The organism is Nocardia blacklockiae (genome assembly GCF_015477355.1).
GTDB lineage: Bacteria > Actinomycetota > Actinomycetes > Mycobacteriales > Mycobacteriaceae > Nocardia > Nocardia blacklockiae.
On sequence record NZ_JADLRJ010000007.1, the window covers coordinates 227,626 to 282,351 of the forward strand.

Below are 54,726 nucleotides of genomic sequence, written 5' to 3' on the forward strand. Positions count from 1 at the left end.
CCCACGTCTCGTCGAGGGAGCAGATGCGACCGCACGGGGCGGACGGCACGAACGGGACGCCGGTCGGAGGTACCGCGGCACTGGAGGACGCGGCGCTCACGCTGACCGCCCGAGCCTTCCTGGTCGCCGCGACCGCCCGCACCGAGAGCCGGGGCTGCCACACCCGCGCCGACCATCCCGAATCCCGAGACGACCTGCGCCGCAGCCTCCCGGTTCGCCTGGGCCCGGACGACCGCCCCCAATTGGTCACCGACGCACCGGGACGTCCGGGCGACACCACGCCGCTGGCCACCGTGCGAGTTCCGTGAGAGCCGAAACCGCCACCGCGCGTGGCGGAACGAACGAAAGTAGGAGTGGGGTATGGGAACGGATAGCGGGCCGGACCGCGCGGAAGTGGTGCGGCTGATTCGGACGGCGCTGGACGAGGATCTGCGCTACGGGCCAGATATCACCACGGCGGCAACGGTTCCCGAGGATGCCGTGGTGAAGGCGTCGATGGTGTCGCGGGAGGCGGGGACCGTGGCGGGCCTCGACGTCGGGCTGCTGGTGCTCGACGAGGTGATCGGCGCGGGCAACTACGAGGTGAGCGGAAGGGTCGCCGACGGTACCCGGGTCTCGCCCGGCGACACCGTGCTGAGCCTCGTCGCGCCGACCCGCGGGCTGCTGACCGCCGAGCGCACCATGCTGAATCTCGTGTGCCACCTGTCGGGCATCGCCACCGCCACGGCCGCCTGGGTGGACGCGGTGGCCGGTACCCGGTGCCGTGTCCGCGACAGCCGCAAGACGCTGCCCGGCCTGCGCTCGCTGCAGAAGTACGCGGTGCGCGTGGGCGGCGGGGTCAACCACCGCATGGGTCTCGGCGACGCCGCGCTCATCAAGGACAACCACGTGGTCGCGGCCGGTTCGGTGGTCGCGGCACTGCGCGCGGTGCGCGAGCAGGCCCCCGACCTGGAATGCGAGGTGGAGGTGGACAGCCTCGACCAGCTCGACGCCGTCCTGGCCGAGGGCGTGGAACTGGTCCTGCTGGACAATTTCCCGCTCTGGGCCACCCAGGCCGCCGTGCAGCGCCGCGACGCCCGCTCGCCGCGGACGGAGCTGGAGTCCTCGGGCGGACTGTCCCTCGAGACCGCCGCCGACTACGCCCGCACCGGTGTCGACTACCTGGCCGTCGGCGCGCTCACCCATTCGGTGCGCGTGCTGGACCTGGGTCTGGACATGTAGCCGCTCAGAGCCCGAACTCCGCGGGCGCCAGCCGCAGCACCCGGCAGCACTCGCGCAGCGCGTCGGCCTCGCGCAGGTCGTATCCGCCGTCGGCCGCGGCGACCGTGAGGCCGACGCGCACCGCGGCCCGCGCCTGCGCCGGCCGCTCGGTCGCCCGCGCGACCTGCTGCAACACGTAGGCCCGGCCGAAGGCGGGATCGAGGGTGAGCCGATGCCAGTTGTCCTCGAACAGGTTTCGCACCTCGTGCGAGGGGAAGTGGTCCAGCACCCCGGCGGCGCCGATCCGGTCGAACACCCGGGAGCGCGCGCGGGGGTCGTCGCCGCCGCTGGTGCTCACCAGTGCGCACACGCCTACGGCCGCGTCCCGGAACGCGCTGTCGCGCAACGCGTCCCGGGACCGGTGCGCGTGGTCGGCAAGTGGCATGACCTAACCCCCTGGGGTATCGCCCCGTAGTCCTTCGTATCCGAAGTTTTTCGACAGGCCGACGCTAGCAGAGATCGTTGTCGGCGAAAGCCCCCTAATCCGTGGGGGCGGCGATTCCCCTACTGCGCGTGGTGATTTCGGACACACGCGGGTGGAGTCAGGCCGTCAGCTCGCGTTCCAGCGGCGTGCGGAACCGGGGTATCGCGCGCACGCCGCCGAACCAGGCGCGGACCCGCTCGGCCTCCGCCGCGATCGCGGCGCGCGCCTCCGAACCCACGTCTTCCAGTAGGCGCCAGACGATTTCGCCGTCCTTGCGTTGCGCCCAGCCGCCGACGATGCGGCCGTCCCACCAGACCGTGGGGCCGACATTGCCGTTGGTGTCGAACAGCGCGGGACGGTGCGGCCCGAGGAACCAGTCCCGGGACTGCCAGCCCATCGGGGTGGGATCCAGCGCCGGGAGCAGCGCCGCCCACGGCTCCGGCGCGGGCACCGGCTCCACGTCGTCGGCCAGCACGAGGCCCGTTTCGCCGCCGAGGTCGACCTCGACGGTGTCGATCCCCGCGACGGTCTTCCGCACCTCCGCGAGCGTCCATCCGGTCCACCATTTCAGGTCGGTGAGCGGGGCCGGGCCGAAGGCGCGCAGCCAGCGGCGGACGATCTCGGCGCGGGCTTCGTCGATCGGCAGGTCGGGAACCCCTGCGGGCAGCCAGGATTCGATCGGCGCCCAGCTGTACTGACTGCTGGCCCAGCTGCCGTTGGGGCGGCCGCGCACGATGTGCCCGGCGCAGCCCAGCGTGACCAGCACCCACGTGGTGATGTTGGTCGGCTTCGAGTACGCCTTGCCCGGGGCCGTGTCGACCTGCGTGCGCAGGCGCGGCACCGCGGCGCTGAGCTGCGCGCCGGTCGCGCTGCCGCGATCCAGCAGCGCGCGGTGCGTCTCCTGTTCGACCTCCGCCAGCCAGCTCGCGACGTCGCCGTCGACGACCTCCTGCAGATACCGGCCGTAGGTCCGCCGCTGCTTGTCGGCCAGCGCGTTTCCGACCGCGGACTGCAGGGCGGGCAACAGGTCGACCGGCGCGACGAACATGGTGCGGCGCATGGCCAGCAGCCGCAGCAGCGTCCGGTCCTCGTAGAGCGCCTTCTCCACGTGTGCGGGCTCGAGCCCGCGGCTGCGGGCGGCGACGGACAGGAAGACCGTCGCCGGGTCGGTGGCGTGCAGGGCGACCATCGCCGTCGCGATCGCGGTCACGTCGTCGGTGCGGACCGCGGGGGCCAGGCGGTGCCGGACGGCCAGCCGAGCGCGGCGCTGAGCGGTATCCATCGAACGCATGAACGAATCCTAGCCGCAGGCGCGGCGGCGACCTCGCCAACAGTCGCCGCAGGTCGCCTCCGGCGTGCGATGATTCGGTGATGAGGCGTCGATACCGCTGGCGGGTGCTCGGTCTCGTACTACTCGGTCTCACCGCGACGACAGCCGTTGCCGCGCAGCAGGCTTCGGCCCAGCCGGAGTGCGGCGTGCGGGTGGCGGTGCGGACGGTGACGCTGACGGTCGACGGCGAGCCCGCCACGGGGCGCGTCTACGAGCCGTATCGGTGCGCGCCGGGGGATCTGGCGCCGCGGGATCTGATCGTCGGGGTGCACGGCCACAACAGCAGTTCGGCCACGCTCGGGGACTACCTGCTCTCGGTGGCGCGCCGCACCACGACGCCGCTGCTGGTCATGGACATGCGCGGACCCGACAGTGCCTGGCCCGTCGGGGCGTGGAATCTGCGGGCGGGCCGCGACGACGTGCTGGCGGCCACCCGCTGGTATCGCGACGAGCATCCCGCGATCGAGCGCACCGTGCTGTGGGGCTGGAGTCAGGGCGGCATCACCAGCGGCCTGGTCGCCGCGGCCGCGCCGCCGGGTCTCTACGACTACTGGGTCGACAACTTCGGTCCCGCAGACGATTTCACCGCGTGGCTGGGCGCCGACCTGGCCGGGCCGGAGCTGCGCGGGCAGATCGAACGCGACGCGGGCGGTTGCACGCCGCTGGCCTGCCCCGGGTCCTACGCCGAACTCTCGCCCGCCTTGCGGGCCGCGGGGATCGGGGTGCGCCGCAGCTTCCTGGTGCACGGCCTCGCCGACCGCGTCGTGCCCTACCCCACCAGCCTGGAGATGCGCGCCGCCCTGGCCGCCGCGGGCAAGCCCTTCTCGATGTACACCATCGCCACGGGCCGCGACCTGGACGGCGCGGTGGTTCCCGGCGACCACTCTCTCGGCCCGGCCTATTTCGAGGGCGGCTGCGTCGTCGAACGACTCCTCACCGACACCGAACCGGTCGACGGCCCCGACCGCGACTACCTGGTCGACGTGGCGAGAGGCGTCGTCACCGCGCCCCCGGCCCCGCCCGGCGCGAAGTGCGCGGCCTGATATCGGAACAGGTACGGCCCCGGCGTGGTTGACGGTGGCGGAAGATCGGGACGTACTCGGCGAGGAGGCGTGATGGACAAGCCCGCGGACGCGGCATATCACTGGGAGGGCGACGCCCTGGACCTGGACGCGTACCTCGCGCGGATCGGGTTCACCGGTGACCGGGCCCCGACGGTCGACACGCTGCGGCGGCTGCAGTTCGCGCACACCACGTCGATCCCGTTCGAGAATCTGGAGATCATCCTCGGGCGTTCGATCCCGCTGGATCTGGAGACGTTGCAGGACAAGATGGTCCGGCGCCCGCGCGGCGGCTACTGCTACGAGAACGTGGGGCTGTTCGCCGCCGCGCTGGAACGGCTCGGGTTCGGTGTGACCGGGTTGCAGGGTCGGGTCGTGATGGGCGCGCCCGACGGTCTCCGCCCGGCCACGCACGCCATGCTCCGCGTCACCACCGCCGACGACGAGCGAGTGTGGTTGTGCGACGTGGGTTTCGGCGGCGGGCCGTCCGCCCCGCTGGAGCTGAACCCCGAGGCCGGCGAGGTGCGGGCGGGGGAGTGGCGGTTCCGGCTGGAACGCGGCCGCGCCGAACTCGGCGGCGAACTGTGGACGCTGCACCACTTCGCCCGCGACGGCTGGATCGTCCGGCACACCGTGACCATGCACCCCCAATACCGCATCGATTACGCGATCGGGAATCACTTCGTCTCCACCTCGCCCCGCTCGCCGTTCGTGACCCGCCCGTACGTCCAGCGCTTCCGCCCCGATGTCCACCACGTGCTCGACGGCACCACCTGGCTGACCGAATACCCCGACGGCAGCGCCGAATCCCGCGAACTGGCACCGGCCGATCTGCCGAAGACCTTGTCCGAGGTCTTCGACATCGACCTAGACGACGCCGACGCGGCCGCCCTCGCCACGACACCGTGGCTGTACCACTGAATCTCGCGGATCCGCACGGCGCGCGGTCCCGCGCCGGGCCGCGCGCAGCCGGTAGGGTCGGCCGGGTGCGTACCGGTATGAGACTGTTCGCCCTGTTCGCCGCTCCCGTCCTGGCCTCGGCCGCCTGCTCGGGCAACGAGTCCACCGACCGGTTGCACAGCACCGTGCACACCTTCGCCGACGCGCTGGGCCGCGACGACATTCCCGCCGCGGCCGCCGTCACCAGCGACCCGGCGCAGGCCTCCGGCGTCCTCGCCCCGCTGTTCGACAGTCTCGGCAAGAACGTGCACTACGAGGTCGAGATGATCGACAAGACCGACGACAAGGCCACCTTCGGCCTGTCCGCCACCTGGAAACTCGGCCCGGGCGGCAAGAACGAGTGGAGCTACCACACCACCGGCGACGCCACGGAATCCGGCGACACGTGGAAGATTCGCTGGAATCCCGCGACGGTCGCCCCCGGACTGGACGCCGGCCCGCTCGGCTACGGCACCCTCGCCCCGGAACCGGCCGCGCGCGTACTCGACCGTACCGGCGCCGAACTGCTCACCCAGCAGATCGTCACCCTCGTGAACGTGGCCCCGGGCGCCGACACCGAAGCCGTTGCGGCACTGCTGAACCCGATCGAGCCCAGCATCACGGCCGCGTCCCTGCAAACGGAACTGGCGGGCTCCCAAGGCAAACCGGTCACCGCGATCGCGCTGCGCGAGGACGATCTGGGCCCGATCCGGGACCGGCTCGCCGCCGTCCCGAATGTCACGCTGGCACCGCAGACCAGGCTGCTGACCACCGACAAGGCACTCGCCTCGCCGACCCTGTCCGGCCTGTCGGAGCTGTGGCAGACCGGCACCGACGCCGCCTCGGGATGGGTGGTGCGCGCCGAGACCCCCGGCGGCGGCCAGCGGGTCGGCGGCCGGGACGCGACACCGGTCGCCGACATCGCCGGCACCCTCGACATCGGCATGCTCCGCGACGCCGACGCCGCGCTGGCGCCGATCCCGACGCCCGCGGCCATGGTCGTGCTGCAACCGTCGACCGGGAATGTGCTCGCGGCCGCGCAGAATCCGGCCGCCGACGCGCAGGGCCCGATCGCGCTGACCGGCCTTTACCCGCCGGGTTCGACGTTCAAGACGGTGACCGTCTCGGCGGCGCTGCAGGCCGGCCAGGTGACGCCCGACAGCACGGTGCGCTGCCCGGGCACGGAGAACATCGAGGGCCGGCAGATCCCCAACGACAACAACTTCGACCTCGGCTCGGTGCCGCTGCACACGGCGTTCGCGCGCTCCTGCAACACCACGATGGGCCGGCTCGCGGCGGGCCTGCCGCCGGACGGGCTCACCAAGGCCGCGGCGCAGCTGGGTCTCGGCGTCGACTACACCGCGCCCGGCATGACCACCGTCACCGGCAAGGTGCCGACCGCCGACACACCCGCGCTGCGCGTGGAGGAGGGCATCGGCCAGGGCAAGGTCACCGCCACGCCGTTCGGGATGGCGCTGGTGGCCGCGGCGCTCGCGCGCGGCTCGGTGCCGAACCCGGCCATCGTCGCCGGGAAGCCGGGCACGCCGGACCATACGCCCGAGCCGCTCCCGGCCGCGGTCGCCGATCAGGTGAAGGCGATGATGCGGGAGACCGTCACCGACGGCACCGCCACGCAACTGCGCGACATCCCCGACATGCTCGGCAAGACGGGGACCGCCGAGTACATCGATGACAAGCACGCGCACGGGTGGTTCGTCGGCATCCGCGGCGATCTGGCACTCGCGGTCTTCGTCAGCGACGCAGGCAGTTCCGCGCCCGCGGTCGAGGCCGCCGGACGCTTCCTGCGCGCCCGTCCGTGAGCGCGTGACGCGAGAGCGACGGTGACCGGAAAGTGATCTCGGACACACCATGTCTCAGGCGGATCGCGCCGTGATCTCACCCGCATCTCAGGCCATTCGTACATATTTCACACGTATCTCGCTCCGGCGACAGACCCGCCCGTCCGGCCCGCTACACTTGCCCGAGGAACGCGCGGGCAACCGCGCTCGGTAAGTCTCGGATCGCGCAGAAACTCGGAGTAGTGCCATCGAAACCGGCCAAGTGATCGCAGGGCATTACCGCCTGGTCGAGCGGATTGGTAGCGGCGGCACAGGCGTCGTCTGGCGTGCCGTCGACGAACGACTGGAACGCTCGGTCGCGATCAAGCAGATTCTCACCCAGCCCAGCCTGCCCCCGGGTGAGAAGGACATCGTGCGGCAGCGGGCCTCGCGCGAGGCGCGCAACGCCGCACGCTTCCAGCACCCGAACGCGATCGTCGTCTTCGACATCACCGACCATGCGGGCGACCCGTGCCTGATCATGGAATACCTACCGTCGCAAAGCCTCGCGGTGGTGCTGTCCGCGCAGGGCACCCTGCCGCTGCCGCAGGTGGCCCGCATCGGCGAGCAGGTGGCCTCGGCGCTGGTGGCCGCGCACCGGGCCGGGATCGTGCACCGCGACGTCAAGCCGGGCAATGTGCTGCTCGGCGAGAACGGCACGGTGAAGATCACCGACTTCGGCATCTCCAAGGCCAAGGGCGACGTGACGCTGACCGCGACCGGCCTGATCTCCGGCACCGCGGCCTATCTCGCGCCCGAGGTGGCCCGCGGCGCCGAGCCGACCCCGGCCGCCGACGTATTCGCCCTGGGCGCAACGCTTTTCCACGCGCTCGAGGGGGAGCCGCCGTACGGCTCCAACCCGAATCCGCTGGCGCTGCTGTACGCCGCGGCCAACGGGCAGCTCGGCGAGCCGCGCAACGCCGGACCGCTGACCGACCTGCTGCTGTCGCTGCTGAGCTTCGATCCCGAAGACCGGCCCAGCATGACCGACGTGCGCGATCAGCTGGCCGACTTCGCCGAGTTCGGCGACGGCGCCGAGTCCACCCGGATGCTCGCCACGCACCGGCCCGCCGCCCGCCGCGCCACCCGCACCCTGGACCGCCGCTCGGCCCAGGCCGACATCTCCACCGCGGAGATGATGGCCACGGCCGCAACGATTTCCGAGCCGGAGATGGCGCCGGTGCGCCCGGTCCCCAACGGTGCGCACCCGGCCACCCGCAACAACAATCCGGTGCGCGCCGCCGAACCGCCGCAACCGTCCGGCGGCGGCCGCAAGGCGCTGTTCGCGGGCGGCTTCGCCGTCGGCATCGCGATCGTCGTTGCCGCCCTGTACTTCCTGTTCTCCCCGACCGGCACGAATCCCCCGTCCTCCCAAGCGGGTTCGGCCTCCGCCAGCGCCCCCGCGCGCACCAGCGAGCCGAACGCCGGCGCCCTCGGCCAGACCAAGAGCACCGGCACCGTCGACACCGCCCAGGCGATCGACGCGACCCAGGACTTCTACAACATCCTGACCAAGTCGGACGCCGGCAGCGCGTGGAGCCGGCTGACCCCGGCCGCTCAGCAGGTGTACGGGAGCCAGGAGGATTTCCGGGCGTACTGGAAGCAGAACCAGGTGATCGGCTTCAACACCATCGACGTGCAGGGCGGCGGCAGCGGCAACTCCGACGGCTCGGTGGACATCGGGGTCGCCAGCGTCACCTACAAGAGCGGCCAGAGCAATTCGGTGACCCTCCGTTTCGTCAAGGGCAGCAACGGAAAACTGCTGATCGACAGCGATACTCGGGCCTGACCGACGCGGGGTGTCGCGGCAGCCGTTGTGCCGGTTAGGATTTCGGCGTGGATACCCGGCGGATGCTCAGGGCGGAGCGTGACGAGCTGGTCTCGCTGCTGCGCGACCTGTCCGAGGCGGAATGGGAGACGCCCTCGCTGTGCGCGGGGTGGCGGGTGCGAGATGTGGTGGCGCACTTGCAGACCGACGCCGTCTCCCTGGTGACCTACACGGGATTCCTGGTGCGCGGCCGATTCTCGGTGGACCGGGTCAACGACGTGCTGGTGCGCAAGTTCGCCGCGCTGCCGACCGAGGTGCTGACCGACCGGCTCGCGCATTCCGCGGGCTGGTTCACCCGCACGGCCCCGGGCCTCGCGCTGTCCGACACCTTCGTGCACCAGCAGGACATCCGCCGCCCGCTCGGCCGCGACCGCGAGGTCCCGGCCGAACGCCTCGCCGCGGTGCTCACCCACCCCGACCCCTTCGCCTTCCCACGCCGCTACACCCGCGGGCTGCGTTACGTCGCCACCGACCTGGACTGGTCGCGCGGCGACGGTCCCGAGGTCCGCGGTCCGGGCGAGGCGCTGGCCCTGGTCATGGTCGGCCGCGCGGCCGCCCTGGCGGACCTGGACGGCGAGGGCGTCGCGACCCTGCGCGAACGCCTCGGCTGACGCGCATCCGCGACGGGCACGTGCGAGGGCGTGCGGGCGGCGGGGAAAACCACTGGGCGCGACCCGATAGTCTGGTAGCGGCCGGGCACGTTCCGGCTTCGCAGTGATGACCAGCACAGACAAGGATTCCACGCCGCTATGACATCCCGCATCGAGCTCGCCCGCGTCGATCTGCGCGGTCGCACTCCCGCCGCCGCCGAGCTGCGCGCCGCGCTGCCGCGCGGGGGAGTCGACGTCGACTCGGTGCTGCATCAGGTGCGGCCGGTGGTGGAGGCCGTGCGCGACCGCGGCGCGGCGGCCGCGCTGGAGTTCAGCGGCAAGTTCGACGGCGTGACACCGGCCTCGGTCCGGGTCCCCGCCGCCGAACTGGACCGGGCGCTCGCGGAACTGGATCCGCCGGTGCGCGCAGCGCTGGAGGTCGCCATCGAGCGCACCCGGCTGGTGCACGCCGACCAGCGCCGCACCGACACGACCACCGAGGTGGTGCCCGGCGGCACCGTCACCGAGCGCTGGGTGCCGGTCGAACGGGTCGGCCTGTACGTGCCCGGCGGCAATGCCGTCTACCCGTCCAGCGTTGTGATGAACGTCGTGCCCGCCCAGGCCGCGGGGGTGACGTCGCTGGTGGTGGCCTCGCCGCCGCAGGCGCGGTTCGGCGGGCTCCCGCACCCGACCATCCTGGCCGCCGCCGCGCTGCTCGGCGTCGAGGAGGTCTGGGCGGTCGGCGGCGCGCAGGCGGTCGCGCTGCTGTCCTACGGCGGCACCGACACCGACGACGCCCCGCTCGAGCCGGTCGACATGATCACCGGGCCCGGCAACATCTACGTCACCGCCGCCAAGCGCCTGTGCCGCGGACTGGTCGGCATCGACGCCGAGGCCGGCCCCACCGAGATCGCCATCCTCGCCGACGCCACCGCCGATCCGGTGCACGTGGCCGCCGACCTGATCAGCCAGGCCGAGCACGACGTGCTCGCCGCCAGCGTGCTGGTCACCGACAGCGCCGAGCTGGCCGCCGCCGTCGACGCCGCGATCGACGCCCAGCTCGCGGTCGTCAAGCACCGCGAGCGCGTCGCGGAAGCCTTGTCCGGCAAGCAATCCGGCGTCGTGCTCGTCGACGACATCGAGCAAGGCCTGCGCGTGGTGAACGCCTACGCCGCCGAGCACCTGGAGATCCAGACCGCCGACGCCGCCGCGGTCGCCGCCCGGGTGCGCAGCGCCGGCGCGGTGTTCGTGGGCGCCTGGTCGCCGGTGAGCCTCGGCGACTACTGCGCGGGCTCCAACCACGTGCTGCCCACCGCGGGCTGCGCGCGGCACTCGTCGGGGCTGAGCGTGCAGACCTTCCTGCGCGGCATCCACGTCGTGGAGTACAGCGAGTCGGCGCTCAAGGATGTGGCGGGCCACGTCGTCGCCCTCGCGAACGCCGAGGACCTGCCCGCCCACGGCCAGGCCGTGCGGGCGCGGTTCGAAAAGCTGGACTGACCATCGATGCGGTCGACAACCGAAGGACTTCACACCCCATGACACGAATCGAGGCGCCCGGCGTGCCGGGGTCCCGGATCACCCTGGCCGACCTGCCGCTGCGCGAGAACCTGCGCGGCAAGTCGCCCTACGGCGCGCCGCAGCTGACGGTGCCGGTGCAGCTCAACACCAACGAGAACCCGCATCCGCCCAGCCGCGCGCTGGTCGACGACGTCGCCGAGGCCGTCCGCGCCGCGGCCGCCGACCTGCATCGCTACCCCGACCGCGACGCGATCGCCCTGCGCACCGACCTCGCCGCGTACCTGACCCGGCAGACCGGCGTCGCGCTGGACGTGTCGAACGTGTGGGCGGCCAACGGCTCCAACGAGATCCTGCAGCAGCTGCTCCAGGCGTTCGGCGGGCCCGGCCGCACCGCACTGGGTTTCGTGCCGTCGTACTCGATGCACCCGATCATCTCCGAGGGCATCGACACGCAGTGGGTCGAGGCGAAGCGCAACGCGGACTTCTCTCTCGACATCGACTACGCGCTCGCGGCCGTCGCCGAACGCCGCCCCGACGTGGTCTTCGTGACCAGCCCCAACAACCCGACCGGGCACAGCATCCCGCTGCCCGACCTGGTGCGAATCCTCGAGGCCGCGCCCGGTCTGGTGGTGGTCGACGAGGCCTACGCCGAGTTCTCCGCCGCGCCCAGCGCGCTCGAGCTGATCGACCGGTTCCCGACGAAACTCGTGGTCAGCCGGACGATGTCGAAGGCCTTCGCGTTCGCGGGCGGCCGCCTGGGTTATCTGGCCGCCGCGCCCGCCGTGATCGACGCGCTGCTGCTGGTGCGGCTGCCCTACCACCTGTCGGTGGTCACCCAGGCCGCGGCGCGGGCGGCGCTGCGGCACGCCGACGAAACTCTGGCCAGTGTCGCCGAGCTGGCCGCGCAACGCGACCGGGTCGCCCGGACCTTGGCCGAGCAGGGCTTCCGGGTCTCGCCCAGCGACGCGAACTTCCTGCTGTTCGGCCGCTTCGCCGACGCACCGGCGGCCTGGCGGCACTACCTCGACGAGGGCGTGCTGATCCGCGACGTCGGCATCCCCGGCCACCTGCGGGTCACCATCGGCCTGGCCGCCGAGAACGACGAATTCCTGCGGGTGAGTGCGAAATTGGCCGCCACGGAGCTGATCCCGGAATGACGGAAGCGAGTATGAACCGAACCGCGCGGGTGGAACGCACCACCAAGGAATCCAGCATCGTCGTCGAGCTGAACCTCGACGGCACCGGCGAGACCGACATCGCCACGGGCGTGCCGTTCTACGACCACATGCTGACCGCGCTCGGCGCCCACGGCGGCTTCGACCTGTCGGTGCGCGCCGAGGGCGACATCGAGATCGAGGCGCACCACACGGTCGAGGACACCGCGATCGTCTTCGGCCAGGCGCTCGGGCAGGCCCTGGGCGACAAGAAGGGCATCCGCCGCTTCGGCGACGCCTACATCCCCATGGACGAGACCCTCGCCCACGCCGCGGTCGACGTGTCCGGCCGCCCCTACTGCGTGCACACCGGCGAGCCGGATCACCTGCTGCACACCGTGATTCCGACCAACGGCCCCGGCGCGCCCTACTCCACGGTGCTGAACCGCCACGTGTTCGAGTCGATCGCGCTCAACGCCCGCATCGCGCTGCACGTGCGGGTGCTCTACGGCCGCGACCAGCACCACGTCACCGAGGCCGAGTTCAAGGCGGTCGCGCGGGCTCTGCGCGCCGCGGTGGAACTCGACCCGCGGGTGACCGGGGTGCCCTCGACGAAGGGAACGCTGTGACCGTCTCCGTGGCACTGCTGGACTACGGCTCCGGCAACCTGCACTCCGCCAACCGCGCGCTGATCCGCGCGGGCGCCGACGTCACGGTGACCGCCGACCCGGAGCTCGCGCTGGCCGCGGACGGCCTGGTGGTGCCGGGCGTCGGCGCCTACGCCGCGTGCATGGCCGGGCTGCGCTCGGTGCGCGGCGAACGCATCATCGGCAAGCGGCTGGCAGGCGGGCGGCCGGTGCTCGGCATCTGCGTCGGCATGCAGATCCTGTTCGAGCGCGGCGTCGAATTCGGCGTCGAGACCGAGGGCTGCGCGGAATGGCCCGGCACCGTCGACCGGTTGCAGGCCGAGGTGCTGCCGCACATGGGCTGGAACACCGTGCGCGCACCGGCCGACAGCGTGCTGTTCGCCGGCATGGACGCCGACACCCGCTTCTACTTCGTGCACTCCTACGCCGCGCGCAGCTGGGCACTGCCCGACAGCGGCACCCTCGCGCCCGCGAAGCTCACCTGGTCCGAACACGGCGGGCCGTTCCTGGCCGCGGTCGAGAACGGGACGCTCAGCGCCACCCAGTTCCACCCGGAGAAGTCCGGCGACGCGGGCGCGCAGCTACTTCGCAACTGGGTGAAATCGCTCTAGAACGGGACCGGCACGCCGAACCGGCCGCCTCGGCGACTATTCGGCAACCACCGCCTATGGTCGTAGCGACGCGCTATCGGACACGGTGGAAAGGACTGCCATGGGCGACATTCCGGCACTGCTGGGGACGGCGTTCGACCTGCCGAGCTGGTGGCGATACTGGTCGGCGGGCTGGGTCGACAGCGGCTCCGCCGGGTCCTGACCGCTCAGCTCGGCGGGATCGGGTCGACCCGGCCGGCCAGCCAGCGGCCGTCGACGTTGTCGAGGAAGACCCGCATGCTGCTGCGGGTCGGCTGGGGCAACCCGAGGGTGGCGTCGCTGCGGGTGGACTGGTCGACCGTCACCAGGATCTCCGCGTGCTCGGGATCGGCTGTCTCGGTGCGGCATTCGACGGTCTTGGCCTCGGCGACGGTGTGCGAACCGGCGGCCCGGGCGCGGCGCTCGCCGGCCGAACTCTCGAACTGCTCGCGGAACGCGCCGGTGGAGCGGTCCAGCACGCGGCGGTCGTACTCGTCATAGGTGTTGAAGTCGAAGGTGGTCAACTGCCGCCCGAAGTCGCAGGCGGCCAACTGCACCGGGTCCGTGGGCGCCGCGACCGCCTGTGGGCTCACCACCAGCGCGGACACCGCGACGGCCGCCGGCGGCAGCGTGATCGCGAAGTGGCGCAGCGTGATCCGGAACATGACGCAAATCCTTGCTCGTCGACGGTGATCGGAACTGACGGTGTCCGGCTCAGGGTACGTACGCCGGACGTGTGACCTGCCTCTCGTCGGCGGGCGGCACGGTCATCTTCGTATAGCCCGCCGTCGGGCCGGGCAAACCTCGCCACCGGGCGCACCCGGCCGGGAGCGGCGTCCTATTTGCGCCATCCCGGCGCTCGGACCTCGAACGCAGCCCAGTAGGCTGCGAGCGTGAGTCTTGTCTTGCTACCCGCCGTCGATGTCGCCAATGGTGAGGCCGTGCGCCTGGTCCAAGGGGAAGCCGGCAGCGAAACCAGCTACGGTTCGCCGCGCGAGGCCGCGCTCGCCTGGCAGCAGGCCGGCGCCGAATGGGTGCATCTGGTGGACCTGGACGCCGCCTTCGGGCGCGGCTCGAACCGGGAGCTGCTGGCCGAGGTCGTCGGCGAGCTGGACGTGCGAGTGGAGCTGTCCGGCGGCATCCGCGACGACGAGTCGCTGAAGGCGGCGCTGGCCACCGGCTGCGCGCGGGTGAACCTGGGCACCGCCGCGCTGGAGGACCCGCAGTGGTGCGCCCGCGCCATCGCCGAATACGGCGACCGCATCGCGGTCGGGCTGGACGTGCGGCTGATCGACGGCGAGTACCGGCTGCGCGGCCGCGGCTGGGTCAGCGACGGCGGCGACCTGTGGGAGGTCCTCGAACGCCTGGAACGCGACGGCTGCGCCCGCTACGTGGTCACCGACGTCACCAAGGACGGCACCCTCACCGGCCCGAACCTGGAACTGCTGGGCGAGGTCACCAACGCCACCGAGGCGCCCGTGGTGGCCTCCGGCGGCGTCTCCACCCTCGACGACCTGCGCGCCATCGCGGGCCTGGTGCCCGAGGGCGTGGAGGGCGCGATCGTCGGAAAAGCCTTGTACGCCGGGCGATTCACGCTGCCCGAGGCCCTGGCCGCGGTGCGCTGAGGCGATGGTCTCCGACGGTAGCGATCGGGCCGGGCTGCTTGCCGTCGCCGGCGACATCCTCGATTCCGTCACACCGCGTTTCGTCGAGGGCGTCGGGGCGCCCAGCGCGGTCTCCAAGGGGCGCGGCGACTTCGCCACCGCCCTGGACCTCGAGCTGGAACGCACGCTGTCGGCGCAGCTGCGCGAGCACACCGGAATCCCGGTGCACGGCGAGGAATTCGGCGGCCCCGAACTCACCTCGGGCACGGCGTGGGTGCTCGATCCGATCGACGGCACCTTCAACTACTCTGCGGGACACCCGCTCTCGGGGATGTTGCTGGCGCTGGTGGACGGCGGCGAGCCGGTGCTCGGCCTGACCTGGCTGCCGCTGCTCGGACGCCGCTACGCCGCCGCGGTCGGCGGTCCGGTGCTGCTGGACGGAAAACCGTTGCCGCCCTTGGAGTCCGGCCGGCTCTCGGAGTCGATGATCGGCTTCGGCGCGTTCAACATCGACAGCCACGGCCGCATCCCGGGCCGCTTCCGGTTCGACCTGCTCGGCGCGCTGAGCCGGTTGTCGGGGCGGCTGCGGATGCACGGGTCGACGGGAATCGACCTGGCGTTCACCGCCTCCGGCGTGCTCGGCGGGGCGGTCGTGTTCGGGCACCACCCGTGGGACAACGCGGCGGGCGTCGCGCTGGTGCGCGCCGCCGGCGGCGTGGTCACCGACCTGCGCGGCCGGCCCTGGACCATCACCTCGAAGTCGGTGCTGGCCGCCGCGCCCGGCGTACACGAGGAACTGCTGGAGCTGATCGACAGCGCGGTCGCCACCCGCCGCCCCGGAAGCGCCGCGCCGCAGCGGGATTCGGGCGGCGATCGCACGGACGAGGATTCGGAGCAGCCGCAATGACACTGGCCGTACGCGTGATTCCCTGCCTGGACGTCGACGCCGGGCGCGTGGTGAAGGGCGTGAACTTCGAGAACCTGCGCGACGCGGGCGATCCGGTGGAACTGGCCGCCGCCTACGACGCGCAGGGCGCCGACGAACTGACCTTCCTCGACGTCACCGCCTCCACCGGCGACCGCGGCACCATGATCGACGTGGTGACCCGCACCGCCGAGCAGATCTTCATCCCGCTCACCGTCGGCGGCGGCGTGCGCACGGTCGAGGACGTGGACCGGCTGCTGCGCGCCGGTGCGGACAAGGTGTCGGTGAACACCGCGGCCATCGCGAATCCCGAGATCCTGCGGGAGATGTCGCAGCGGTTCGGGTCGCAGTGCATCGTGCTGTCGGTCGACGCGCGGGTCGTCCCCGAGGGCAACCCGCCCACCCCGTCCGGCTGGGAGGTCACCACGCACGGCGGCAAGCGCAGCACCGGCATCGACGCGATCGAGTGGGCGGTGCGCGGGGCCGAACTCGGCGTCGGCGAGATCCTGCTGAACTCGATGGACGCCGACGGCACCAAGGCCGGCTTCGATCTGCCGATGCTGCAGGCGGTCCGCAAGGCGGTCTCGGTGCCGATCATCGCCAGCGGCGGCGCGGGCAGTGTCGAACACTTCGCCCCGGCCGTGCAGACCGGCGCCGACGCGGTGCTGGCGGCCAGCGTCTTCCACTTCGGCGACCTCACCATCGGGCAGGTCAAGGACGCGATGCGCGCCGAGGGCATCGTCGTCCGCTGACGAGCCGGCCGACCCGGATTGATATAAAGGTCCGCATGAGTCTGGATCCCGCGATCGCCGCCCGCCTCAAGCGCAACGAGGCCGGTCTGGTCGCCGCCATCGCGCAGGAGCGCGGCAGCGGCGACGTGCTGATGATGGCGTGGATGGACGACGAGGCGCTGGCCCGCACCCTCGCGACCCGCAAGGCCACCTACTTCTCCCGCTCGCGACAGCGGCTGTGGGTCAAGGGCGAGACCTCCGGCCACACCCAGTACGTGCACGAGGTGCGCCTGGACTGCGACGGCGACACCGTGCTGCTGGTCGTCGACCAGGAGGGCGCGGCCTGCCACACCGGGACGCACACGTGCTGGGACGGCGACGTGCTCCTGACGGACGACGCCTGAGTCTTCGAGGCCGCTTTACTTCGGTTCGTTCTCCGGGGGAGTGGGCAGTCCGTTGGACCGCCCGATGCCGCGCGCGAGACCCGCGTCCAGCTGGGCGACGAGCAGGGTGCCGAGCTCCAGCAGTTCCTCGGTGCGCGATTCGTCGAGCCCGTCGAAGACCAGTCCGCGCACTGCCTCGAGGTAGCCGGGCCGGGCCTCCTCGACCTTCCGATACCCGGCATCGGTGAGCACCGCGTAGGCCCCGCGCCGCCCGCGCACCGATTCGCGCTGCGCCCAGCCGAGCCGCTCCAGCTTCGTGATCACATGCGACAGCCGAGATAGCGATGCATTTGCCTTATAGGCAAGCTCGCTCAGCTGCAATCGATGGCCGGGTTCCTCGGTCAGCAGTGCCATGACGAAGTACTCGAAATGCGTCACGCCCGACTCGCGTTGCAGCTGGGTATCCATCGCCGCTGGTAACCGCGTCGTCAGCGCGACAAGTGTCCGCCAAGCTCGCTGTTCGGTGGGATTCAGCCACTTCGTCACATCGCGCCCTCTCACTGCAGCCTTGTGACGCCGCTTCGTTAGCTGAGCTATCGAAGATTGAACGTTCAAATCCGTCACCGGCAGACACCAAGTTTGCCACGATTTCGCTCTGCGGTCACGGCTGTCGTTGATGACGTGACACCTATCACGCGCTTGCTCAGTGCAGGGGTGGGTCCTCCCGCACCCCGGACGTGCCGCCGGTCGGCGGTGGCGGCGGCGTGTCCACCGGCCGCGCGCCGGCCGCGTGCTTGGCCGCTCGGCGTTTGCGGAACCGCTTGCGCACCACGGTGAAGACCAGCAGCAGGAACAGGGCCGCGGCGACGATCGCGGCGATCAGCGTGGCGCCGCGGAAGCCGGGCGCGTCGACGTCGAGGACTCGCTCACCGGCGTGCGCGGCGCTGCTGCCGCCCAGCACGATGGTGAGGGTCATGAGATTGGGCAGCGCCGCCGCGACGGCCAGCACCAGCGCCGCCCCCGCCAGGAACCGCCCGCCGCGCCGCCGCCACATCAGGGTGGCGAACAGCAGCAGGAGCAGCGGGATGAAGGTGCAGAGGAACCCCAGCGCCAGGCCGGACCAGATGCCCTGCGCGAAGCTGCCGTGCCCCGACATGCTCGCGATGCGCTGCGCCCACCAGCGCGGGATGAACGCGGCGAGGATGAAATAGGCGACGACGAGTACGACGGCGATGGCCAGCGCGGCGAAGATCCGATTGCGCCAGGTGGTCGCGTCGGGTTTGGTGCCGGCCGGTTGCTCCACGCTCCGCGAAGTCATAGCAACAGCGTATGTGCACCTGTCGGTGCGGGGGAATGTCTCGGCTCGGCGTTTCGGATCAGCTGTTTCGTGATCGCAGGAAGGATAGGGCGGTATCCGCGTGAACGTTCGCCCGTAGTTCGCCGGAGATCACCTTCAGGACGGTGCGGTCGGTGTCGATGACGAAGGTCTGTCGCTTGACCGGCATGAGCGCGCCGAGCAGCCCGCGCTTGACGCCGAACCGCTCGGCGACCGCGCCGTCGCTGTCGGACAGCAGGGGATAGCCCAGCCGCTGCTTGTCGTCGAAGCCGGCCTGGGTGTCGACCGAATCGGTGCTGATACCCGCGCAGGACGCGCCGACGGCGGCGAATTCGCCTGCCAGATCGCGGAAGTGGCACGCCTCGGCGGTGCAGACCGGAGTGTTGGCGGCGGGGAAGAAGAACAGCACCAGCGGGCCGTCGGCCAGCAGCTCGTCGAGGGATCGGGAGATGCCGGACTGGTCGGGGAGATCGAACTGGGGAGCGCGCTGGCCTGCCTTCATAGGATGCGACAGTACCGGGCACGATCGGCGCCCGGTACCGCGCGAAGCGTTCGCTCAGACGCCGAGGAGCGCGGCCACTTCCGGATTCTTGACCGCCATGACGTCGAGGATGCCGTGCGCCTTCAGGAACGGGCGCAGTTCCTTGATGCGGTCCGAATGCTCGGCGTACTCGTCGGGGAAACGGGTGCGGTCCAGGTTCTCGATCGCCTTCACGTAGGTGACGAAGGACGCCAGGGCGTTGTACTTGGTCGGATTCTGGCCGCTCGAGTGCGGGCCGAGATGCGCCATGCGCGGCGGCTGACCGGGCATCGGGCTCTGGAATGTCGGCGGCACCGCGTGCCGGGGGCCCTCCGGTGCGACCGGCTGCGAGGGGTACATCTGTGTTGAACTCCTCTCGGGGTTGGGATAGCGCGGGCGACATTCGCATGTCGCCGTTCGTCCCTGTTATTCGGGGCTGCCCCCGGCACGGCTGGCCGGGGTGTCCATATCGTGTCCGTTCCGGCCTGGAATGATGGACGGATGCACGGCGCAGCGACCGATGGCCCGGAAACCGCCACCCACACCACCACTCGCGAGCAGTTCCGCGCGCTCGCGGCCGAGCATCGGGTGGTGCCGGTGATACGAAAGGTATTGGCCGACTCGGAGACTCCGCTGTCGGCCTACCGTAAACTCGGTGCCGACCGCGCGGGCACCTTTTTGCTGGAGTCGGCGGAAAACGGAAGGTCGTGGTCGCGCTGGTCGTTCATCGGCGCGGGCAGTCCGACCGCGCTGACCGTCGTCGACGGCGAGGCCGCGTGGCTGGGCGCCACCCCGGCCGACGCGCCGTCCGGCGGGGACCCGCTGATCGCGCTGCGCGACACCCTGGAGCTGCTGCGCACCGAGCGGCTGCCGGGCCTGCCGCCGCTGACCGGCGGGCTGGTCGGCTATCTCGGCTACGACGCGGTGCGGCGGATGGAGCGGCTGCCGTCGCTGACCGTCGACGATCTGCGGCTGCCGGAGATGGTGCTGCTGCTGGCCACCGACCTGGCCGCGTTCGACCACCACGAGGGCGCGATCACGCTGATCGCCAACGCCGTCAACTGGAACGGCACCGACGAGCGCGTCGACGAGGCCTACGACGACGCGGTGGCGCGCCTGGACCGGATGACCGCCGCGCTGGCCGCACCCGCCGAGTCGACGGTGTCGGTGTTCGACCGGCCCGAGCCGGACTACCGCCGCCAGCGCACCGCCGCGGAGTTCGGCGCGGACGTGCGCCGCCTGGTCAAGGAGATCGAGGCCGGCGAGGCGTTCCAGGTGGTGCTGTCGCAGCGGTTCGAGATGGACTACGCCGGAAGCCCGTTGGACCTCTACCGGATGCTACGGGCGTCGAATCCGAGTCCGTACATGTATCTGATGCACATTCCCGACGGTTCGGGCGGCACCGCCTTCTCGATCGTCGGTTCCAGTCCGGAGTCGCTGGTGACGGTGAAGGACGGGGTCGCCACCACGCACCCGATCGCCGGCACCCGGGGGCGCGGCGTCTCGGAGGAGGACGACGTGCTGCTGGAGAAGGGGCTGCTGGCCGACGCGAAGGAGAACGCCGAGCATCTGATGCTCGTCGATCTGGGCCGCAACGACCTGGGCCGGGTGTGTGAACCGGGGTCGGTGCGGGTCACCGAGTACCGGCACGTGGAGCGCTACAGCCATGTGATGCACCTGGTTTCGACCGTGTCCGGGCGGCTGGCCGCGGGCAAGATCGCGCTCGACGCGGTGCGCGCGTGCTTCCCGGCGGGCACGCTGTCCGGCGCCCCCAAGGTGCGGGCGATGGAGTTGATCGAGGAGTTGGAGCGCACCCGCCGCGGCGTCTACGCCGGGGTGGTCGGTTACCTGGACTTCGCCGGCGACGCCGACACCGCGATCGCCATCCGCACCGCGCTGCTCAAGGACGGCATCGCCTACGTCCAGGCCGGCGCGGGCATCGTCGCCGACTCCGACGCCGACTACGAGGACACCGAGTCCCGCAACAAGGCCATGGCGGTCCTCAAGGCCGTCGCCGCCGCCCAGACCGTCCGCGCCTACACCCCCGACGGTGCACAGCGATGAGCACCTCCGAACCCGAACCCGCCCAACCACTTCCGCCCTCCTCCGACCCCGCCGCGACCGGGCCCGCTGATCCCGCCGCGACCGGGCCCGCGGAACCCGGAGACGGCGGCACGCCGCCGGACGCGGCACGTGCCGAGCGGGCGGGCCACCCTCCGGACGCTACGGGGGCTGATGACGGCGCCGCTGCGCACGCGGAAAGCGCGGGCGCTACCGGTGTGAGCGGCAGCCACGCCGACCGGGCGGTTGACTCGGGCGCTGCCGGTGTGGGTGGCGGCGACGCGGCCCGCACGAGTGGCGGGAGCACCGCCGGGGCGGAGACGAGCAGCGTCGGGGACGCCGCCGGTGCCGCGAGCCCGCGCAGGTATCCCGTCGGCCCGGCGGTGCTGCTGCTCGTGGGTGCGGCCGCGCTGTGGGGTGCTTCGCGGATGACGTGGGTGACGCTGGTGTCGTCCGACGGGCTCACCGAGGCCCGCACGCAGCGGCTGAACGGCGGGGTGTGGTTCGGCGCGCTGACGCCGCTGTCGCTGGTGCTGCTGGCGTCGATCGCCGCGATTCTGGCGACCCGGGGCTGGCTGCGCCGGACGCTCGGGGTGGTGGTGGCGGTGCTGGCGGCGGTGGCCGCCGTGCCCGGATTCGCTCTGCTGACCGGTCACACCGCGACGGCCGAGCGAGCCGCCCGGCTGGCCGAGCTCCCGGCGCGGGCGCACGTGGACCAGGTGACCACGGTGACGTTCCCGGCCGTGCTGACGTTGATCGGCGCGGTGGCCGCGTTCGCGGCGGGCGTGCTGCTGGCCCGGATGCCGGAGACCGCCGCGCGGCTGTCCGGCAAGTACGACAACCCGGTGTTCCGGCGGGCCGCGGCGGCCGATCAGGTCGCCGAGCGACAAGCCCGGGCGCACGCGCGCCCGGCGGCCGACGACCCCGCGAACCCGGCCGCGGGAACCGCCGGAACCGACCCGGATCAACTGTCCGAACGGGTGCTGTGGGACGCCCTCGACGCCGGCGCCGATCCCACCGACGACGAGCCGCGAAGGTGAGCATTATCCCCTTCCGGATGGATGCGACGCAGAACACCCCGGCGTCAGGACCTGGAGCACAGCCATTTACCCTTTATCAGCATCGGTGAGACAGCGCCTGGGGGGATTCTCAGGTAGCAAGTCCGTCTCCCCAGAAAGGATTCGAGCCAGATGACGGTACTCGACTCGATTCTCGACGGGGTCCGCGCGGATGTGGCCGCTCGGGAAGCCCTCCTGGATTTTCAGGCTGTCAAGAAGGCCGCCGCCGACGCGCCGTCGCCGCGCAACGCGTTCGCCGCGCTGCATCAGGACGGTGTCGGCGTGATCGCCGAGGTCAAGCGGGCCAGCCCCTCCAAGGGCGAGCTGGCCGACATCCCGGATCCGGCCAGCCTGGCCAAGGCCTACGAGGACGGGGGCGCGCGCGTCATCAGCGTGCTCACCGAGGGCCGCCGCTTCCACGGCTCGCTCGACGACCTGGACGCGGTACGCGCGGTGGTCGACGTGCCGATCCTGCGCAAGGACTTCGTCGTCGGCCCCTACCAGATCCACGAGGCCCGCGCGCACGGCGCCGACGTGATCCTGCTGATCGTGGCCGCGCTCGAGCAGGACGTGCTGGCCTCGCTGATCGACCGCACCGAATCGCTGGGCATGACCGCGCTGGTCGAGGTGCACACCGAGGAGGAGGCCGACCGCGCTTTGGAGGCGGGCGCCTCGGTCATCGGCGTCAACGCCCGCAACCTGAAGACCCTCGAGGTCGACACCGACGTGTTCGCCCGCATCGCGCCCGGCCTGCCCACCGAGGTCATCCGGGTCGCCGAGTCGGGCATCAACGGCACCGCGGACCTGCTGGCCTACGCCGGCGCGGGGGCCGACGCCGTACTGGTCGGGGAGAGCCTGGTGACCAGCGGCGATCCCCGTGCCGCGGTTTCCGAGCTGGCCACCGCCGGCACACACCCGTCCTGCCCGCGGCCGCTGCGCCGGGGAGCCGCCCGATGACCCGGACGCACGAGTCGCCCGGGACCGGGGAGCTGCCGCCGGCCAGCGCCGGCGTCACCCAGCGCAGCCACGAGCCCGACCTCGGCGGTCACTTCGGCGTGTACGGCGGCCGCCACGTGCCCGAGGCGCTGATGGCGGTGATCGAGGAGGTCACCGCCGAGTACGACAAGTGCCGGGTCGATCCGGACTTCCTGGGCGAGCTGGACCGGCTGCAGCGCGACTACGCCGGCCGCCCGTCGCCGGTTTTCGAGTGCACGCGGCTGGCCGAGCACGCGGGCGGCGCGCGCATCCTGCTCAAGCGGGAAGACTTGAACCACACCGGTTCTCACAAGATCAACAATGTGTTGGGTCAGGCGCTGCTGGCCAAGCGGATGGGCAAGACCCGGGTCATCGCCGAGACCGGCGCCGGGCAGCACGGGGTCGCCACCGCCACCGCGTGCGCGCTGCTCGGGCTGCGGTGCATCGTCTACATGGGCGCGGTCGACACCGCGCGCCAGGCTCTCAACGTGGCCCGGATGCGGCTGCTGGGCGCCGAGGTGGTGTCGGTGACCACCGGGTCGCAGACGCTCAAGGACGCCATCAACGAGGCGCTGCGCGACTGGGTCACCCACGCCGACGAGACCTACTACTGCTTCGGCACCGCCGCCGGGCCGCACCCGTTCCCGCTGCTGGTGCGCGACTTCCAGCGCGTGATCGGGATGGAGGCCCGCGCCCAGGTGCTCGATCGCACCGGCCGACTGCCCGACGCCGTAACCGCTTGTGTCGGTGGGGGTTCCAACGCGATCGGCATCTTCCACGCCTTCATCGACGACCCCGAGGTCCGGCTGATCGGCTACGAGGCGGCCGGCGACGGCGTCGAAACCGGCAGGCACGCGGCCACTTTCACCGGCGGGCGGCCCGGCGCGTTCCAGGGCGCCTACTCGTACCTGCTGCAGGACGAGGACGGCCAGACCATCGAATCGCATTCCATCTCAGCGGGTCTGGACTATCCGGGCGTGGGGCCGGAGCACGCGTACCTGAAGGACATCGGGCGTGCCGAGTACCGGCCGATCACCGACAGCGAGGCGATGGACGCGCTGCTGCTGCTCTCGCGCACCGAGGGCATCATCCCGGCCATCGAGTCGGCGCACGCGGTGGCGGGGGCGCTCCAGCTCGGCCGCGAATTGGGCGAGGGCGCAATCATATTGGTGAGCCTGTCCGGCCGCGGCGACAAGGACATGGATACCGCCGCCAAGTGGTTCGGCCTGTACGAAGAGGACGAGAAGTGAGCCGTCTGGGCAGTACCTTCGCCGGCTGCCGGGCCGAGAACCGCGCCGCCCTGGTCGGTTACCTGCCCGCGGGTTACCCGGATCTGGTCGGTTCCATCGCCGCCTGCACCGCGATGGTCGAATCCGGTTGCGACATCATCGAAGTCGGCATCGCCTACTCCGATCCGGTGATGGACGGGCCCACCATCCAGGCCGCCGCCGAGCAGGCGCTGCGCGGCGGCGTGCGGGTGCGCGACGTGTTCTCGGTGGTCGAGGCGATCAGCAACTCCGGCGGCAAGGCCGTCGTGATGACCTACTGGAATCCGGTGCTGCAGTACGGCGTCGACCGTTTCGCCCGGGATCTGGCCGCCGCGGGCGGGCTCGGGCTGATCACCCCGAACCTGATCCCCGAGGAGGCGGGCGAGTGGACCGCCGCCTCCGAAGCCCACGATCTCGACCGGATCTTCCTGGTCGCCCCGTCCTCGACCGAGGAGCGGCTCGCCAAGACCCTCGAGGCCACCAGCGGTTTCGTCTACGCGGCCTCCACGATGGGCGTCACCGGCGCCCGCGACGCCGTATCCTCGGCGGCCCCCGCACTGTGCGCCCGCATTCGCACCCACTCCGACATCCCGATCGGCGTCGGCCTCGGCGTCCGCAGCGGCGCGCAAGCAGCCGAAATCGCCTCCTACGCAGACGGAGTAATCGTCGGCTCGGCCTTGGTCGCCGCAGCCGCCGAGGGCCTCGACCACATCCGCGCCCTCACCGCCGAACTCGCCGAGGGCGTCCGCTCGGCCCCCGTAGCCCCGTAACCTCCCCCGGCCGCCGCCGGGGCATTCTCCGATGTGTGACCGATCGGCGGCGCACATCGGCAGCCTGCCCCGCGCTGTCATGGCTGCGGGGCCGCCGCATCGAACTCCGTGCCGTGCCATTCCGTATCCGTGGACATGACTTCCTCCCGCTCCGCCTACTGGATCGGCCCGCTCACCTACTGCATCCTCCTCGCCGTGCTGATCCCGTTCACTTCCGGCGCATCCGTGCCGGTCATGCTCGTCGCGGCACTCGCAGCGGGCGTGTTCGCGTTGGTGGTCGCACTGGTCTTCCGACACCTCGCGACGCGCCGTCGCATGCCGCCGCGATAGCCCGCAGGCGCTTCGGCCGACTAATTCGCTGTGCTATCTGAACTACTTCAGATAGCATTGGCGTATGGCAGCTCGGACGTTCCCTTACAGCGCTTTCCTCCGCGGACCTTCGCAGGTCCTCGCGTCGCTCGACAACGCCGACGTGATCCTCGAGCGCCGCGACGAGGAGAACCTCATCCTCATGCGCGCCGGACGGGCACAGGCGGCGCTGGACGGTCTTCGGGTCGCGGCACGCTCTTTGTCCCTGTTGGCTGCCCGCTACCCGGAGTTGGCCGAAGAGGTCCTGGCGGAAGAACTCCCATGGCTACATTGGCTACCGGAGAACGAACAGGTCCAGTGCGTCCGGGAACTCCTGGCAGACCTGCGAGCGGGCGTCGAGACAGGCGAGTTCCTGCCCTTCGCCCGCAACCTGGTCTCCTGGCGATCGACCGCCGAGGTCTGGTCGGATCCTGAACTCGCTCACGATCTACTCAGCCCGTCGCCCGGTGACGGTCCCGAAATTCCTCGTCCAGGCGGACCGGAGTGAGCGGCCGCGGGGAGGAATTGCCACGGCCGAACCCATGGCGTGTGCTCGCAGCCAGCCGTCGAGCCTCCGTGGGTTGGCAGGACCTGCTCCGACAAGCACCGGACAATATCGACCAAGCGTGGGTCGCCATAACCAGTGAACCGCGCCGCAGAGACGGACGCCAGCATCAACTGAGGGGAGAGCTGAGCACGCACAAGGTCTCCGATCGCGACCTCGACCACTGGCAATACGAGGTGACGGCCGGCGGCCGCATCTGGTACGCCATCGATGACGAAGCGCGCACGCTGTGGATCACCCGGGCCGGTACCGGACATCCGAAGGAGACGGATCGGCGGCGTCGCTGACCGGGGCACTGCGTTTCGGGCGGATTCCGTTACGGTGGGGCCCGTGACTTTTGCAGTCCTGGCAGACAGTGTCGTTTCGCAGGGTGGGGTGGCGGTGTTGGCCGCGATTCCCAGTCCGCCGCGGGGAGTGTGGTACATCGGGGGGTTTCCGCTGCGCGCGTATGCGCTGTGCATCATCGTCGGCATCATCGTCGCGATCTGGTGGGGGGAGCGGCGGTGGCGCGAGCGTGGGGGGCCGGCGGGCGCGGTGCTGGACGTGGCGATGTTCGCGGTGCCGTTCGGGCTGGTGGGCGGGCGGCTCTACCACGTCGCCACGGATTGGCAGAAGTATTTCGGCGACGGCGGCCATCCGATGAACGCCCTCAAGATCTGGGAGGGCGGTCTCGGGATCTGGGGCGCGGTGCTGCTCGGCGGCGTCGGGGCCTGGATCGGGTGCCGGGTGTATCGAATTCCGTTGCCCGCCTTGGGTGATGCGATCGCCCCGGCGATCCTGCTGGCGCAGGCGATCGGCCGGCTCGGCAACTACTTCAACCAGGAGCTGTACGGCCGCGCCACCGACCTGCCGTGGGGCCTGGAGATCTACCTGCGCTTCGACTCCGACGGTCAGCTGGACATGATGAACGGCGTGTCCACCGGCGTGGTGGAGAAGGTGGTGCAGCCGACCTTCCTCTACGAGCTGGTGTGGAACCTGATCGGCGTGCTGGTGCTGTTCTGGGTGGACAAGCGCTTCCGGCTCGGCCACGGCCGGCTGTTCGCGCTGTACGTCGCGCTCTACTGCTTCGGCCGGTTCTGGGTGGAGTTGCTGCGCGACGACGAGGCCACCCACATCGCGGGCATCCGCATCAACTCGTTCACCTCGGCGGTCGTATTCCTCTGCGCCCTCGCGTATTTCCTGCTCGCCACCAAGGGACGGGAAGCGGCCGCGCAACTGCAGCCCGGCGCGGACCGGCCGTGGCCGTGGCAGATCGGCGCACTGCGTCAGGCGGGAGCCCGATCGGAAACCGGTGTGGGCGAGGCGGACTCGGTGCTCGCCGAGACGGCCGACGACGACGCGTCGGCGAAACCGGCGGGTACCGCAGGAGAATCCGCGTCCGGGGGCGCAACGGCTCTCGATGAGGCATCCGCCACCCAGGGCAAGTCCGTCACTGAGGACACAGCCGCGACCGAGGAGAGCCGGTCCGCTACCGCCACAGAAGACAAGTCCGCGGCCGGGGAGGCTCCGTCCGAGAGCAAGTCCGGTACTGGGGCCGAGGCTGTTTCGGAGAGCGAGCCGGAATCTCCCGGGGACGGCAACGAAAACGCCTCGGCTACCGATAATCCGGAAGATGCGGCAGACTCCGCAGCGCGCGACGCGACGAAATCGGCCGAGTCGGGCAAGAATTGAGTCCGGTCCGCGGCAACAGCGCGGCGGGGCGGGGAGACCGGGCCGGTAAGGGCGGGCCCGAGCGAGCTAGGAGGAATTGAGTGACCGACCCCTACCAGCAGCAGCCGGGATACGGGCCGCAGTACGGCGCGCCCGGGACCGGGCCGGGCATGGGGCAGCCCATGGGCCAGCAGCAGCCGCCCGTGGACGCGTACGGCCAGCCGAACCCCTACGGCCAGCCGCAGTACGGGCAACCGCAGTACGGCCAGCAGCAGCCCTACGGCCAGCCCGGCGGCTACCCGCCCGCACCCTACGGCGCGCCCGGCATGGACCCGGAGGCCCCGTTCGGCCGCAACATGTACGGCGAGCCGTATTCGGACAAGTCGAAGATGGTGGCGGGCCTGCTGCAGATCTTCCTCGGCAGCTTCGGCGTCGGCCGCTTCTACCTGGGCTACCCGGGCATGGCCGTCGGCCAGATCGCCGTCACGTGGCTGACCTGCGGCATCGGCGGCATCTGGCCGCTCATCGACGGCATCATGATCCTCACGGGCAAGGTGCGCGACCAGTACGGCCGCCCGCTCCAGGAGAACTGACCCGGAGCGCCTCCCGTCATCCCGGCCGAAAGCGTGCCGGGATGACGGGAATGTGGGCCCGTGCTGGGAGAGCGGGGAATGTGTGTACGCGCCGGGATAACGGAAATGCGGCACACCGGGATAGCGGGCACGGGCGCTCGCCGGGATGACGGGAATGGCCCCCGCCCCCTTCGGCTCGCCGTGAGCGTAATGCTGTGTCGGCATCGCCCCATGTCGTACGCTGTGCCGGTTCTGTGTGTCGTGCGCGAGCCATCCGCGCCCGCTGGAGAGGTACACCATTGCGCCGCAAGCTGTTCGCCGCTGTGCTCGCCATCGCCGCCGCCACCGGGCTCACCGCCGGCTGCGGCAGCAGTGACCCGAACGTGCTGAAGGTGGGCACCGAGGGCACCTACGCCCCGTTCAGCTTCCAGGGCCCGGACGGGAAACTCACCGGCTACGACATCGAGGTGGTGCAGGCCGTCGCCGACAAGCTCGGCAAGAAGGTCGAGTTCGTGCAGACGCCGTGGGACGCGATCTTCGCGGGCCTGGAATCCAAGCGCTTCGACCTGGTCGCCAACCAGGTCACGGTGAATGCCGATCGCGAGCAGAAGTATTCGCTGTCGCAGCCCTACACCACCTCCGACGGCGTGATCGTCACCCGCGCCGACAAGGCGGGCGTCGCCACCCTCGCCGACCTGAACGGCAAGGTCTGCGCGCAGTCCTCGACCAGCAACTGGAGCAAGGTGGCGTCCGGCGCGGGCTGCAAGGTGGAGGCCGTGGAGGGCTTCGTGCAGGCCATCCAGCTGTTGAAGAACGGCCGCGTCGACGCGACGGTCAACGACACCCTCGCCGTCGGCGAGTACACCAAGACCACCGGCGACACCAGCGTCAAGGTGTCGGCCAAGACGGGCGAGACCAGCCACCAGGCGTTCGCCGCCCGCAAGGATTCCACCGGCCTGACCTCCGAGATCAACGGTGCCCTGGACGCCCTGCGCACCGACGGCACCCTCGCGCGGATCTCCGACAAGTACTTCGGAACCGACGTCAGCAAATAACGCATGGACTCCGCCACCTGGGAGCTGATCCGCCACAACCTCCAGCCGATGCTGGCGGCGACCGTCACCGAGACGCTGCCGCTCACCGCGATCAGTTTCGTCATCGGCCTGGTGCTGGCGCTGTTCGTGGCGCTGGCGCGGATGTCGAAGCTGTGGCCGGTCTCGGCGGCGGCGCGCTTCTACATCTCGATCATTCGCGGCACCCCGCTGCTGGTGCAGCTGTTCATCGTCTTCTACGCGCTGCCGCAGCTGAACATCGTGATCGACCCGTTCCCGGCTGCCGTGATCGCGTTCAGCCTCAATGTCGGCGGCTACGCGGCCGAGGTGATCCGCGCGGCGATCCTCTCGGTCGCCGAGGGGCAGTGGGAGGCGTCGCAGGCGCTGGGCCTGTCCTACCCGCAGACGCTGAGTTCGATCATCCTGCCGCAGGCCGCGCGGATCGCGGTGCCGCCGCTGTCCAACACGCTGATCTCGTTGGTGAAGGACACCTCGCTGGCATCCACGATCTTGGTTACCGAGTTGTTGCGGACCGCGCAACTCGCCGCCGCGCCGACGTTCGATTTCTTCGCTCTGTACGGGGTCGCGGCGGTCTACTACTGGGTCATCTGCTTGATACTCGGATTTGCCCAAACACGCCTGGAAACGCGCCTGGCGCGGCATGTCGCACGGTGACGGGCGTCATGTTTCGGGGGATTGATAGCGGAGGGTATGCCCAGTCAGCGGACGCCGGGCGGCAGGACTAGGCTCGACTCGTGATGCGACGAACAAAAATTGTTTGCACCCTCGGGCCGGCTACCGCCTCCGAGGACCGGATCCGCGAACTCGTCGAAAGCGGCATGGACGTGGCCCGGTTGAACTTCAGCCATGGCGAGCACTCCGATCATGCTGAGAACTACCAGAAGGTCAGGAAGGCCGCGGACCGACTGGGCCGCGCCGTAGGCATTCTCGCCGATCTGCAGGGGCCGAAGATCCGGCTCGGCAGGTTCATCGAGGGCAAGACCACCTGGGCGACGGGGGAGGAGGTGCGCATCACGGTCGACGACGTGGAGGGCACCCACGACCGCGTCTCCACCACCTACGCGCAGCTGGCCGAGGACGCCAAGCCCGGCGACCGGCTGCTCGTCGACGACGGCAAGGTCGGCCTGACCGTGGTCCGCGTCGACGGCAACGACGTGGTGTGCCGGGTCACCGAGGGCGGCCCGGTCTCGAACAACAAGGGTGTGTCGCTGCCCGGCATGGACGTGTCGGTTCCGGCGTTGTCGGACAAGGACATCGCCGATCTGGAATTCGCCCTGAAGCTCGGCGTCGACTTCATCGCGCTGTCGTTCGTGCGCTCCCCGTCCGACGTGGAGCTGGTGCACGACGTGATGGACCGCGTCGGCCGCCGCGTGCCGGTGATCGGCAAGCTGGAGAAGCCGGAGGCCATCGACAACCTCGAGGCGATCGTGCTGGCCTTCGACGCGATCATGGTCGCCCGCGGTGACCTCGGCGTGGAGCTGCCGCTCGAGCAGGTGCCGCTGGTGCAGAAGCGCGCCATCCAGATGGCCCGCGAGAACGCCAAACCCGTCATCGTCGCCACCCAGATGCTGGAGTCGATGATCACCAACTCCCGGCCCACCCGCGCCGAGGCGTCCGACGTCGCGAACGCGGTGCTCGACGGCGCCGACGCGGTGATGCTCTCGGGTGAGACCTCGGTCGGCGAGTACCCGATCGACACGGTCCGCACGATGGCGCGCATCGTGCACGCCGTGGAGTCCGAGTCCTCCGCGCAGGTGCCGCCGTTGACGCACGTGCCGCGCACCAAGCGCGGCGTCATCTCCTACGCCGCCCGCGACATCGGCGAGCGCCTCAACGCCAAGGCGCTGGTGGCGTTCACCCAATCCGGCGACACGGTGCGCCGCCTGGCCCGGCTGCACACCACGCTGCCGCTGCTGGCGTTCACCCCCCTGCCGGAGGTGCGCAGCCAGCTCGCGCTGACCTGGGGCGTGGAGACCTTCATCGTGCCGCCGGTCGGCACCACCGACGAGATGATCGGCCAGGTCGACAAGGAGCTGCTGTCGCTGAACCGGTACGCCAAGGGCGACCTGGTGGTGATCGTGGCCGGATCCCCGCCTGGCACAATCGGTTCCACCAACCTCATCCACGTGCATCGGATCGGCGAGGAGGATCACTGAGGTGAGTGCATCGCTGGGCGAATCGGCCGACACCGCGCGGGGCGGCGACCTGGGCGTGCTGCTCGGGCTGCTCGATCTGGAGCAGACCGGCGAGGACGTCTTCGTCGGGCAGCACCCGGAGAAGGTGTGGAGCCGGACCTTCGGCGGGCAGCTGGTGGCGCAGGCCATCGTCGCCGCCGGCCGCACGGTCGGACCGGGACGCCCGGTGCACGCGGTCAACGCCCACTTCGTGCGCGGCGGTGACGTGAAGAAGCCGATCGAGTACCGGGTGGAACGCCACCGCGACGGCCGCTCGTTCGCGAATCGGACCGTCACCGCCCTGCAGGACGATCAGGAACTGTTCGTCATGCTGGCGGCCTTCCAGGACTGGGCCAAGGGCCTGGAGCACGCCGCGCCGCTGCCGCAGGTGCCCGATCCCGACGGCCTGCCCCGCGTCGAGGAGTCCTTCGCGGGGCTCGAGGACCGGCTGCAGATGTTCGTGCAGGCGCCGCACCCGATCGACATGCGCTACACCAACGATCCGGCGTGGATCCTCAAGGGCACCGGCGGCACCCTCGACTACAACCGGGTGTGGATGCGCGCCGACGGCACGCTGCCCGACGATCCGCTGATTCACGTTGCGACGCTGGGTTATTCGTCGGACACCACGGTGCTCGACTCGATCATCACCACGCACGGGCTGTCGTGGGGTTTCGACCGCATCGTCGCGGCGACGGTGAACCACTCGATCTGGTTCCACCGCCCGTTCCGGTTCGACGAGTGGGCGCTGTACGCGACGCAGTCGCCCGTCGCGGCCGGGTCGCGCGGGCTGGCCACCGGCCACTTCTATTCGCGCGCGGGGGAATTGCTCGCGACGGTGGTGCAGGAGGGCATCATCCGCCACTTCCCGCCGCGCCGCTGACCCGCCGGGTCAGATCAGTTCGCGATTCTCTTCCAGGTCGAAGCTCTCGCGCTGGAGCGCGTGGATGGAATAGGGCACCGCGTTCGCGCCCGAAATGCTCTGCATCAGTTGCTGTTCGAGGGTGCTCAGGTTCGCCTCGGTGAGCAGGCTCTGGTCACCGACCAGGCTGAGCGCGATCTCGTAGGTGCGGCGGTCGCTCGGGTCGGCGCCGGGATGGTCCAGTAGCCACTGGGTTTCGAGCAGGCCGTGTGCTGCCTGGTCGGGGTCGACGGGCAGGGTGAAGCGCCAGGCGAACACGTCGCTGTCGCCGACGTGGTCGTCCACCACGCGGCGCACGGTCGTCACGATTCGATCGAGTGTTTCGGGTGTCACATAAACATGGAGCGAAACATCCGAAATGCGTTTCGGCATGTCTGAGTTCCTGTTCTTGTGTCGACCTTCGGTGGGAGAGTATCCGGCGGGGAGTGTAGTCCCTGCGTGCGGGAAATGGGGAGGACGCGTGCGTGTTCGGCGTTTTCGCCGAACTCAGGCGCGCCGGCCGAGGCGGTCGCCGGACACCGGCGGAGGCCCGCCGCGCCGGCCGCCCGGTAACAGCACCAGGCGTGGTCTGCCGTTCGGGTCGATGTTCCGGGCGCGGTGGGTGTGCAGGGCCAGCAGCAACGGCACCAGCGCCTCGGCGATGGTATCGCCGACCTCACAGTATTTCCGCGCCGACAAGCCGACCGGATCGGCGATGTTCTCCCGGCCCACCAGGGCGAGATCGTCTCGCGCGCGGTCTATTTCGGCGACGGTGCGCGCGCCGCTGACCTTCGCGATGCGATATGCCTCGAGCAATGTGAAGGTGCGCGGTGCGGCGGCGGGCGCCAGCGCGACGATTTCGTCGCGGATCTGCTCGGTCATCGCGAGCACCAGATCGGCGCGATCGGCCAAGGCGGGTTTCAGTTTACGGGCCTTGAAATTCCGCGGGTCGGCGCCGAGGCCGCTGATCGTCTCGGCGGCAATGGGATCCACGCCGAAGCCGACGAGCGCGCGGGTGCCCGCGCTCTCCGCGGTCAGGTCGAGTCCGTATTCGGCGGCGAGGGCGCGCGTGAGCCGCTCGGCGATGACCGACCGGCACACATTGCCGTTGCAGACGAACAGGACGTGCATATCGGGTACGGTAGAGCGCCGAAAACGAAACCAATAGTATGCGAAGTCCGAAATCCGCTTATTTCGTCGGATGTTCATCCCGGCGTAGCGGGTCGGTCGATGTCGTTCGCCGGGGCGACGCCGTGCGGAAAGATCGCCGGAATACTTTCATTCGGGATCGTTCGGATAATACGAATTCTCCCGGACGACCGGCGCCACCTTCGGCGTCATGTCGTGCACCCGGCCGCGCGCGGAGAACAGCCGCCCGCGCATGGCGACGGTCGGCGCCACCCGCGCCAGCCCGGTCGGGGTGGTCATGTCGTCGTACATGGTGTCGATGCCGCCGCGCAGGAAATACGCCTCGTGCCAGAACCCGGTGCCCCCGGAATCCTTCAGAAAGCGCTGCCACCACTGGCGATGCGGCTCCGACCGAGTCCACCGCTCCAGACTGTCGAGATCACGCCAATACTGCCGCGCCCCCCAGTGCGGCGGAAACAGCGACCAGATCACATCCTCGTGCAACAGCAGCCCGTCGGGCCGATCCCGGTGCGACCGATACAGTTTCGGCCCCAACCCGAGCAGCCGAATCACCCCCCGCGGCCTGTGCACCCGCATCCCCAGATAGATGACGACCAGATCCGGATACTCGGACAGGTCGGCCGTAAGCCGATTCACCGGCATGCGCGACCTCCACTCGACGACCGTCGGAATTGCCGTCACAGGGAAGTACGGAACAGGAGGAGGACCGGTTCGATGCGAGACTCGCATTGGTGCCGAGTGTGGGACTCGAACCCACACGTCCGTGAGGACAACGGTTTTTGAGTTTGTCGCTCTCGGCGTTTGGGTTCGTTGGCCGTGGTTGGCCTCCGTGGCTGCACCTGCCTGACCTGCGAATCTCCGTGTTGGGATCGTTGGCAGGAATCGGGCAGGTTGCGCACCACTGCGGACCAACTGCGGACGAAGTCTCGACCGTTGCTCCCCGGCTACGAGAGTCGGGGAGCACGGCCGCCTAGTTGGTTACCGTCTAGCCCTTCGGCGGATACGGATCAGAACCGTACGTGTACTCGGTCTCGATCGTCCCGTCCTGGCGCAGGATCGTCAGCTGACTGGGCTGGTTAGCCACAGCAACCTTGCGCCCGGCGTCGACAGCCGCGGACTTCGTGTAGTGGTTCGAGAGGACGCGCCCCTCGTGCTTGACGGACCAGTTCCCGTCATTGGGAACAACCCAATACCGTTTGCGCGTCGCCATTGGACACGCCTCCTAACAGCCAGAATTTGTCCGGCAGCTTCCCCGATGTCGGATCGGGGCAGGCTAGGTGAGGTATGTTCTGGGTGCACACCGCCAAGTGCAAACCCTGGAACGGGCCTCGTGCCGGATGCCTCGGTCGAGGCTCGTTCTGGCTAGCCGTAGACACTACACCTAGGGCCCGACAACTCTTGCAACACAACATCTTGTGAGTCACAAAGGTGTAGTTTGCCGGGATCCTCTTGAGGAGCCTCACCAGGTGCGGTGTCCAAACGCACCCGTCGTGTACCGGACCCGCCAACGCATGACATCCGGACGTTCGGGGACTCCGTAGCCCGAACGAAAGTCGATCTTCACGGGCCACTCGTTCGTTTTTGCCAGCTCATCCTCGACGAACTTCGTGATGTAGTTCGCGATTGCGTTGCCGTCGCTGCCGAGGCTGCGCGGAACGTAGACGTCGATGCTTCCACTGCGGTATTCGTTCATGGCATCGATGATGAGCAAGCGGGGAACGTTTGTTCGAAGACACGCCGCAGAGTTGCTGTCTTGGGGACTGGACAGGGGATAGGTCGTCTATCCATCGCCGACGTCTCTTCCCCGTCCTTCCTCATACTGGCCATCCTCAGTGGAAGTCGGCCGTGTCAAGGATGCCCATGGGCACCGCGTAGCGGACACCGAAGGTGGTCCTTGACTCGGTCGGCTGGAGCGAGACCATCAGGCCGCGAGGAAGGTGGGGGTTTGCTCATGTCGTACCGCAGGTCCTTCGTCCCTATTGAGACCGGTTGCGCATAAGTAGCGTGGCTTCGCATGTCCAACGATTCGGATGAGAACCCGACTAGCGAAGAGACCCTTGCTACAAGCGAGGCCATGCTGAACAGCGGTGAGACGGAGCGCCTTATCGCTGACGCGCGCAAGACGATTGCCAGAGCGAACGAGCTGGGGCGCCTGGATATCGTGGAAAAGGCTGGCGCGATAATCGACAACCTGACCGAGAAGCACGAGGCCCTTGCTTCATCACACGCCGACCATCAGCGTGCGAAGGCCGCGTTGGCCGAGGCCAAGGCTGAATACGAAGCCGCGGAGGCGCGGCTTCGAGCTGCTGAAGACGGTCTAGCGGAAGGGTGACGACAAGCAGTCGACCTGGTGGAGATCCGGCGGTTTCGGGATCGACTGCGGGAGGTCGGTCGGGTACGGCTGGCGTCGCGCCCAGCACTGCTCGGTGATGCAAGAAGTGCTCAGACAGGAATGGTCGGCGTTCTGCCACGTCGCCAAAGCGGCGCCGACGCGCCCGACGGGCCCGCCTGCCGGAGCTTGCGTAGGCCGGCGGTTGCGCGGCGCCGCGTGGCGGCGCCGCTCGGCGGCGCGCCAGCGCCGCCCTTGATCCTGTAGAGCTGAATTCGGCAACGACCTATGCAGGTGAGTGCATTAGCTCGCCGAAACAGCTTGCGGCAGGCCAGACTTGGAGCATGGCTGAGCTTGCGCTGACGGCGGACCGTCGTGAAGAACTAGCCGGGTTACTGGGCGACGAGCAACGTCTGCGGACGGAATACCCCAAGGTGGCCGAATACCTCGATACGGCGCCGATGCTCCCCGGCACGGACGACGATCGCGCCGATGCCGCGTTCGATCTGCGGTTCGTTCACTACATGACCGGCGGGTCGACGGTCAGCACGAATCCCTACTGGGACATCGTGGCACCCTCGGTGTTCGAACATGAGGGACGCCGCGTTGTGAACGGCGGGCGCACGCAGGGCAGCGCGCGTCTCGGCTTCGCTCAGACCATTCTGCAAGCCGCGTACGCCTACGCGATCCCTTCACCGGAAACTATCGGCTGGCTAAGCGAGTTCTGCGCCGGGCATCCGGTTGTCGAACTCGGAGCGGGCCGCGGTTACTGGGCTGCGCAGCTGGTCAATGCCGGGTTGGAAGTCGATGCGTACGACTCCGAGCCGCCGGACAGCACCGAGAACGCGTCGTTCGGACAGGCGGTTGGCCAACTGGACGTATGGGCCACTGTCGATGACCTCGAAGCGTACGCGACACGATCCGCGAACGAGTCGGACGTGCTGTTCCTTTGCTGGCCTCCGGGCTGGGGAAACACAATGGCCTCCGAAGCACTCGCGGCTTTCGAGGCTGCTGACGGTGAGCGATTGGTCTACATCGGCGAACAGAAAGGCGGAAAGACCGGAGACAACGCTTTCTTCGATGCGCTCGCGGACCGATGGACCCTGAGTTCCGAAGACCCCGGGTTTGTCTCGTGGTGGAATCTGTCGGACCGCGCTCAAGCGTGGGTTCGGAAATGAAATCGCCCCCGATCGCAAAGTGTGATCGGGGGCCTCGCTACATTCCTGGAACCGATAGGTTCAAGACCCTGGTTTGAGATTCATTCTGAATACAAAGGCGTCGTATCGATCTCGCGGATACGAAACGTCCGATATCATAATGACACGCCCTTTGGATGTGACAAACCGTTGATGAACGGTTTTGACGATATCTCCGGGCGTTGTCTGCAACCATTCTGCGTGGGATGCGACCGGGATGCGGTCTGCAACCGTCTCTTCCAGGGTAGCGGCGTCTGCGGTGCCTTCGACGTCGATCGGCTGGTACGAGTCCGATATCGAGATCGGTCGCCCAGCGTCAGTCGCCCGTGTGATGATGTAGGTGACCTCCGTCCCGACCGGGACACGGAGTAGTTCGGCTACTTGTTCGGAGGCGGGGACGCGCGAAGTGGTTCGAGCTACCTGGACAGTGCTCTCCGACTCGTTTCCGAAGGTCACTTCTGGGTCCTCCATTTGACGCTCGGGTGAAATCCGGATCAGATTTGGGCGATCCGCAACGAACACACCGCGGCGACGTACCGAACGTACGAGTCCCTGGCTTTGCAACAGATCGAGCGCTTTCCGGACGACGATATCCGAAACTTCGTTTCGGGATGCAATCTCCGAATAGCTCGGAAGCTGCGTTCCTGGCGGCAATTCCCCGGAGCGGATTCGACGGGCGTATTCGCCTGCAATAGATACGTAGGCCGGTTCCGCCATTGGGTACAATCCCTTCGATTCGTCGATCGCGCGTGTGACAATCACGTCGATTGTACCTTACTTCGTATACGCAATTGAGTGTGTGGGTGGGTGTCAATATATCGACTTATTCGAATGCGTATCAGACTCCTCGGGACCATCCTTCGGCCTTCGTTCCGGCCAGTACGTAATAAGGCAGTACACGGCCACCGACGCGCCGATCGCCGCGAGCAGGATCCCGAGTGCACTCCAGACGCTCACTGTCCGCTCCCTCGCCCCGCAGAGGTCGCCCATCGCGAGAACGACAGGCGCGGTATGACTGCCTCGACGTCGGCCAAGTCCATGAGGCTGTTCAACATGATCGGACTCAGATGGGATGTCGACGGAACGATCACGGCATCGACATCGGCGGCCCGGACCTGGTCGGCCAGAGGAATCAGTGCTCCATCCGGCCATATCAAGGCGTAACCCAAACGCCTGGCCAACCGGCGCACCTGCCTGGAATCCCACTCCGGTGCTGCGCTCACTTCCGGGTCGATCCACGCGAGCGCAGTAGGGCGAAACCTCATCGCGCACACCTTCTTCATGTTCATTGGGCCGCACCTTGGGCGACCGGCTGTCTGTGCCCCTGATCGGCTGCGCCAGGAGTGGAAATCAGCGTATACGAAGGTGCGTATACGAACAACCGGAAAGTGGCCACCACCAGCGGGTTTGCTCTGTCCAGTCTTCGTATACGCAAACTCCTTGTGCGTATACGTAACTACGTATACGATGAAGCTATCGCCACGGCATCGAGACCGGGCGAGTTGCGAAATCCGGACACAGAAGGAGATTCCGAAATGGCTCTCAAGGATCTGCGCTTCAACGTCGCGTTCAACGAGGCGTTCGAGAAGGGGCTCGTGCTGGTGGGGGAGATCGAGCCGGACACGGAGTACAACCAGAATCGCAACGCTCCGGCGCGGCAGAAGGTCGATCCCGTGACGGGGATGCGGCAGTGGAAGGCCACCTGCACGAATCCGGCGGAGACGAACCCGAAGAAGTCGAGCATTCAGGTGATCTTCCTGGCGGAGGTGGCTCCGGTGCCGTCGTCTCCGGAGGTGCTGCCGGGGATGCGGGCGGTGGAGCTGGAGAACGTGACGCTTCAGCCGAAGGTCACGGGTCAGGGGGAGTTCAAGACGCTGGGCTGGACGGTCCGGGCGTCGGGGATCGTGGGCGATAACTCGGGGGCGAAGGTGCCGCCGAACGAGGTCGGTGCCTCGCGTCCGGCTCGTGGCGACAAGGCGGCGTGATCGTCATGGCCTACATCGACGTGTTCAATTCCTCCGGGCTGGATGGCCTGGACGTGCACTATGACCCGGCACATCGGACCAGCACCGGGCATTCGCAGCCTGCTTACGTCCGTATCGAGCTGGGTGGTGCCACCACCGGTTCGCGGTCCTACCTCGCGATGGAGATCGCGGAGGCGCGGATGCTCGCCGGTGCGCTGGTGAACATCGTGATGCTGCACGATGCGGCGGAGCGGGTGGCGGCCGAGAGGTCGGTGGCGTGATGGGTGTCGAGCAGTTGGCTGAGTGGGCGACCGTGGTTCTCGCGGGGTCGTGGCTGGTGCTGGTCGGTGGCCTGGTGCTGGGCAAGCTGTTCGTTCTGGCGGAGCGGGTCAGCATGTTGGAGGACTGGGCCGGTCGTGTCGAGGACGAGTTCCTGACCCGTCAGCCGCTCGCGATGGTGCCGGTGGATCTCGGGCGTGACTCGGGTGCCTCGGGTCGGTCGGACGTGGCGTGATGTTCACGCCTGAGCGGGGGATGCGTGTAGCGCGGGTGTTCGCGGTCGTGGTGATCGTGGGCGTCGGCGCTGCCGCGTTCCGCTTGTCGTTCGCCACTCTGCGGGATTTGGCGGTGCTGGCGCATGTTCCGGCGTCGGATGCGTGGCTGTTCCCGCTGATCATCGACGGCACGATCGTTCAGGCAACGGCCGGCGCTTTGGTGCTGGCGAAGTCGCCGGAGCGGAAGTTTTTCATCCGGGTTCTGGTGGTGGGTGCGCTGGTGTCGGTGGCGGGCAACAGTATTCACGCTGTGGCTGCCGGTCAGCCGTTGCCGTCGTGGTTGTGTGCGGTGGTGGCCGCGATCGCCCCGGTTTCGCTGCTGGTCGATACCCACGGGTTGGCGGTGCTGTTCCGTGCCGCCCAGCATGACCCGTCCGCGGTTGTGCTGGCCGATCCGGAACCTGTCGAGTCCACCGAGCCTGCTGAGCCGGTGGTATCCGAAATGCCTGAGCCTGTCGTGGAAGCGGCTGCGGCACAGGCGGATTCGATTCCTGTTCCTGCGCCGGTTCCGGCTGCTGCTCCGGTGGCGTCGGTGTCGGCGATTCGTTCTCAGCGACCTGAGCAGCAGTTGTTGCCGATCGCTGTTCCTGTAGGAGGTGCGCGATGACGGTGACGACGGTGGTCCCGTACGCGGTCGCTGCGGCCGGTGCTCTGGGGTTCGCGGCGCGCATGTTCGCCTGGTCCCGGATGCCGGTTCCGGCGCGGCCGTTGACGGCGGAGGACTATGCCGACGAGGCTCCGGCCGCTCTGCGGTTGGCGGTGTTCACGCTGTGCGACGGGTGGCAGGGCGGTCTGTTGTGGTCGTCGCTCGGGCTGGGTTCCCCGGAGGTGGGTTTCCCGGTGCTGATCGATTTGGCGTACGCGCCGTACGGGCTGGATGTCGAGCTGCAACCGGTGGTGCACAAGAAGCTTCGCCGGTTCGATGACGACCAGGTGCTCGCGGACATGGCGAGTGCGCTGGGTGTCCCGGAGGTCACGGTGTCGGTGCCGGATCCGGGGTTCGTCCGTCTTCAGGTGAGGGTGCACGACACTCTCGCTGCTCCGGCGACGGTGCCGGTGGCGGTTCACAACGGCGTGGACCTGGAGGCGGTCCCGGTCGGGTTCACCGAGTCCGGTGATCGTTGGCTGTTGCGGGTGCTGTACTCGCACATCCTGATCGCCGGTGCCACCGGCTCGGGCAAGGGCTCGGTGCTGTGGTCGATGATCGCCGGTATCGGTCCCGCGATCCGTGACGGCCTGGTGGACGTGTGGCTGGCCGATCCGAAGGGCGGCGCGGAATTCGGGCGCGGTGAGCGGCTGTGGGTGCGTTTCGAGTGGGATATCGACGGCATCCTCGCCATGCTCGAGGATGCGGTCGAGGTGATGCGTGAGCGGCTGGCCCGGATGCGTGAGGCCGGTGTCCGCAAGCATGTCCCGACTCCGGACGCGCCGCTGATTCTGATCGTCATCGATGAGGCCGCGGCTCTGTCGTCGTATGCGACTCGTGAGCAGCAGGAGCGGTTCCGGCAGTTGTCCGGTGTGCTGCTGTCGCAGGGTCGTGCGGCGGCGGTGGGAGTGGTTGCGGCGCTTCAGGATCCGTCGAAGGAGACGATGCCGAACCGGCAGCTGTTCCCGGTCCGCGTCGGCCTGCGGCTGGACGAGCCGACACAGACGGCCATGGTGCACGGTCAGGGCGCCCGTGCTCGGGGTGCTCGCTGTGACACGGTTTCGGCCGGCACTCCCGGGGTCGGTTATGTCGGTGAGGACGGGACGGCGGAGTTCGTGCGGGTGCGCGCGTTCTGGGTGTCCAACGACGACATCGACCGGATGGTCGAGCTGTACGCCCGGCCCGAGCCCGACTACGCGCCGCAGGCCGACTACAGCGATTTCGACCCGGACGACCTCGGTGACGATGACGGCGGGTTGGTGGCGGCATGAACCACACCGGATTCGTCACCCAGGCGCATGTGGTCGTCAACTGCGACGGCTGCGGGGACCGCTACAGCGAGACCGCGTTCGACCAGCTGTGCTTCGCCACGGTGCATGAGGCCATCGCCTACATCGTCGGTCGCGGTGCGGGGGTGGGCTGGGTCTACGACGGCGACAAGGTGCTGTGCGACGGCTGTGTCGCGTCGGCCCGCTGCGCCGAGTACGGCCACACCTTCCCCGAGCCGCGCCGCTGGCCGCTGGGGGACAAGAACCGTTCCCACGTCTGCACGACGTGCGGCATCAACGACACCGAAATCGAGGAGTAGCCATGCGGCACAACATGTTCGGCGACTACCACGACACCGCCCTGCGGCAGGAGGAGGACGCGATCGACGCCGTGGTCGATATCCGTTCCCGCCGCCGCTGCCACTACGAGCGGTCGGGCCTGGATGCGGTCTCGCTCGCGGTGCACCTGTGGGCCGAAACCGGTCACGTCCCGGGCTGGGACGAGGGCCTGGACGACGGCGGCGATTGGGCGGCGTGAGCGCCACGGAGCGGGAGCAGTGGGGCGTACTGGTCCGCGGATCGGTGCGCCCCTTGCCCGTTGCCCGCAACGTCACGGACGCCACTCTCTACGCGGCGCATCTGAACACCACGCAGCGTGTGAAAGCGATTGTGGTGTACCGGTATTCGGATTCCGAGCTGTGGCGTCGCTGGATCGACAACCAGCCTGTACCCACGCAGCTCGTCCTGTTCAGTTCGGAGGTTCAGCGATGACCGACCCTCACACCGACACGGGCCCGCACAAGTATGTCCACCTCGGTCTCGCCGGGCCCGCGCTGAATGCGGCATCGGCCCGGACGACCGCGGCTCAACGTCGCGCGATCCCGAACCTGTACGAAATCGCCCAGGTCGCGGCGGACAAGCACGGCGAGTGCCGCCGGCCGATCCCGATGTACACCTACGACCCCGACACCCGGGCATCGAAATACGTTGGCGCGCCGTGCAAATCGACCCTCGACAGCGTGTGTCCCTCCTGCGCGGCCAAGGCTCGCGCCCTCCGGATTCAGCAGGCGCACGAGGGCTGGCACATCGAGACCGAACCGGTCGACCCCGAGCGGACCCCGACCGGGCAACAGCTCGAGCTGGTCGAAACCCGCGCCCGGCTGATGGACGACTACCAGCAAGCCAAGGCGCGCGGCGACCAGGACGACATGGACGGCATCCGGGAAGTGGTGGCCGATCTGGATGCGGAGTTGCGGGCTACCGGTGTGCGCGGGCGTCTTCCGGCGCTGGATCCCGCGCCGAAATCGGAGCGCAAACGGTCGACCCGCCGCCGCCAGGACGTCCCGGACCTGCCGCGCAAGAAGGTCGACAAGTCCACCATCGGCCGCCAGTACGCGGGCAAGTACCGGCCCTCGACGTTCCTCACCGTGACCCTGCCCTCCTACGGCAAGGTGTTCCCGGACGGCTCTCCAGTCGACCCGGACAGCTACGACTACCAGCGCGCGGCACGCGACATCATGTTCTTCCCAGCGCTGTTCGACCGCCTGGTGCAGAACTACCGGCGCGCGACCGGGCGTGACATCCAGTACTTCGCCACGGTCGAACCCCAGCGCCGGGGAGCCCCGCACATCCATCTGGCAAGCCGCGGCACCGACCCCAAGGCGCTCGTTCGGCAAATCGTGGCCGCGACCTACCACCAGGTGTGGTGGCCGCACTTCGACCCGGACAACGAGCGCTACAGCGACGGTCACATGCCGCGCTGGGACTACACCGCCGGCCGTTTCGTCGACCCCGACCACTCCCACCCCGAGAGCGGGGCGCCGGTGGCGTTGCCCACCTGGGACGAGGTGATGGACCACATGGACCAGGTGGACCACCTCGAACCCGCGCACGTCGTCCGGTTCGGTGCCCAGGTCGACGTGAAGGGCGTGCTCGGTGGCACCCAGGAAGCCTCGCGGCACGTCGGCTACCTGACCAAGTACCTCACCAAGTCGATCAGTGAGGTGGTCGAGCCCCAGACCTCGCGCGCGGCCGACCACTACGACCGCCTGCATGCCGAGCTGCTGCGGACGCCGTGCTCTCCGCAGTGCGGGGTGTGGCTGCGCTACGGCATCGCACCCAAGGGCGCCAGCGACAAGACGGTGCCGGGCCGCTGCAAGGGCAAAGCCCACCGCCGCGAAACCCTCGGCCTGCGCGGCCGCCGCGTGCTGGTGTCTCGCCGCTGGACCGGGAAGACGCTGCCCGACCACAAGGCCGACCGCGCCGAGTTCGTTCGGCAACTCCTGGCCCAGGTCGGCATTCAGAAACCCGACACGTCCCGGCTGATCGTGAAACCCGCTGAGCCGGGCGACAAGAACGTGCCGCCGCGTGAGCACCTGATCATGGCGCGCGTGGCCGAGAAGCTGAAGTGGCGTGCCGAGTACGAAACTGCCCGGCTGAACGTCAATCCGCCAGACCCGCAACAACATTCGGCAATACCGGATGCGGCATAGGGAGGAGTAAGTCAATGAGCGGCGACAAGAACGAGGTCTACTTGCGGGCGAGACAGCTCGAGGAGCGGACGGGGATCCCGGAAGCCACCTGGCGGTGGTGGGCGCATGTCGGCTACGGCCCGGAGAGTTTCCTGATGGGTCCGCGGCGGCGGGTGTGGAAGTGGTCGGGTGTGGTCGAGTGGATCGCCGAGCAGGAGCGGCGGACGGCTCGTGGCGGGAAGGCGGCGTGATGGCGGCGGTTCGGCGTAACCCGCGTTCCGGGGTCGAGGATCGCTGGTACAAGACGGTCACCGTGGTCGACGCGGAGACGGGGGAGAAGTCGACGCGGCGGGAGAAGTCGGCGAACTACGGGTGCCGGAAGCGGTGGCGTGCGCGCTATGTGGATCCGAACGGGGTGGAACGGTCGCGGGCGTTCGCTACCAAGGTGGAGGCCCAGAAGTTCCTCGACGGCGACGTGACCACGAAGGTCGTCACCGGGACGTGGGTGGATCCGGACCGTAGCGGCGTGCTGTTCGAGGTGGTGGCGGAGAAGTGGTACGCCACGAAGAAGCTGCGCAAGCCCAAGACGGTCGGCGGGTATCGCTCGCTGTTGGACACCCTGGTTCTGCCTCGCTGGAAGTCGGTGCCGTTGCGGGACATCGAGTTCGAGGACATTCAGGAATGGGTGGTGAAGCTCTCGGAGTCGGGGAGTGTCCGGTTCGAGGGTCGGGGGCTGTCGGCGTCGCGGGTCACCCAGTCGTATCAGGTGCTCAGCCAGATTCTGCGGTTCGCGGTGAAGGCCAAGCGGCTGCCGGTGAATCCGGCGGAGGATGTCGAGCTCCCGGCCGCGACCATGAGCGAGAAGGTCTATCTCACCCACGTGCAGGTGTTGCGGCTCGGGATGGCGGCCGGCCGTTTCCGGTCGCTGGTGCTGGTGCTGGCCTACACCGGGATTCGGTTCGGGGAGGCGACGGCGTTGCGGCCGGTGGACATCGACCTGGAGGCGCGGCGGATCCGGATCGTTCGTTCGGCAACTTTCGTCCGCGGCTCGGGCACGGTGGTCAGCGACACGAAGAACCACACGAGTCGGTCGGTGCCGGTGCCCGGCGTGCTGGTGAAGGAACTCGAACGGCTGCTCGAGGGTTGTGCTCCGGGGGAGCTGGTGTTCCCGAGTCATAAGGGCGGCTACCTGGAATCGACCGAATTCCGCTGGGTGTTCGACCGGGCGGCGGAAGCCGCGGAGCTGAAAGGCTTTGTGCCGCATTGGCTTCGCCACACAGCGGCGTCGCTGGCGATTCGGGCGGGCGCGAATATCAAGGTCGTTCAGAAGATGCTGGGGCACAAGACGGCGACCATGACGCTCGACCTCTATGGCCACCTGTACGAGGACGATCTCGATTCCGTGGCGGACGGTATGGACCTCGGTGCGCGGACCGCTGCGGACCAACTGCGGACCGAACATCCGGAATTCGAGGAATGGGACCTCGGAAAAGGGGCCTAACCTGGTGCCGAGTGTGGGACTCGAACCCACACGTCCGTGAGGACAACGGTTTTTGAGACCGTCGCGTCTGCCAGTTCCGCCAACTCGGCGCACCGGGTGGAAATGATAGCGGGTGGCGGGCCGGTTGACCGAATCGGTGGCGGGGTGGCCGAACTCTCGCTGGGTAGATGGGTTGTGTGTGAGGTTGAACGGTACGCTTTAGGGCACTCGGAGGTGTGTGTCGGTTCGGCAAGGGTGGGGCGGACGGGCGCGCGCGGCGAGTATTCGGCATCGGAATCACGAGGGGTCTATCTATGGGAACGACAGCAGGGGGCGCGGGCGCGAAGAAGGACACGGGCAGCTCCGCCAAGCGGGTGGTGGTGGCCGAGGACGAAGCGCTCATCCGGATGGACCTGGTCGAGATGCTCTCCGAGGAGGGCTATCAGGTGGTGGGAGAGGCGGGCGACGGCCAGCAGGCGGTCGACCTCGCCCAGGAACTCCGACCGGATCTGGTGATCATGGATGTCAAGATGCCGCGCCGCGACGGTATCGACGCCGCCGCCGAGATCGCCACCAAACGCGTTGCGCCGGTGGTGATTCTGACCGCGTTCAGCCAGCGTGACCTGGTGGAGCGGGCGCGCGACGCGGGGGCGATGGCGTACCTGGTGAAGCCGTTCACCAAGTCGGACCTGGTGCCCGCGATCGAGCTGGCGGCCAGTCGCTTCCACGAGATCACCGCGCTCGAGGAGGAGGTCGCGAGCCTCTCCGACCGGCTGGAGACGCGCAAGCTGGTCGAGCGGGCCAAGGGTGTGCTGATGCAGACCCAGGGATTGTCCGAGCCGCAGGCGTTCAAATGGATCCAGCGCACCGCGATGGATCGCCGCACCACCATGAAGGCGGTCGCCGAGGTGGTGCTGGAGAATCTCGCGCCGAAGTCCTGAAACCGAACTCCGGTGCCGCGGACGGGGACACCGGCCGCGGCCCGGATTGCGGAGAATTAACGCCGGGGCAACACGCCTGTGTAAATACTCGGGATCGAAGTCATGCAAATGACTCGAATGTGATGCAGAGCTAACGTGACGCCGCTATGTTCTGAGCCGGGTCGACGTGGTCGGCCCCCTCGGCGACCCCGGGGAGCAGCAGGACATAGAGGTGTATCGTGCTTGGTTCAATGACGCGGAGGGCCACACGTAGCCGTGTGACCCGAGGCGCGCTCGTAATAGGGGCCGCGGCCGTGCTCGCGGTAGCCGGGTGTAGCAGCAAGTCCACGGACAACAGCGCCGACGGTGGCACCGGCGGCGGCTTGACGATCACCCCGCTGGTGCAGGTGGACAGCGAGGGTCGCGACGTCCCGGCGGCCGATACCTCCGCCGCCGCCGATCCGGCCGGTGACGGCAAGACGAAATGCGCGCCGGACACCACCATCGCCATGGCCGGCCCGCTGACCGGACCGAATGCCAATCTCGGCTTGAATATCGTGCGCGGCGTGAAACTGGCGCTGGACAAGCACAACAAGGCCAATGCCGACTGCCAGGTGAAACTGAAGGAATTCGACACCGAGGGCAATCCGCAGAAGGCCAGCCAGGTGATCGACAAGATTCTCGGCGACCAGTCGATCGTGGCCCTGATCGGCCCCACCTTCTCGGGTGAGACGAAGGCGACCGGGCAGCGCATCAGCGATACCGGGCTGCTGTCGCTCACCCCGTCGGCCACCAACGTCGATCTGACCAAGAACGGCTGGAAGACCTTCTTCCGCGGGCTGGGCAACGACGGCATCCAGGGCCCGGCGGTCGCGAAGTATCTGCTCGCCAGCGGCAAGTACAAGAAGATCTGCGTCGCCCAGGACAACACCGATTACGGCACCGGCCTGGCGAAGTCGCTGACCGAAACCCTCGGCGCCGCCGCCGATCCGAGCTGCGCGGTCAACGTCAAGGAAGGTGACAAGGACTTCTCCGCCGCGGTGTCGAAGCTGTCCTCGGCCAAGCCGGACGCCATCTTCTACGCCGGCTACTACGCCGAGGCCGCCCCGTTCGTGCAGCAGCTGCGCTCGGGCGGCGTGACCGCGACCTTCGTCTCCGACGACGGCACCAAGGACGTGGAATTCGTCAAGCAGGCCGGGAACGCGTCGAAGGACGCGGTGCTGTCCTGCCCGTGCGGCCCGGCGCCGGACAAATTCGCCGCCGACTACAAGGCGCTCAACGGATTCGAGGCGGGCACCTATTCGACCGAGGGCTACGACCTCACCACCATCGTGTTGAAGGGCATCGCCCAGGGCAAGGTCTCGCGCCCCGATCTGGTCGAGTTCGCGCGGACCTACGATGGCCAGGGTGTGGCCCGTCATTACAAGTGGGACGCCACGGGTGAATTGTCGAACGCCCTGATCTGGATGTACCAGGTCAAGTAGCGATCCTCTGGACGAAACAGCGTGTGCCGGCACGCTGACGGCCGAGGTTCGGCGACGGTGCGTCGGCGCACGCTGTCTTCCTGACGGCGAGAGTAATGATGACTTCTCCTGCTGCGACCCTGCTTGCCAACGGGTCCATCGATTTCAACGTCTCGGGTGTGGTCGACCAATTCTGGCGACTGACCGTGGACGGTTTGACCTACGGTTCGATCTACGCCCTGGTGGCGGTCGGCTACACACTCGTTTTCGGGGTGCTGCTGCTCATCAATTTCGCCCATTCGGAAATTTTCATGCTGGGTATGTTCGGCCAACTGGTCGGACTCATGCTGCTCGGTTTCGCGGCCAGCGGCGACATCTATTCGCAGGGGACCTTCCTCACCGTCGTGTATCTGGGCGTCGCGATGGTGATAGGCATGCTGGTGTCCGGCGGGGCCGCCGTCGGCATGGAACGGGTGGCGTACCGCCCGCTGCGGCGGCGCGGGGCCAAACGGCTGATCTTCCTGATCACCGCGATCGGCATGTCGTTCGTGCTGCAGGAATTCGTGCACTACGTGCTGCCGAAGATCGATCCGGATCTCGGCGGGACCAATGCCCAGCAGCCGATCATCCTGGTCAAACCCACCGACGAATTCCACGTCTTCGACGCCGCGGTGACCAATGTGGCGCTGGTGATCGTGGTGTCCGCCGTGGTGTTGGCGGTGATCACCGAATTGGTCATCAACAGAACGAAATTCGGGCGCGGCATCCGCGCGGTGGCCCAGGACCCCGACACCGCGACCCTGATGGGTGTCTCGCGGGAACGGGTCATCATGCTGACCTTCCTGATCGGCGGCCTGCTCGCCGGCGCGGCCGCGCTGCTGTACACGCTCAAGATTCCCAACGGCATCATCTACTCCGGCGGTTTCGTGCTGGGCATCAAGGCGTTCAGCGCCGCGGTGCTCGGCGGCATCGGCAATCTGCGCGGCGCGCTGCTGGGCGGACTGCTGCTCGGGCTGGCGGAGAACTACGGCCAGATTCTCTTCGGCACGGAATGGCGCGACGTGGTGGCCTTCGTGCTGCTGGTGGCCGTGCTGATGTTCCGGCCGACCGGAATTCTCGGCGAGAGCCTGGGGAGGGCACGAGCATGACGACCCCGACACAACCGCCCGGCGAGCCGCGCCCGCGGCCCATGCACGGCGTCGGCGACGCGATCCGCTCCTGGTGGAACGGCCTGCCCCGGCCGATGCAGTGGGTCGTCGGCATCCCGGCGATCGTGGTGCTGGCGCTGCTGCCGATGTTCCCGCCGCCCCTGCTGGACACGCCCGGCACCAGCTTCGGCGGCGTGATGGCGCAGTTCGCCATGTACGCGCTGATCGCCATCGGGCTGAATGTCGTTGTGGGACAGGCGGGTCTGCTGGACCTCGGATATGTCGGCTTCTACGCCGTGGGCGCCTACTCGGTGGGCCTGCTGACCAGTCCGAACAGTCCGTGGAACCAGACCGCGGGCGGTTTCCTGAGTCCGAAGTGGGCGTGGCTGGCGTGCGTGCCGCTGGCGATCGTGCTGACCGCCGTCTCGGGTCTGATCCTGGGAACGCCGACGCTGCGCCTGCGGGGCGACTATCTCGCCATCGTCACACTGGGTTTCGGCGAGATCGTGCGGCTGCTGGCCGACAACCTCGGCGACATCACCAACGGCAGCCTGGGGCTGGCCGGCATCGCCTACCCGCGGGTGGGCGAGTCGGAGCGGCATCCCGGCGGGTACTTCTCCTCCGGCAACCTCGGCGACTCGCATTCGTGGAATCCCTTGGACCGGGCCAACTCCGGCACCTGGTGGTTCTGGATCGGCATGGCGCTGGTGATCGTCGTACTGCTGATCGTCGGCAACCTGGAACGCAGCCGGGTCGGCCGGTCGTGGGTGGCCATCCGCGAGGACGAGGACGCCGCGGAGATGATGGGCGTGCCGACGTTCAAGTTCAAGCTGTGGGCGTTCACCATCGGCGCGGCGATCGGCGGCCTGTCGGGCGCGCTGTACGCCGGGCAGGTCCAGTTCATCAACCCGACCGGATTCAACATCATCAACTCGATGCTGTTCCTGTGCGCGGTGGTGCTCGGCGGGCAGGGCAACAAGCTCGGCGTGATCGTGGGCGCGTTCCTGATCGTGTACCTGCCCAACCGGTTCATGTCGGTGAACGTGGGCGGGCAGTCGCTCGGCGACTTCAAATATCTGTTCTTCGGTCTCACTCTGGTGGTGGTCATGATCTTCCGTCCGCAAGGGCTGTTCCCGGTGCGGCAGAAACTGCTCGCCTACGGCCGGCAGGTCTACCAGGCGGTGCGGCGGCCCGCGGCGGCGCCCGTGGAGACGGGAGCGACCCGATGACCGGGCCGGGCGCCGGGGGCGCGCTGTTCGACAACGAGGACATGGCCGCCGGGTACGCGGCGGCGGAACCGGCGGCGAGCGCGGGCGTGGTCGACGTCGGCGACGTGCTGCCCGAACTGGCCGACGCCGAGACGGTCGCCGAGGTGGTGGCGCCGAGCCGGGCGATCGACACCGAGGTCGGCGCGCCGCTGCTGCGCACCGAGGGATTGACGGTGCGCTTCGGCGGCCTCACCGCGCTCGACGACGTGAGTTTCGAGATCCGCCGCGGCGAGATCCTCGGGCTCATCGGTCCCAACGGCGCGGGCAAGACGACCTGCTTCAACGCCATCACCGGGGTCTACCGGCCCGCGGCGGGGAAGGTGTTCTTCGACGGCCGGCCGCTGACCAAGTCCAAGCGCAACGAGATCACCCGGCTCGGCATCGCCCGCACCTTCCAGAACATCCGGCTGTTCGGGGAGATGACGGCGCTCGAGAACGTGGTGGTCGGGACCGACGCCCGGCATCGAACCTCGGTGCCCGGCGCGGTGTTTCGCACGGCGCGGCATCGGCGCGAGGAGCACGACGCCATCGAGCGCGGCATGGCGCTGCTGGAATTCGTGGGCATCGCGCCGCGCGCGGTGGAGAAGGCCCGCAACCTGTCCTACGGCGATCAGCGCCGGCTGGAGATCGCGCGGGCGCTGGCGACCGAGCCGAAACTGCTGTGCCTGGACGAGCCCGCCGCCGGTTTCAACCCGAGCGAGAAGTCGGCGCTGATGGACCTCATCCGCAAGATCCGCGACGACGGCTTCACCGTGCTGCTCATCGAGCACGACATGCGGCTGGTGATGGGCGTGACCGACCGCATCGTGGTGCTGGAGTTCGGCCGCAAGATCGCCGACGGGCTGCCGGAGGAGATCCGCGACGACCCGGCGGTGGTGGCGGCGTACCTGGGCGTGCCGGACGACGAGGTCGAGGACGTCGTGAAAGCTGTTGCGGACGCAGGGGATTCGGAAGTCGCCCCCGCTGCGGCGTCAGCGGGCGTCGACTCGGTCGGGGCGGCCGCGGAACCGCTGCTCGTGGTCGAGGACATGGTGGTCAACTACGGCAGAATCCAAGCGCTGCACGGTGTTTCGCTCCAGGTGGCGCAGGGCGAGCTGGTGACCCTGCTGGGCGCCAACGGCGCGGGCAAGACCACCACCATGCGCGCGCTGTCCGGGCTGCTGCCGCTCACCGGCGGCCGAATCCTGTTCGAGGGCAAGGACATCACCCGGATGAAGGCGCACGAACGGGTGGTGGCGGGGCTGATCCAGGCGCCGGAGGGCCGGGGCGTTTTCCCGGGCATGACGGTGCAGGAGAACCTCGACATGGGTTGTCACGCCCGGCCGTTCAAACAGCGCGCCCAGTACACCGAGACGCTGGACTGGATTCTGGAGCTGTTCCCGCGCCTGGCCGAGCGGCGCAAGCAGGTCGGCGGCACGCTGTCCGGCGGCGAGCAGCAGATGCTGGCCATCGCCCGGGCGCTGATGGCCCGGCCGCGGCTGCTGCTGCTCGACGAGCCGTCGATGGGCCTGGCGCCCATGGTGATCAAGCAGATCTTCCGGATCATCGGCGAGATCAACGCGCAGGGCACCACCGTGCTGCTGGTCGAGCAGAACGCCCAGCAGGCGCTGACCCGCAGCGACCGCGCCTACATCCTGGAGACCGGCGAGGTCACCAAGACCGGCGCGGGCCGGGAACTGCTCACCGACCCGGCGGTGAAGTCGGCGTATCTGGGGGTGGCGTAGGGGCGCCGGTGTGGCCCGCGTCATCCCCGGTGCGCCCGCTTGTCGGTGCCGGACCATAGACTCGGGACCGTGACTCCAGCGACCACCGATCAGCGCCCGAGCAGTGTGTCCGCCGCGACCCCGAACCCGGCCGGTGAGCGGCCCACACTGTTGTTGCTGGACGGGCATTCGCTGGCCTACCGCGCCTTCTACGCGCTACCGGCGGAGAACTTCAAGACCGTCACGGGGCAGACCACCAACGCGGTCTACGGCTTCACCGCCATGCTGATCAACCTGCTGCGCGACGAGAAGCCCACGCATGTCGCGGCCGCCTTCGACGTCAACCGCAAGACCTTCCGCACCGAGGCCTTCCCCGACTACAAGGCCAACCGCATCACCACGCCGGACGAGTTCCGCGGCCAGGTGGAGATCACCCAGGAGGTGCTGGCCGCGCTCGGCATCCCCACCATGGCGCTGGAGGGTTACGAGGCCGACGACATCATCGCCACCCTCGCCACCCAGGCCGTCCCGGAGGGCTTCCGGGTCCTGATCGTGACGGGCGACCGCGACGCGCTGCAGCTGGTGAATCCCGACGTCACGGTGCTGTACCCGAAGAAGGGCGTCTCGGAGCTGACGCGGTTCACCCCGGAGGCGGTGGAGGAGAAGTACGGCCTCACTCCGGCGCAGTACCCGGATTTCGCGGCGCTGCGCGGCGACCCGAGCGACAACCTGCCGGGCATCCCGGGCGTGGGGGAGAAGACGGCGTCGAAGTGGGTGCGCGAATTCGGCGACCTGGCCACCCTGGTGGACCGGGTCGATCAGGTGAAGGGCAAGGTCGGTGACGCGCTGCGCGCCAACCTGTCCAGCGTCGTGCTCAACCGGCAGCTCACCGAGATGGTCAAGGACGTCCCGCTGCCCTACACCCCCGAGCAGCTGGCCCAGCAGCCGTGGGACCGCGACCGGATCCACCGCCTGTTCGACGATCTGGAGTTCCGCGTCCTGCGCGACCGGCTGTTCGAGACCCTCGTGCCGCCGGAGCCGGAGGCCGAGGGCGGTTTCGAGATCAGCGGCGGCGCGGTGGAGCCCGGCGCGGCCGCCGACTGGCTCGCCGAGCACGCGAAAGCCGGTGCGCGCCACGGCATTTCCATCGCCGGCACCGGCACGCCGGTGAACGGCGAGGTGAAGGCGATCGCGGTCGCCGCGGCCGACGGCGAGGGCGGCTACTTCGACACCGTCGGCCTCACCCCCGAGGACGAGCAGGCGCTCGGCGCCTGGCTGGCCGACGCCACCGTCCCGAAGGCCGTGCACGAGGCCAAGGCCGCCCAGCACGCGCTGCGCGCCCGCGGCTGGCGGCTGGCGGGCCTGACCAGCGACACGGCCCTGGCCGCCTACCTGGTCCGCCCCGGGCAGCGCACGTTCAACCTCGACGACCTGTCGCTGCGCTACCTGTCCCGCGAACTGCGCGTGGAATCCGATGCCGACACCCAGCTCTCGCTGCTCGACGACGAAGGCCAGGTGGACGCCGAACTGGCCCAGGCCGAGATCCTGCGCGCCCGCGCCGTCGCCGACCTGGCCGACGCGTTCGACGCCGAACTCGAGGGCATCGAGTCCACCAAGCTGCTCACCGAGATGGAGCTGCCGCTGCTCAATGTGCTGGCCGAACTCGAAGAGGCCGGCATCGCCGTCGACGGCGACCACCTGCAGCAGTTGCAGTCCGAATTCGCCGACCGCGTCGCCGACGCGGCCAACGCCGCCTACGAGGTGATCGGCAAGCAGATCAATCTCGGCTCGCCGAAACAGTTGCAGGTGGTGCTGTTCGACGAGCTGGACATGCCGAAGACCAAGCGCACCAAGACCGGCTACACCACCGACGCCGACGCCCTGGAGTCGCTGTTCGAGAAGACCGAGCACCCGTTCCTGGAGCACCTGCTCGCCCACCGCGACGCCACCCGCCTGAAGGTGACCGTGGACGGCCTGCTGAAGTCGGTCGCCGAGGACGGTCGCATCCACACCACCTTCAACCAGACCATCGCCGCCACCGGCCGGCTGTCGTCCACCGAGCCGAACTTGCAGAACATCCCGATCCGCACCGACACCGGCCGCCGCATCCGCGACACCTTCGTCGTCGGCCCCGGCTACGAGTCGCTGATGACCGCCGACTACAGCCAGATCGAGATGCGGATCATGGCGCACCTGTCCAAGGACGCCGGGCTGATCGAGGCCTTCAACTCCGGCGAGGACCTGCACACCTTCGTCGCCTCCAAGGCCTTCGACATCCCGCTGTCGGAGGTGCACCCGGAGATGCGCCGCCGGATCAAGGCGATGTCCTACGGCCTGGCGTACGGCCTGTCGGCCTACGGCTTGTCCCAGCAGCTGAAGATCAGCGCCGAGGAGGCCAAGGCCCAGATGGAGGTGTACTTCAGCCGCTTCGGCGCGATCCGCGACTACCTGCGCGACGCGGTCGACCAGGCCCGCAAGGTCGGCTACACCGAGACCCTGTTCGGTCGCCGCCGCTACCTGCCGGACCTGGACTCCAGCAACCGCCAGCGCCGCGAGGCCGCCGAGCGCATGGCTCTCAACGCCCCCATCCAGGGCACCGCCGCCGACATCATCAAGGTCGCGATGATCAACGTGCAGAACGCCATTCGCGAGTCCGGGCTGCGTTCGCGGATGCTGCTGCAGATCCACGACGAACTCGTCTTCGAGGTCGCTTCGGGGGAGCGCGAGGCCCTGGAAACGCTTGCGCTCGAACACATGTCGAAGGCCATCGAGCTGTCGGTTCCGCTCGAGGTCTCCGTCGGCGTGGGCCGCAGCTGGGACGCCGCCGCCCACTGAGCCGCGCGGCTAGTGCGCCGCCATCTCGGTGAGCGACAGGCACGCCGCCGCGGCGGCACGCGCCACCGAGGCGCAGGCCGTCTCGCCGAGGCGGTCGCAGCGCTCGGCGGTGTCGGTGCACACGCGGGCGGTGAGTTCGCAGTGGCCCGCGGCCCATTCCGAATGCCGGTCGAGCAGGTCGCCGGTGAGCCGGCACAGGT

At 69.0% G+C, this 54,726-nt stretch carries 62 protein-coding genes, 1 tRNA gene and 2 pseudogenes (2 of these 65 cut by a window edge); 49 read left to right on the forward strand and 16 right to left on the reverse strand.

All coding sequences use genetic code 11. From position 1 onward, the window contains the following. Together IU476_RS22470 and nadC are read left to right on the forward strand one after the other, a co-directional pair. On the forward strand, nt 1–308 hold the 3' end of the coding sequence (locus IU476_RS22470) for an L-aspartate oxidase (RefSeq protein ID WP_195103124.1). Its footprint begins 1,492 nt before the window's first position; 308 of the gene's 1,800 nt are visible here — the last part of the coding sequence; its start codon lies off the left edge, out of view; its stop codon occupies nt 306–308. Between the two features lie 52 nt (nt 309–360). Next, on the forward strand, nt 361–1,221 hold the full coding sequence (gene nadC, locus IU476_RS22475; RefSeq protein WP_195103126.1) for a carboxylating nicotinate-nucleotide diphosphorylase: 861 nt from the start codon (nt 361–363) through the stop codon (nt 1,219–1,221). A 4-nt stretch (nt 1,222–1,225) separates the two neighbouring features. Here nadC and IU476_RS22480 read toward each other — a convergent pair whose 3' ends face one another. Together IU476_RS22480 and IU476_RS22485 are read right to left on the reverse strand one after the other, a co-directional pair. Then, nucleotides 1,226–1,645, reverse strand: a complete 420-nt coding sequence (locus tag IU476_RS22480) for a tellurite resistance TerB family protein (protein WP_195103128.1) — start codon at nt 1,643–1,645, stop codon at nt 1,226–1,228. Between the two features lie 157 nt (nt 1,646–1,802). Next, nucleotides 1,803–2,975 (reverse strand): winged helix DNA-binding domain-containing protein, encoded by a 1,173-nt coding sequence (locus IU476_RS22485; RefSeq protein ID WP_195103130.1) that lies wholly within the window; start codon nt 2,973–2,975, stop codon nt 1,803–1,805. A gap of 80 nt (nt 2,976–3,055) precedes the next feature. On the opposite strand from IU476_RS22485, the gene IU476_RS22490 reads away from it, so the two are divergent. The 9 genes from IU476_RS22490 to hisH all read left to right on the forward strand — a co-directional run bounded on the left by IU476_RS22490 (nt 3,056) and on the right by hisH (nt 13,200). Further along, on the forward strand, nt 3,056–4,057 hold the full coding sequence (locus tag IU476_RS22490) for an alpha/beta hydrolase family protein (RefSeq protein ID WP_195103132.1): 1,002 nt from the start codon (nt 3,056–3,058) through the stop codon (nt 4,055–4,057). A 72-nt stretch (nt 4,058–4,129) separates the two neighbouring features. Continuing rightward, complete coding sequence (locus IU476_RS22495) at nt 4,130–4,996, forward strand: arylamine N-acetyltransferase family protein (protein WP_195103134.1); 867 nt, start codon at nt 4,130–4,132, stop codon at nt 4,994–4,996. A gap of 77 nt (nt 4,997–5,073) precedes the next feature. Further along, nucleotides 5,074–6,834 carry a penicillin-binding transpeptidase domain-containing protein gene (locus IU476_RS22500; protein ID WP_195103136.1) on the forward strand — a complete coding sequence of 587 codons (1,761 nt, stop codon included), beginning with the start codon at nt 5,074–5,076 and terminating at the stop codon, nt 6,832–6,834. Nucleotides 6,835–7,075: 241 nt separating this feature from the next. Beyond that, nucleotides 7,076–8,641 carry a serine/threonine-protein kinase gene (locus IU476_RS22505; protein WP_195103137.1) on the forward strand — a complete coding sequence of 522 codons (1,566 nt, stop codon included), beginning with the start codon at nt 7,076–7,078 and terminating at the stop codon, nt 8,639–8,641. A gap of 47 nt (nt 8,642–8,688) precedes the next feature. Further along, on the forward strand, nt 8,689–9,291 hold the full coding sequence (locus IU476_RS22510; protein ID WP_438944052.1) for a maleylpyruvate isomerase family mycothiol-dependent enzyme: 603 nt from the start codon (nt 8,689–8,691) through the stop codon (nt 9,289–9,291). Between the two features lie 138 nt (nt 9,292–9,429). Continuing rightward, entirely contained in the window at nt 9,430–10,767 is a 1,338-nt protein-coding gene (hisD, locus tag IU476_RS22515; protein WP_195103138.1) for a histidinol dehydrogenase, read from the forward strand. A 38-nt stretch (nt 10,768–10,805) separates the two neighbouring features. Then, nucleotides 10,806–11,945 carry a histidinol-phosphate transaminase gene (locus IU476_RS22520; protein WP_195103139.1) on the forward strand — a complete coding sequence of 380 codons (1,140 nt, stop codon included), beginning with the start codon at nt 10,806–10,808 and terminating at the stop codon, nt 11,943–11,945. Nucleotides 11,946–11,956: 11 nt separating this feature from the next. Next, nucleotides 11,957–12,571: an imidazoleglycerol-phosphate dehydratase HisB gene (gene hisB, locus IU476_RS22525; RefSeq protein ID WP_438944053.1), complete on the forward strand. Its 615-nt coding sequence runs from the start codon at nt 11,957–11,959 to the stop codon at nt 12,569–12,571. Continuing rightward, a complete protein-coding gene (gene hisH, locus IU476_RS22530) occupies nt 12,568–13,200 on the forward strand; it encodes an imidazole glycerol phosphate synthase subunit HisH (protein ID WP_195103141.1) in 633 nt (210 codons plus the stop codon). The genes hisB and hisH overlap by 4 nt, the downstream gene beginning before the upstream one ends. A gap of 206 nt (nt 13,201–13,406) precedes the next feature. Here hisH and IU476_RS22535 read toward each other — a convergent pair whose 3' ends face one another. Next, entirely contained in the window at nt 13,407–13,883 is a 477-nt protein-coding gene (locus IU476_RS22535) for an Rv1363c family protein (protein ID WP_195103142.1), read from the reverse strand. 228 nt (nt 13,884–14,111) lie between these two features. On the opposite strand from IU476_RS22535, the gene priA reads away from it, so the two are divergent. From priA to hisI, 4 genes are read left to right on the forward strand one after another with little or no spacing between them, the layout of a single operon-like run. Further along, nucleotides 14,112–14,843, forward strand: a complete 732-nt coding sequence (priA, locus tag IU476_RS22540; RefSeq protein WP_195103143.1) for a bifunctional 1-(5-phosphoribosyl)-5-((5-phosphoribosylamino)methylideneamino)imidazole-4-carboxamide isomerase/phosphoribosylanthranilate isomerase PriA — start codon at nt 14,112–14,114, stop codon at nt 14,841–14,843. Nucleotides 14,844–14,847: 4 nt separating this feature from the next. Further along, nucleotides 14,848–15,729 carry an inositol monophosphatase family protein gene (locus IU476_RS22545; RefSeq protein ID WP_195103145.1) on the forward strand — a complete coding sequence of 294 codons (882 nt, stop codon included), beginning with the start codon at nt 14,848–14,850 and terminating at the stop codon, nt 15,727–15,729. After that, on the forward strand, nt 15,726–16,499 hold the full coding sequence (hisF, locus tag IU476_RS22550; RefSeq protein WP_195103146.1) for an imidazole glycerol phosphate synthase subunit HisF: 774 nt from the start codon (nt 15,726–15,728) through the stop codon (nt 16,497–16,499). The genes IU476_RS22545 and hisF overlap by 4 nt, the downstream gene beginning before the upstream one ends. 35 nt (nt 16,500–16,534) lie before the next feature. Next, entirely contained in the window at nt 16,535–16,882 is a 348-nt protein-coding gene (gene hisI / locus IU476_RS22555; RefSeq protein WP_195103148.1) for a phosphoribosyl-AMP cyclohydrolase, read from the forward strand. 15 nt (nt 16,883–16,897) lie between these two features. Here hisI and IU476_RS22560 read toward each other — a convergent pair whose 3' ends face one another. The 4 genes from IU476_RS22560 to IU476_RS22575 form a co-directional block, all read right to left on the reverse strand. After that, on the reverse strand, nt 16,898–17,407 hold the full coding sequence (locus tag IU476_RS22560; RefSeq protein WP_195103151.1) for a MarR family winged helix-turn-helix transcriptional regulator: 510 nt from the start codon (nt 17,405–17,407) through the stop codon (nt 16,898–16,900). Nucleotides 17,408–17,564: 157 nt separating this feature from the next. Beyond that, nucleotides 17,565–18,179 carry a permease gene (locus IU476_RS22565; protein ID WP_228824103.1) on the reverse strand — a complete coding sequence of 205 codons (615 nt, stop codon included), beginning with the start codon at nt 18,177–18,179 and terminating at the stop codon, nt 17,565–17,567. Nucleotides 18,180–18,237: 58 nt separating this feature from the next. Continuing rightward, entirely contained in the window at nt 18,238–18,699 is a 462-nt protein-coding gene (locus IU476_RS22570) for a peroxiredoxin (protein WP_195103153.1), read from the reverse strand. A 54-nt stretch (nt 18,700–18,753) separates the two neighbouring features. Next, nucleotides 18,754–19,077 (reverse strand): hypothetical protein, encoded by a 324-nt coding sequence (locus tag IU476_RS22575; protein WP_195103154.1) that lies wholly within the window; start codon nt 19,075–19,077, stop codon nt 18,754–18,756. Nucleotides 19,078–19,218: 141 nt separating this feature from the next. Between IU476_RS22575 and IU476_RS22580 the strand changes: the two genes are divergently transcribed. The 14 genes and pseudogenes from IU476_RS22580 (at nt 19,219) to IU476_RS22645 (ending at nt 32,114) form a co-directional block, all read left to right on the forward strand. Beyond that, entirely contained in the window at nt 19,219–20,781 is a 1,563-nt protein-coding gene (locus IU476_RS22580; RefSeq protein WP_195103155.1) for an anthranilate synthase component I, read from the forward strand. Then, the gene (locus tag IU476_RS37380) at nt 20,778–21,818 is read left to right on the forward strand and encodes a TIGR02234 family membrane protein (RefSeq protein WP_195103156.1); all 1,041 of its coding nucleotides are present in this window, start codon (nt 20,778–20,780) and stop codon (nt 21,816–21,818) included. The genes IU476_RS22580 and IU476_RS37380 overlap by 4 nt, the downstream gene beginning before the upstream one ends. Before the next feature lie 150 nt (nt 21,819–21,968). Continuing rightward, nucleotides 21,969–22,793: an indole-3-glycerol phosphate synthase TrpC gene (trpC, locus tag IU476_RS22590; RefSeq protein ID WP_195103157.1), complete on the forward strand. Its 825-nt coding sequence runs from the start codon at nt 21,969–21,971 to the stop codon at nt 22,791–22,793. Further along, entirely contained in the window at nt 22,790–24,061 is a 1,272-nt protein-coding gene (trpB, locus tag IU476_RS22595) for a tryptophan synthase subunit beta (protein WP_195103158.1), read from the forward strand. Before trpC ends, trpB begins: the two co-directional genes overlap by 4 nt. Beyond that, nucleotides 24,058–24,849 (forward strand): tryptophan synthase subunit alpha, encoded by a 792-nt coding sequence (gene trpA / locus IU476_RS22600; RefSeq protein ID WP_438944054.1) that lies wholly within the window; start codon nt 24,058–24,060, stop codon nt 24,847–24,849. Before trpB ends, trpA begins: the two co-directional genes overlap by 4 nt. 135 nt (nt 24,850–24,984) lie before the next feature. Then, nucleotides 24,985–25,179: a hypothetical protein gene (locus tag IU476_RS22605; RefSeq protein WP_195103160.1), complete on the forward strand. Its 195-nt coding sequence runs from the start codon at nt 24,985–24,987 to the stop codon at nt 25,177–25,179. A 64-nt stretch (nt 25,180–25,243) separates the two neighbouring features. Beyond that, a complete protein-coding gene (locus IU476_RS22610) occupies nt 25,244–25,705 on the forward strand; it encodes a hypothetical protein (RefSeq protein WP_195103161.1) in 462 nt (153 codons plus the stop codon). Between the two features lie 68 nt (nt 25,706–25,773). Further along, nucleotides 25,774–26,049: a hypothetical protein gene (locus IU476_RS22615; RefSeq protein WP_195103163.1), complete on the forward strand. Its 276-nt coding sequence runs from the start codon at nt 25,774–25,776 to the stop codon at nt 26,047–26,049. An 88-nt stretch (nt 26,050–26,137) separates the two neighbouring features. After that, nucleotides 26,138–26,975: pseudogene (gene lgt / locus IU476_RS22620) on the forward strand (prolipoprotein diacylglyceryl transferase); the annotation flags it as partial. 538 nt (nt 26,976–27,513) lie between these two features. Then, nucleotides 27,514–28,005 carry a TM2 domain-containing protein gene (locus IU476_RS37110; protein ID WP_324194198.1) on the forward strand — a complete coding sequence of 164 codons (492 nt, stop codon included), beginning with the start codon at nt 27,514–27,516 and terminating at the stop codon, nt 28,003–28,005. A 278-nt stretch (nt 28,006–28,283) separates the two neighbouring features. Beyond that, nucleotides 28,284–29,039, forward strand: a complete 756-nt coding sequence (locus IU476_RS22630; protein WP_195103165.1) for a transporter substrate-binding domain-containing protein — start codon at nt 28,284–28,286, stop codon at nt 29,037–29,039. Between the two features lie 3 nt (nt 29,040–29,042). Beyond that, a complete protein-coding gene (locus IU476_RS22635) occupies nt 29,043–29,711 on the forward strand; it encodes an amino acid ABC transporter permease (RefSeq protein WP_195103168.1) in 669 nt (222 codons plus the stop codon). Between the two features lie 80 nt (nt 29,712–29,791). Beyond that, a complete protein-coding gene (gene pyk, locus IU476_RS22640) occupies nt 29,792–31,213 on the forward strand; it encodes a pyruvate kinase (protein WP_195103169.1) in 1,422 nt (473 codons plus the stop codon). Between the two features lies 1 nt (nt 31,214). Continuing rightward, nucleotides 31,215–32,114, forward strand: a complete 900-nt coding sequence (locus IU476_RS22645; RefSeq protein WP_195103171.1) for an acyl-CoA thioesterase — start codon at nt 31,215–31,217, stop codon at nt 32,112–32,114. 9 nt (nt 32,115–32,123) lie between these two features. On the opposite strand, the gene IU476_RS22650 is transcribed toward IU476_RS22645, so the two are convergent. The 5 genes from IU476_RS22650 to IU476_RS22670 all read right to left on the reverse strand — a co-directional run bounded on the left by IU476_RS22650 (nt 32,124) and on the right by IU476_RS22670 (nt 34,992). Next, the gene (locus IU476_RS22650) at nt 32,124–32,459 is read right to left on the reverse strand and encodes a hypothetical protein (protein WP_324194199.1); all 336 of its coding nucleotides are present in this window, start codon (nt 32,457–32,459) and stop codon (nt 32,124–32,126) included. Nucleotides 32,460–32,639: 180 nt separating this feature from the next. After that, a complete protein-coding gene (locus IU476_RS22655; protein WP_195103175.1) occupies nt 32,640–33,263 on the reverse strand; it encodes an arsenate reductase/protein-tyrosine-phosphatase family protein in 624 nt (207 codons plus the stop codon). 147 nt (nt 33,264–33,410) lie between these two features. Next, entirely contained in the window at nt 33,411–33,923 is a 513-nt protein-coding gene (locus tag IU476_RS22660; RefSeq protein ID WP_195103177.1) for a phenylacetaldoxime dehydratase family protein, read from the reverse strand. A 343-nt stretch (nt 33,924–34,266) separates the two neighbouring features. Further along, on the reverse strand, nt 34,267–34,491 hold the full coding sequence (locus tag IU476_RS22665) for a DUF2188 domain-containing protein (RefSeq protein WP_195103180.1): 225 nt from the start codon (nt 34,489–34,491) through the stop codon (nt 34,267–34,269). Between the two features lie 249 nt (nt 34,492–34,740). Beyond that, entirely contained in the window at nt 34,741–34,992 is a 252-nt protein-coding gene (locus tag IU476_RS22670; protein WP_195103181.1) for a hypothetical protein, read from the reverse strand. A gap of 303 nt (nt 34,993–35,295) precedes the next feature. Here IU476_RS22670 and IU476_RS22675 point away from each other — a divergent pair, with 303 nt between their 5' ends. Further along, nucleotides 35,296–35,613, forward strand: coding sequence for a hypothetical protein (locus tag IU476_RS22675; protein WP_195103182.1), 318 nt, complete (start codon nt 35,296–35,298; stop codon nt 35,611–35,613). Between the two features lie 341 nt (nt 35,614–35,954). Then, nucleotides 35,955–36,788 carry a hypothetical protein gene (locus tag IU476_RS22680; protein ID WP_195103183.1) on the forward strand — a complete coding sequence of 278 codons (834 nt, stop codon included), beginning with the start codon at nt 35,955–35,957 and terminating at the stop codon, nt 36,786–36,788. A gap of 60 nt (nt 36,789–36,848) precedes the next feature. Here the strand turns inward: IU476_RS22680 and IU476_RS22685 are convergent, their stop codons facing one another. Beyond that, on the reverse strand, nt 36,849–37,568 hold the full coding sequence (locus IU476_RS22685; protein ID WP_324194200.1) for a GntR family transcriptional regulator: 720 nt from the start codon (nt 37,566–37,568) through the stop codon (nt 36,849–36,851). A 191-nt stretch (nt 37,569–37,759) separates the two neighbouring features. Next, nucleotides 37,760–38,095: a hypothetical protein gene (locus IU476_RS22690; protein ID WP_228824104.1), complete on the reverse strand. Its 336-nt coding sequence runs from the start codon at nt 38,093–38,095 to the stop codon at nt 37,760–37,762. A gap of 246 nt (nt 38,096–38,341) precedes the next feature. Here IU476_RS22690 and IU476_RS22695 point away from each other — a divergent pair, with 246 nt between their 5' ends. From IU476_RS22695 to IU476_RS22745, 11 genes are read left to right on the forward strand one after another with little or no spacing between them, the layout of a single operon-like run. Further along, nucleotides 38,342–38,791, forward strand: a complete 450-nt coding sequence (locus IU476_RS22695) for a hypothetical protein (RefSeq protein ID WP_195103184.1) — start codon at nt 38,342–38,344, stop codon at nt 38,789–38,791. A gap of 5 nt (nt 38,792–38,796) precedes the next feature. Then, complete coding sequence (locus IU476_RS22700) at nt 38,797–39,051, forward strand: hypothetical protein (protein WP_195103185.1); 255 nt, start codon at nt 38,797–38,799, stop codon at nt 39,049–39,051. After that, the gene (locus IU476_RS22705; RefSeq protein ID WP_195103186.1) at nt 39,051–39,284 is read left to right on the forward strand and encodes a hypothetical protein; all 234 of its coding nucleotides are present in this window, start codon (nt 39,051–39,053) and stop codon (nt 39,282–39,284) included. The genes IU476_RS22700 and IU476_RS22705 overlap by 1 nt, the downstream gene beginning before the upstream one ends. Then, the gene (locus IU476_RS22710) at nt 39,284–39,931 is read left to right on the forward strand and encodes a DUF2637 domain-containing protein (protein ID WP_228824105.1); all 648 of its coding nucleotides are present in this window, start codon (nt 39,284–39,286) and stop codon (nt 39,929–39,931) included. The genes IU476_RS22705 and IU476_RS22710 overlap by 1 nt, the downstream gene beginning before the upstream one ends. Beyond that, nucleotides 39,928–41,241: an FtsK/SpoIIIE domain-containing protein gene (locus IU476_RS22715; protein WP_195103187.1), complete on the forward strand. Its 1,314-nt coding sequence runs from the start codon at nt 39,928–39,930 to the stop codon at nt 41,239–41,241. Before IU476_RS22710 ends, IU476_RS22715 begins: the two co-directional genes overlap by 4 nt. Continuing rightward, the gene (locus tag IU476_RS22720; protein WP_195103188.1) at nt 41,238–41,558 is read left to right on the forward strand and encodes a hypothetical protein; all 321 of its coding nucleotides are present in this window, start codon (nt 41,238–41,240) and stop codon (nt 41,556–41,558) included. The genes IU476_RS22715 and IU476_RS22720 overlap by 4 nt, the downstream gene beginning before the upstream one ends. 2 nt (nt 41,559–41,560) lie before the next feature. Continuing rightward, nucleotides 41,561–41,776, forward strand: coding sequence for a hypothetical protein (locus tag IU476_RS22725; RefSeq protein WP_195103190.1), 216 nt, complete (start codon nt 41,561–41,563; stop codon nt 41,774–41,776). Beyond that, entirely contained in the window at nt 41,773–42,009 is a 237-nt protein-coding gene (locus tag IU476_RS22730) for a hypothetical protein (protein ID WP_195103192.1), read from the forward strand. Before IU476_RS22725 ends, IU476_RS22730 begins: the two co-directional genes overlap by 4 nt. Then, nucleotides 42,006–43,730 carry a replication initiator gene (locus IU476_RS22735; protein WP_228824106.1) on the forward strand — a complete coding sequence of 575 codons (1,725 nt, stop codon included), beginning with the start codon at nt 42,006–42,008 and terminating at the stop codon, nt 43,728–43,730. The genes IU476_RS22730 and IU476_RS22735 overlap by 4 nt, the downstream gene beginning before the upstream one ends. A gap of 14 nt (nt 43,731–43,744) precedes the next feature. Further along, on the forward strand, nt 43,745–43,960 hold the full coding sequence (locus tag IU476_RS22740) for a helix-turn-helix transcriptional regulator (protein ID WP_195103194.1): 216 nt from the start codon (nt 43,745–43,747) through the stop codon (nt 43,958–43,960). Then, the gene (locus tag IU476_RS22745) at nt 43,960–45,210 is read left to right on the forward strand and encodes a tyrosine-type recombinase/integrase (protein WP_195103195.1); all 1,251 of its coding nucleotides are present in this window, start codon (nt 43,960–43,962) and stop codon (nt 45,208–45,210) included. Before IU476_RS22740 ends, IU476_RS22745 begins: the two co-directional genes overlap by 1 nt. Nucleotides 45,211–45,212: 2 nt before the next feature. On the opposite strand, the gene IU476_RS22750 is transcribed toward IU476_RS22745, so the two are convergent. Next, nucleotides 45,213–45,299, reverse strand: a tRNA-Leu gene (locus tag IU476_RS22750). Between the two features lie 204 nt (nt 45,300–45,503). On the opposite strand from IU476_RS22750, the gene IU476_RS22755 reads away from it, so the two are divergent. The 7 genes and pseudogenes from IU476_RS22755 to polA all read left to right on the forward strand — a co-directional run bounded on the left by IU476_RS22755 (nt 45,504) and on the right by polA (nt 54,526). Beyond that, entirely contained in the window at nt 45,504–46,130 is a 627-nt protein-coding gene (locus tag IU476_RS22755; protein WP_195103196.1) for an ANTAR domain-containing response regulator, read from the forward strand. Between the two features lie 230 nt (nt 46,131–46,360). Continuing rightward, nucleotides 46,361–47,593 (forward strand): branched-chain amino acid ABC transporter substrate-binding protein, encoded by a 1,233-nt coding sequence (locus IU476_RS22760; protein ID WP_195103197.1) that lies wholly within the window; start codon nt 46,361–46,363, stop codon nt 47,591–47,593. Nucleotides 47,594–47,691: 98 nt separating this feature from the next. After that, nucleotides 47,692–48,720 (forward strand): branched-chain amino acid ABC transporter permease, encoded by a 1,029-nt coding sequence (locus IU476_RS22765; RefSeq protein WP_195103198.1) that lies wholly within the window; start codon nt 47,692–47,694, stop codon nt 48,718–48,720. Next, nucleotides 48,717–49,949 carry a branched-chain amino acid ABC transporter permease gene (locus tag IU476_RS22770; protein ID WP_195103199.1) on the forward strand — a complete coding sequence of 411 codons (1,233 nt, stop codon included), beginning with the start codon at nt 48,717–48,719 and terminating at the stop codon, nt 49,947–49,949. Before IU476_RS22765 ends, IU476_RS22770 begins: the two co-directional genes overlap by 4 nt. Further along, nucleotides 49,946–50,941, forward strand: a pseudogene (locus IU476_RS36300) (ABC transporter ATP-binding protein); the annotation flags it as partial. The gene IU476_RS22770 and the pseudogene IU476_RS36300, both read left to right, overlap by 4 nt. Before the next feature lie 75 nt (nt 50,942–51,016). Beyond that, complete coding sequence (locus IU476_RS36305; RefSeq protein WP_228824173.1) at nt 51,017–51,712, forward strand: ABC transporter ATP-binding protein; 696 nt, start codon at nt 51,017–51,019, stop codon at nt 51,710–51,712. A 69-nt stretch (nt 51,713–51,781) separates the two neighbouring features. Beyond that, nucleotides 51,782–54,526, forward strand: a complete 2,745-nt coding sequence (gene polA / locus IU476_RS22780; RefSeq protein ID WP_195103209.1) for a DNA polymerase I — start codon at nt 51,782–51,784, stop codon at nt 54,524–54,526. A 9-nt stretch (nt 54,527–54,535) separates the two neighbouring features. On the opposite strand, the gene IU476_RS22785 is transcribed toward polA, so the two are convergent. Continuing rightward, on the reverse strand, nt 54,536–54,726 hold the 3' portion of the coding sequence (locus IU476_RS22785) for a four-helix bundle copper-binding protein (RefSeq protein ID WP_195103211.1). Its footprint extends 142 nt past the window's final position; 191 of the gene's 333 nt are visible here — the last part of the coding sequence; the start codon falls outside the window, past its right edge — the gene reads right to left on this strand; its stop codon occupies nt 54,536–54,538.

What these genes read in the sequence shown, in the direction of transcription:
- IU476_RS22655 (WP_195103175.1), bottom strand. Translation starts at nt 33,263, where the DNA reads ATGCACGTCCTGTTCGTCTGCAACGGCAATGTGTGCCGGTCGGTCATC.
- trpB (WP_195103158.1), top strand. Translation starts at nt 22,790, where the DNA reads ATGACCCGGACGCACGAGTCGCCCGGGACCGGGGAGCTGCCGCCGGCC.
- IU476_RS22710 (WP_228824105.1), top strand. Translation starts at nt 39,284, where the DNA reads ATGTTCACGCCTGAGCGGGGGATGCGTGTAGCGCGGGTGTTCGCGGTC.
- IU476_RS37380 (WP_195103156.1), top strand. Translation starts at nt 20,778, where the DNA reads ATGAGCACCTCCGAACCCGAACCCGCCCAACCACTTCCGCCCTCCTCC.
- IU476_RS22500 (WP_195103136.1), top strand. Translation starts at nt 5,074, where the DNA reads ATGAGACTGTTCGCCCTGTTCGCCGCTCCCGTCCTGGCCTCGGCCGCC.
- IU476_RS22570 (WP_195103153.1), bottom strand. Translation starts at nt 18,699, where the DNA reads ATGAAGGCAGGCCAGCGCGCTCCCCAGTTCGATCTCCCCGACCAGTCC.
- IU476_RS22580 (WP_195103155.1), top strand. Translation starts at nt 19,219, where the DNA reads ATGCACGGCGCAGCGACCGATGGCCCGGAAACCGCCACCCACACCACC.
- IU476_RS22695 (WP_195103184.1), top strand. Translation starts at nt 38,342, where the DNA reads ATGGCTCTCAAGGATCTGCGCTTCAACGTCGCGTTCAACGAGGCGTTC.
- IU476_RS22705 (WP_195103186.1), top strand. Translation starts at nt 39,051, where the DNA reads ATGGGTGTCGAGCAGTTGGCTGAGTGGGCGACCGTGGTTCTCGCGGGG.
- IU476_RS22605 (WP_195103160.1), top strand. Translation starts at nt 24,985, where the DNA reads ATGACTTCCTCCCGCTCCGCCTACTGGATCGGCCCGCTCACCTACTGC.
- IU476_RS22765 (WP_195103198.1), top strand. Translation starts at nt 47,692, where the DNA reads ATGACTTCTCCTGCTGCGACCCTGCTTGCCAACGGGTCCATCGATTTC.
- hisB (WP_438944053.1), top strand. Translation starts at nt 11,957, where the DNA reads ATGAACCGAACCGCGCGGGTGGAACGCACCACCAAGGAATCCAGCATC.
- IU476_RS22725 (WP_195103190.1), top strand. Translation starts at nt 41,561, where the DNA reads ATGCGGCACAACATGTTCGGCGACTACCACGACACCGCCCTGCGGCAG.
- IU476_RS22680 (WP_195103183.1), top strand. Translation starts at nt 35,955, where the DNA reads ATGGCTGAGCTTGCGCTGACGGCGGACCGTCGTGAAGAACTAGCCGGG.
- IU476_RS22535 (WP_195103142.1), bottom strand. Translation starts at nt 13,883, where the DNA reads ATGTTCCGGATCACGCTGCGCCACTTCGCGATCACGCTGCCGCCGGCG.
- IU476_RS22745 (WP_195103195.1), top strand. Translation starts at nt 43,960, where the DNA reads ATGGCGGCGGTTCGGCGTAACCCGCGTTCCGGGGTCGAGGATCGCTGG.
- IU476_RS22715 (WP_195103187.1), top strand. Translation starts at nt 39,928, where the DNA reads ATGACGGTGACGACGGTGGTCCCGTACGCGGTCGCTGCGGCCGGTGCT.
- IU476_RS22755 (WP_195103196.1), top strand. Translation starts at nt 45,504, where the DNA reads ATGGGAACGACAGCAGGGGGCGCGGGCGCGAAGAAGGACACGGGCAGC.
- hisF (WP_195103146.1), top strand. Translation starts at nt 15,726, where the DNA reads ATGACACTGGCCGTACGCGTGATTCCCTGCCTGGACGTCGACGCCGGG.
- IU476_RS22690 (WP_228824104.1), bottom strand. Translation starts at nt 38,095, where the DNA reads ATGAACATGAAGAAGGTGTGCGCGATGAGGTTTCGCCCTACTGCGCTC.
- hisD (WP_195103138.1), top strand. Translation starts at nt 9,430, where the DNA reads ATGACATCCCGCATCGAGCTCGCCCGCGTCGATCTGCGCGGTCGCACT.
- IU476_RS22485 (WP_195103130.1), bottom strand. Translation starts at nt 2,975, where the DNA reads ATGCGTTCGATGGATACCGCTCAGCGCCGCGCTCGGCTGGCCGTCCGG.
- nadC (WP_195103126.1), top strand. Translation starts at nt 361, where the DNA reads ATGGGAACGGATAGCGGGCCGGACCGCGCGGAAGTGGTGCGGCTGATT.
- hisI (WP_195103148.1), top strand. Translation starts at nt 16,535, where the DNA reads ATGAGTCTGGATCCCGCGATCGCCGCCCGCCTCAAGCGCAACGAGGCC.
- IU476_RS22770 (WP_195103199.1), top strand. Translation starts at nt 48,717, where the DNA reads ATGACGACCCCGACACAACCGCCCGGCGAGCCGCGCCCGCGGCCCATG.
- IU476_RS22480 (WP_195103128.1), bottom strand. Translation starts at nt 1,645, where the DNA reads ATGCCACTTGCCGACCACGCGCACCGGTCCCGGGACGCGTTGCGCGAC.
- IU476_RS22740 (WP_195103194.1), top strand. Translation starts at nt 43,745, where the DNA reads ATGAGCGGCGACAAGAACGAGGTCTACTTGCGGGCGAGACAGCTCGAG.
- IU476_RS22495 (WP_195103134.1), top strand. Translation starts at nt 4,130, where the DNA reads ATGGACAAGCCCGCGGACGCGGCATATCACTGGGAGGGCGACGCCCTG.
- trpC (WP_195103157.1), top strand. Translation starts at nt 21,969, where the DNA reads ATGACGGTACTCGACTCGATTCTCGACGGGGTCCGCGCGGATGTGGCC.
- IU476_RS36305 (WP_228824173.1), top strand. Translation starts at nt 51,017, where the DNA reads ATGGTGGTCAACTACGGCAGAATCCAAGCGCTGCACGGTGTTTCGCTC.
- IU476_RS22575 (WP_195103154.1), bottom strand. Translation starts at nt 19,077, where the DNA reads ATGTACCCCTCGCAGCCGGTCGCACCGGAGGGCCCCCGGCACGCGGTG.
- IU476_RS22565 (WP_228824103.1), bottom strand. Translation starts at nt 18,179, where the DNA reads ATGACTTCGCGGAGCGTGGAGCAACCGGCCGGCACCAAACCCGACGCG.
- IU476_RS22720 (WP_195103188.1), top strand. Translation starts at nt 41,238, where the DNA reads ATGAACCACACCGGATTCGTCACCCAGGCGCATGTGGTCGTCAACTGC.
- IU476_RS22490 (WP_195103132.1), top strand. Translation starts at nt 3,056, where the DNA reads ATGAGGCGTCGATACCGCTGGCGGGTGCTCGGTCTCGTACTACTCGGT.
- IU476_RS22635 (WP_195103168.1), top strand. Translation starts at nt 29,043, where the DNA reads ATGGACTCCGCCACCTGGGAGCTGATCCGCCACAACCTCCAGCCGATG.
- IU476_RS22610 (WP_195103161.1), top strand. Translation starts at nt 25,244, where the DNA reads ATGGCAGCTCGGACGTTCCCTTACAGCGCTTTCCTCCGCGGACCTTCG.
- IU476_RS22660 (WP_195103177.1), bottom strand. Translation starts at nt 33,923, where the DNA reads ATGCCGGTGAATCGGCTTACGGCCGACCTGTCCGAGTATCCGGATCTG.
- IU476_RS22675 (WP_195103182.1), top strand. Translation starts at nt 35,296, where the DNA reads ATGTCCAACGATTCGGATGAGAACCCGACTAGCGAAGAGACCCTTGCT.
- IU476_RS22665 (WP_195103180.1), bottom strand. Translation starts at nt 34,491, where the DNA reads ATGGCGACGCGCAAACGGTATTGGGTTGTTCCCAATGACGGGAACTGG.
- IU476_RS22700 (WP_195103185.1), top strand. Translation starts at nt 38,797, where the DNA reads ATGGCCTACATCGACGTGTTCAATTCCTCCGGGCTGGATGGCCTGGAC.
- IU476_RS22545 (WP_195103145.1), top strand. Translation starts at nt 14,848, where the DNA reads ATGGTCTCCGACGGTAGCGATCGGGCCGGGCTGCTTGCCGTCGCCGGC.
- IU476_RS22735 (WP_228824106.1), top strand. Translation starts at nt 42,006, where the DNA reads ATGACCGACCCTCACACCGACACGGGCCCGCACAAGTATGTCCACCTC.
- IU476_RS22520 (WP_195103139.1), top strand. Translation starts at nt 10,806, where the DNA reads ATGACACGAATCGAGGCGCCCGGCGTGCCGGGGTCCCGGATCACCCTG.
- IU476_RS22760 (WP_195103197.1), top strand. Translation starts at nt 46,361, where the DNA reads ATGACGCGGAGGGCCACACGTAGCCGTGTGACCCGAGGCGCGCTCGTA.